We start from the raw sequence: 57157 nt of genomic DNA on the forward strand, positions 1-57157 counted from the left end.
AGGAAAAAACTTGGCTTTCGCACTCCGATGGAAGCATTCTTCGAGGGAAAATTTGCACTTAATACTTGAACCTAGGTGGGATGAGTAATTTGCCGTTTTTTCCTCCGGAGCAGCAGTGATTATTTATTCTCGATCTGTCCGTCCGTGGAGGCCTTCCGCGCGGGGCATCCTTGCCCCTTGGGCTTCCTATTTGTGTGGGAATTTGTTTTTTTTTGATAAAAATGAAAATAGAAACAACGGTTTAATTCGGCTTGGCTGGACGCCAAGACGATAACGCTCTCATGGATGGATGAATTATCGCAAACTCTTCACTCGAGGTGCTGGAATGAGCCTGGGCAAACAGTTAACTTCCATGGAGGCTGCCCGTAAATAAGGAGGATCAGTTATTTTATTTTTTGAGAGGAGATCAGCTCGACTTCGGCTTTGCAGTCTGAGGTGGGATTTCCTCTAAACTTCAGTTGGATTTCTTCTTTACCGTTTCGGAGAGTCACATCGTATTCGTTCATTGTGCTTCCGATGCGCTCGATTTTGTACTTGGACCACTCTTTATTCTTGTTCACTTCTGCGGCAATGGCATCGCGGTACGCGCGATCGGTGACCATCGCGCCAGAACGGCAGGCCCAAGCTGGGGTTGTGGTTATTAGTGAAATAGCTATGAGAAATGTTTTCATCTTTTTCCTTTTCTTAGAGTTCGCTCCAACGAACGGTGGAGCCATCGGTACGGATGAGATTTCCGTGGCTATCGATCGAAGTGTATTTTTCGTTGGGATGGAGGTTGAGGGCTTCTAGAATTTGTTTTTTTTCAACTTCGAGTAAATTTTCTCGGCTGGGATCTTTGCCAATTTCGAGAAAGCTGTTGTGAAGAAGGTGACACAAGCGATTCCAATACTCGCGAGACACCATCGTGCTCTCCGAAAGATTCGCGGTGGTTATGCCCAGGCCCGTGGGCTTTGCAAAAACATTAAGACCGATTCCGATAAAATAGTTGGTCATCTGACCTGAGCTTTCGATTTCGATCAGCATCCCAAGCAGTTTGCCGGATCCCAGCCAAATGTCGTTCGGGGCTTTCAGGCTGAGGGAAAGATTTGGAAACACAGTTTGTAAGCTCTGATAAATTTTAAGTCCGATGCGTGAGGAGAGGATGGGTTGTGGTCCGGCGGAAGATGTAAAGCACCAGGTGCTCAGCAGCGTGGACCCGGGTTCGGAATTGAACCATTTTCGGTCATAGCGGCCGCGGCCCTGAGTTTGACTGTCAGTGAGAAAGATAGCAAAACGATCGCTCGCCGCAAAACTCTTTTTAGCCCAGGTGTTGGTGCTGTCGGTTTCGTCGAGGAAATAGCTCGGAATTTCATTTTTCTGAGCCCACTCGTGAGTCCATTGATTGCACGAAGAAAATTTTGACGCCATTTTTAGCTCCACAAAAAGAGAAGGCTCACGTCCGCGACCGGAGCGGAATGCGTTAGCGCTCCTACGCTGACAAAATCTAGGCCCTCTATTTGAGAGAGGGTGCGAACACGCTCGATGGTCATGTTTCCGCTGGCCTCAGTTTCTATAGATTCGGGGATCAGCTCTAGGCTCTGTCGGAGTAAGTCATCGTTCATATTGTCCAAAAGTAGACGCTGTGGATTCATCTCTACGGCTTGGCGAACTTCATCGAGAGTTGTCACTTCGATGGTGAGGTGAGCTTGGGTTCCTTTTCGCACTTGTTCTACAGCGGCTCTAATGCTGCCGGCCACGCGAATATGATTTTCTTTAATCATGGCGCTATCACTCAAATTCATTCGATGATTGACTCCGCCCCCGTCCAGAACGGCTTTTTTCTCCCACTCTCGATATAAAGGAAGAGTTTTTCGCGTGTCGAGAATTTTAAGTGGCGAGTTTCCACAAGCGCTGACGTAACGATAGGTGAGCGTTGCGACTCCGCTCAAATGGCCTAAAAAATTGAGAGCCACGCGCTCGGCTTTCAGGATCTCTAATAGATTTCCATGGATGGAAGCTATTTTTTGTTGATTGAGTACGGTATCGCCGTCTTTAAAGAACCAACGAATCTGACTTTGCGGAGACAGATGATGAATCGACTTCTCGAAAAATAGGGAGCCGGAGAGTTTAAGATCCGACTTGGCCACCAAAAAGGCGTAGCCTTTGATGTTTTTGGTTTCGAGGTGATCTGTCGTTAAATCAAGACCAGGAAGATCTTCTTTAAAAGCCTCCGCAATTAGGGCTTCGGGTGTCACCGGTCTAATTCCTTATTGAGGCGCACTTCCTCTTCGAGAAGTTTATTGAGTTCTTCTCGAATCACTCGCTCGATAATGTTGGAGAGAGCCGGCTTTATATGAGTTTTTAAAAACTCTTCGGTGTGTGCACGAACAATGGCTTCCACTTCGGACGTCGATACGGCGGGAGTCGGTTCGGCCGTGGTTCGCTCTGCGCGACGGAGACTTTCATCACGGCGGGATTCGTCGCGGTTTGATCCGTCACGACGAATTTCCTCGCGACGCTCCTCACGGGTGATCGCTGGTGGTGGTAAAGTGATCGATGATCCGCGAGGGGCTGCACTTTTTGCTGGAATCGAAGTGTATACTGTCGGAATTTCGTCGTCCTCGAGACTTGGAAGATCTGAGGGCGTTGTGCTCATATCAGCGACGGCAGTTTTGTCCTCCACCGGAGGGGCAGTGCGCTTTTTGGAAGCACTGAGATTGAGCGCTTCAAATTTTTCTAAGTTATCGGCTTCGCCGTCTTTATTGATTTTGAATTTAGAGAGATCTTTCGACTGCCAGCTTTCATCGGGCGCCGAAGGGGCAGGTGCGGCTGTCTTTTTGCGAGGATTATTCATTTCTGAGGCGCCAAAATTCAGATTGCTCAAGAGATTCTGCTGAGTGTTTTCACCCATCTCTTTGAGAGCCGAATGTTGTTCCAGCGGAGGTTCGGAGCGATTAAATGCTGAATTTTCCTCGTGCACGGGAGCTTCTTGAAGTTTCTTTTTGGCTTTCGGATATTGCAGGAAGGACGAGATGGGGTTTTTCTCTCTCGCCTGTGGAGCGAATTGCTTAATGAGATCCTTGAGGTAATCGCCATCAAAAGGTTTTTCGAGCTGCTCGTTGGCCCCTGATTTTTTAAACTGACCATGATCAAGCTCCATAAATGAGCTCCACATCAAAATCACGGGGATGTTCTTAAGTTCAGGATGTTGTTTAAGTTCCGTGCAAACATCGTAGCCATTCTTCTTTTGCAAAAGAACATCGGCGAAGATGATATCCGGCTTAAACGAAATACACACATCCACCACGTCGAGACCACTCTGAACGCTTTTGATTTCTGGCTTATATTCCTGCAGTGACAATTGAAAAACTTTTTTAATTGTGTCACTTTCATCAGCAAGTAAGACGCGCAATGACATATACCTTAAGTTAAGCGTTGTTTTTCAGGAGAGTCAAGACAAGCTTTATTTATACACTCGGGAAGAGTAGGATGTGAATGTGTTTGGAATCATCGATCGCTATATAGGCAAAACATTTCTCTACTACTTCTTGGTCACGCTCTTGGTATTTGTGACTCTCTTTCTTGTGGTCGATTTTATGGTGACCACCTCCAAGTATGGAGTGGGCCTGACGACCTATCTAAAATACTACACTTACTTTGGTTTCGAAATTACTTACCAGCTCTTTCCTGTGGCCTGTTTGATGAGCACCGTCTTCACTTTGGCCGGTTTAAATAAAAATAGCGAGCTGGTCGCGCTCTTTAGCTTAGGGTGGAGTTTGTTTCGAGTGTCGGCTCCGATTCTCTTTTTAGTAATCCTGATTTCCGGCGCCGGTTTTTTCGCTTCGAATCAGTTTATGACCAAAATTACCGATCGCAAGAACTACACGTATTACGTGGAAATGAGAGACAAGCCCTGGCTTTATACGACGTCCAAGCAAGAGCGCATTTGGTATCGCTCTGGACCTAACATCTTTTACATTAATCTTTTAAACGCCAAAGAGGCGAAAGCCTTTGATGTTACGGTTTACACGTTTTCTCCCGACTGGAGGCTTCAGCAGATTTTAACGGCCACCGAAGCGACCATTCAAAATGGGCAGTGGCGGCTTAAGAATGGATCTATTACGGTGTTTTTGGAGGATCAATCGCCTCCGATTAAAGATCTTTTTGAAGAGCGAGTTTTGGTTCTCGGTGAGGACATGATTGATATTAAAACGACATCCAAAGCTTCGGCCACAATGGGTGTTGGCGAATTGCATCGCTATATTCAAAGGAACAAAGAGGCCGGGTTAAATACGGTGCCTTTCGAAGTGGATTATTATGCGAAGTTTGGCTTCGCGTTCACAGCCCTTGTGATGGTGCTCTTGGGGATACCCTTTTCCGTGTCCAGCAACCGGGGCGGGGGAATGCTCGCCAACCTGCAAATATGTATTCTTTTAACGATGATTTATTGGGGTTTTTATAGCTCCGGTTTGACCATCGGTCGGCATGGGGCGCTTCCTCCAGTGATTGCGGCCTGGGGCCCCAATTTAATTATGGCTGTTTTTGGCGGCATTTTAATTCGTCGGCTTAAGAAATAGCGGGCGACGTCTATTGGCTTAGGGATCGTCCTCTGGTATAGTGTTCCCCTATGGCAAAGCTCGAAATTCTTAAATATCCAGATCCACGGTTGCGCCACAAAGCTAAACCTGTGGGTGAAGTCACTCCCGAACTCCGCCAGTTGGCCGAGGATATGTTGGAGACCATGTACGCCGAAAAAGGCATTGGTTTAGCGGCGATCCAGGTGGGAGTTGAAGTTCAACTTTTAGTGATTGATACGCGCCGATTGGAAGAAGACGGCCGCTATGATGTTTCGGACATGACCGAAGCGGAGCAGAAGATCGAGCAGCCCATCGTGATTTTTAATCCTCAGATTACAAAAAAAGACGGAAAGACCACTTTCGATGAAGGTTGTCTGAGTGTTCCGGGATATTACGAAACTGTTCAGCGTGCGAACACAATTCAAGTGGAAGGTTTGGACCGTCATGGTCAAAAAATGGTTCTCGAACTCGACGGGCTATTAGCCATCTGCATGCAGCACGAAATGGATCACCTCGACGGCAAGGTTTTTATCGACCGACTCAGTCCCATCAAGGCCATGCGATTGAAGTCTAAAATTAAAAAATTTGGTTACGACAAAGGCAAGTCCTCAGGCAAGATGGATGAACTCCTCGAAGAGAGCGAAGCCCTCAAAGATGAAGTTTAAAATCCTTTTTTGTGGAACTCCTGAATTTGCCATTCCTAGTCTGCAAGCCTTAGCTCAAGATCCCGATTTTGAAGTCGCTCACGTGATTTCTCAACCCGATCGGCCCGCGGGGCGGGGTTATAAACTTCAAGCCAGTCCCGTGAAAGCCGAAGCTTTAAAGCTCAACATTCCTGTGAGTACGCCTGAAAATATCAACGCGCCGGAAGTGGTGGCGGAGTTGGCCCAGATGAAGTTCGACGCCATCGTTGTGGTGGCCTATGGTCAAATTCTTAAAAAAGCATTTTTAGAACTGTGTCCCGATCGTTGCGTGAATCTCCATGGGAGTTTGCTTCCGCGCTGGAGGGGGGCCGCGCCGATACAACGTTCGTTAATGGCGGGTGATAAAGTCTCGGGAGTGAGTTTGCAGGTGATCGTGCGAAAGCTCGATGCTGGCCCGGTCATTGGTGAGCGCTCCTTAGCGTTGCCCTCGAGTATTAATGCCTTTGATCTCCATCATCAGTTGTCTAAAGACGGAGCTCTTTTATTTGTTCACGATTTTAAAGAGTTTCTCCATGGAAAAGTTTCGCCGAAGCCTCAAGATGAGTCCAAAGTGACTTATGCCGAGAAGATTTCTAAAGAGGAAACTCAAATCCATTGGTCCAAATCGGCCGAAGAGATTCATAATCATGTGCGTGGGCTAGCCATGGGGCCCCAGGCCTGGTCGACGTGTGCCGGGACTTCGTACAAAATTCATCGCAGTCGCGTTCAAGAGGGTCGAGGCGAATCAGGAGTGCTTCTCGACGTGAGTAAGACTCGATTGCTTGTCGCTTGTGGAGAACAGGCTTTGGAAATTTTAGAAATTCAGCCGGAATCTAAAAAGCGTTTACCCATCGAAGAGTTTTTAAAAGGCACTAGCCTCAAACCAGGAGATCGTTTTGTCTAAAATTGTTTCCCCGAGTATTTTATCCGCCGACTTTGGCAATCTCGAAAGCGAAATCAAAGCGGTGATGGCGGCCGGGGCGCAGTGGACTCACGTTGACGTGATGGATGGACACTTTGTTCCCAATTTGACGATCGGTGCGCCTGTGGTGGCGTCTCTCAAAAAGATTCCGAATATCTTTCTCGATTGTCATTTGATGATCGAAGAGCCCGAAAAGTACGTCGATGATTTCATCAAAGCTGGAGCGAATTTGATCACGCTCCATATCGAGTCCCAGGGGGATATTCCCCAGCTTCTTCGAAAGATTCAAAGCCAGGGCGTCAAGGCGGGAATTACGCTTCGGCCTCGCACCTCCCTTGATGAAATTCGGGATTTTATCCCTTGGGTTGATTTAATTTTGGTCATGACGGTGGAGCCGGGCTTTAGCGGTCAGTCTTTTATGCAGGAGCAGGTGGCCAAGATCACGGAACTGCGCCAAGTCATAGACACTAATAGCTATAAAGCTTTGATTCAGGTGGACGGCGGAGTTAATAAGGACAGCATAAAATATCTGCGTGAGGCGGACGTGTATGTTGCCGGCAACTTTATCTTTAAGGGCAATTACAAGGAAGCCATCGCGCTGCTCAAAGGGAGCTGATCCCAAGTTCAGCCCCTGAGACATTTGCAGGGGTGGTCATGGCTACAGGTTTCGTCATTGATGGTAACTCGGTTACTGTGGAATTTCTAAAAAAAGCAGCAAGCACGTCGGAAAAAATCTCGATGGCCCCCGCGGCCCGCGAGCTGATGCTCGCCTCACGAAAATACATCATGGATCGCGTGGATAAGGGCGAGATCATTTACGGGGTGAATACGGGCTTCGGTGCCTTTAGTAGTGTTTCGATCTCTCGAGAGCAAATTGTCGAACTTCAAAAAAATCTCATCCGTTCTCATTCCATGGGAGTGGGGCAGCCGTTCACCAAGGAAGAGTCGCGCGCCATTATGATTTTGCGGGCGAACGCTCTGGTGCGAGGCCATAGTGGAATTCGCCCCGAGGTGGTCGATAAAATTTTAGAATTTTTAAACAATGATGTGATCCCCGTGATCCCTCAGCAGGGAAGCGTCGGGGCCAGCGGAGATCTTGCGCCTCTCTCCCATCTCGCGCTAGCGATCATCGGCGAAGGTGAAGTGTGGGGTGACGATGGAAAACCCACCGACGTCGGGCCCGTTCTAAAAAAGAAAAACATCCAACCCTTGGAGCTGCAGGCGAAAGAGGGCCTTTCCATGATCAACGGTTGCCAAGTCATGACCGCCGCAGGTCTCCTCAGTCTGCATCGGGCTCGCAACCTGAGTGCTCTGGCCGATCTCGCAGGGGCGATGACTTTGGAGGCCATGCAGGGGAGTCGCAAAGCCTTCGATCCTTTAATTGCGGCCACTCGTCCACATCCGGGGGAGGCCAAAACCGCTCGCAATATTTTAAAACTCATGGGGAGCACTTCCGAAATCGCGGAGGCTCATGCCAACTGCACGCGAGTGCAAGATGCCTATTCGCTTCGATGTATTCCTGCGGTTCACGGAGCTGTAAAGGATGCTCTAAGAAATTGTCTCGCCACTTTAGAGATCGAAGCCAACTCGAGCACCGACAATCCGCTAGTGTTCTCCAACGAGGGAAAAATTCTTTCCTGCGGAAATTTTCACGGGGAGCCGGTGGCGTTTGCCATGGATTTTGCGGCTATCGCTTTTAGTGCGATGGGAAGTATCTCGGAGTGCCGTATTGAAAAGCTCATCAATCCTGCCATGAGCGGATTGCCTGCATTTTTAGCTCCAGAGGGTGGGCTCAATAGTGGTCATATGATTGTGCAAGTGGCCGCGGCGTCCTTGGTGAGCGAAAACAAAATTCTCGCGCACCCCGCATCGGTGGACAGTATTCCGACCTCTGCAGATAAAGAAGATCACGTCAGTATGGGAACCATTGCGGCTCGTAAATTTGGTCAAGTGGTCGACAACGTGGAAAACATTATTGCCATGGAATTTTTGTCGGCGTGCCAGGCTCTCGATTTGTTAAAGCCCCTTAAGCCGTCGTCGGCGGTCGCCGCGGTTTATGATTTGATTCGAAAAAAAGTGCCTTTTGCGAAAACCGATCGCGTTTTTGCAAAGGATGTTCAAATGATTCGCGAAATGATTCGCAAAGATGAAATTTTAAATTGTGTCCATTCCACTGTAGGAGAACTTCAATGGTAACATCAAAGACTCAAGGAGCCCGAACCGTCCGCGCCCCTCAAGGAAATAAATTGGTCTGCAAAGGCTGGCTGCAAGAGGCCGCGTACCGCATGATTCAAAATAACCTCGATCCCATCGTCGCAGAGAAACCTGACGAACTGATTGTTTATGGTGGCATCGGTAAAGCCGCACGCAATTGGGAGTGCTTCGATAAAATTTTAGAATCGTTAAAAACTCTCGAAGATGACGAAACGCTTTTGGTGCAGTCCGGGAAACCTGTAGGAATTGTTCGCACCACCAAAGATGCGCCTCGTGTTTTGATTGCGAATTCCAATCTGGTCCCTAAGTGGGCGACTTGGGATCACTTCAACGAGCTCGATAAAAAGGGCTTGATGATGTTCGGTCAAATGACGGCCGGGTCGTGGATCTACATTGGCACTCAAGGAATTATCCAGGGCACTTACGAAACATTTGTAGAAGTCGGTCGTCAAAATTTCGGTGGAAGTCTCAAAGGCAAAGTCATCGTGACCGGAGGCTTGGGTGGAATGGGCGGAGCTCAGCCCCTGGCCGGCGTGTTTGCTGGAGCTTGTGTGCTGGCTGTCGAAGTCGACCCCGAGCGCGTGCAAAAAAGATTAGATACAAAATATGTCGACGAAGTGTCTTACTCTCTGGATGAGGCCTGGAAAAAAATAAAAGATTACGCCGCCGCTGGAGAGGCAAAGTCCATTGCTCTGGTGGGTAACATGGCCAGTGTCATTCACGAAATGTTGAAGAAGGGCTACCTCCCCGAAATCCTTACCGATCAAACATCAGCCCACGATCCATTGGTCGGTTACGTTCCCGATGATATCTCACTCGAAGAAGCCAATGCGCTGAGAACCTCTGACCCTAAACTCTACGTCGAGAAATCGATGAAGAGTATGCGCAAACATGTCGAGGGCATGGTGGCAATGATGGATAAGGGTGTCATCACTTTCGATTACGGGAATAACATTCGCGCGCGGGCCGAAGAAGTCGGTTTCAAACGTGCGTTTGATTTCCCTGGATTTGTACCGGCGTACATTCGCCCCCTCTTCTGCAAAGGCAGTGGACCTTTCCGATTTGTGGCTCTCTCCGGAGATCCTCAGGATATCGACGTGGCGGACAATGCATTACGAGAATTATTTCCGGATAAACCCCATCTTCATCGCTGGCTAAAAATGGCGAAAGAGAGAATCTCTTATCAAGGTCTCCCGGCACGAATCTGTTGGTTGGAGTATGGCGAGCGGGCAAAGGCCGGCGTCCGATTTAACGAACTCGTCGCTCAAGGAAAAATTAAAGCTCCTCTCGTGATTGGTCGCGATCATTTAGATTGCGGATCTGTAGCCTCTCCGAATCGCGAGACCGAAGCGATGAAGGATGGATCTGATGCGGTGTCGGATTGGCCGTTACTGAACGCTCTAGTGAACACCGCCTGCGGTGCCACTTGGGTGAGTCTACATCACGGCGGTGGAGTGGGAATGGGCTACAGTCAACATGCCGGTCAAGTGGTTGTGGCCGATGGAACTCCCGAAGCCGCGAAACGTTTAGAGCGCGTCCTCACAGCAGATCCAGCCATGGGCGTCTTCCGCCACGTCGATGCCGGCTACGACGACGCCAAAGAGATCGCCCGCGAACGCGGAGTCAAAATCCCTTAATTAGTAAGGCGATGCTTTTCAACGATTATTGGAGTCGTTGAAAAGCATAGGCGTACCTTTTCTAGAAAGGTTTATAGGTGACGACGGTGATGGCGGTGGCGATCGTTGCCACTAGGAAAACGAGGCTCGCCCACGGTGGAAGAACTCTCTTATAGACAAGAGTTGGGAATATGCCGAGGACGATCCAGCACGCGATCTTGATATACAACCACGGCGCGTTCGAAAACGAGTAGCCCGATTTTCCCATCAGCGCAAAACCGGAAATGAAAGCGATGAGTACGGCGATGCCGTGAAGAGCGGCAATGCCTTTGCGGGCTTTAAAGTTTTCTTTGCTTCCGCCTTGAAGCAGGTGAGAAATCACGGCGCCGAGAGTGATCAATGCGGTCATTAGACTCACTACGTGAAGGACTGTATAAAACGGAATACTCATAGGGTTCTCCTCAATTTATTCTTTGGGTTTAAGAAGGCTTCTCACCTGTTGGCGAATTTCATGAAGCTTTGCGATGGCCGCTTTGGTTTTTAAATACTCTTGTAAAGGCTGGAGCGGGAAGCCCGCGTAGGCGCCCGGTTGTTCGATATCTTTCGTCACACCCGACATTCCGCCCACTTGAACATTGTCGGTGATCTCGATGTGACCTGTGACCGAAGTTTTTCCACCGGTGATAAAATTGTTTCCAATTTTGGAAGAGCCGGCCATTCCAAACTGGGCAGTGATCAAACCATTTCGTCCAATCACGGAGTTATGGGCGAGGTGGCACTGGTTATCGATTTTAGTTCCTTGACCGATGACAGAATCTTCCAGTGAACCGCGATCGATGGCGCTGTTCGCGCCGACGTGCACGTCATCTTGGAGAATCACCCGACCGGTGTGAGGGATTCGATAATGATTTCCCTTATGATCGTGGGCATATCCGTAACCTTCAGAGCCAATCGTCGCTTGTGGCATCACTTCGCACCGATTTCCGATGATGCAGGAGTGGCCGATATAAGCGAGAGGATGAATGGTTGTGTTCTCACCAATTTCCACATCGGCTTCAATGATCGCATTGGCGCCGATGAACGAGTTTTCACCAATCTTACAGCGAGGACCGACGAACGCATGGGGGCCGACCGTGCAGGATTTGGCCACCGTGGCCGAAGGATCAATGATCGCCGTCAAATGGATTCCCGCAAGGGCCGCACGGTAGGGAGTGGCCTGAACAAACCGAGATTTAACCATCGCCATTAGAAGTTCGGGATTAGGGCTCAGAATCCAAGTCTGTTGAGAATTCTCTGTGATCAGTGCCTTGAATTTCGCAGGAGCTAAAACAATTTTTGCCGGTGATTTTAAAACTTTTTCAACAAATTTGTCTTGTAGCACATACACCAAGGAGTCGGCTTGAATGTTTTCTACAGCGGAAAAGCGTAAAAAGCCGTTCTCTTTGGATCCGACAGTCTCGCTACATAGTTCTGGAAATGTGGTTAAAATTTGTTCACAACGAGTCAGGGGGAGTGCTTTCATGGGGACCAGTTTAAGCATAGATTCTCTCTCAAGCCTACAGGGGTTATTGCTGCATTGCTTAATCGCTTCTTGATGAAACTCGACTTAAAACGTGTAATTGTTGTTCGCTCGTAAAATCGCATGAGGTTGTAATGCAGAAAACGTTAGAAGCTTTTTTAAAAGATGTCCTTCCCGCAGTCTCCTGGAAATCGGCGAAAGCGGTTCTCGAACTCACCGAGGAAGGGGGAACCGTCCCATTTATCGCGCGTTATCGCAAAGAAAAGACGGGAAACCTGGACGAGGTGGAAATTCGCGCCGTCATCGATTTTAACAATGAGTATAAAGAAATCATGGCTCGCAAAGAGTTCGTGCTCAAAGAGATCGAAGAGCAAAAAAACCTCACCGACGAACTCAAAGCCCGCATTCAAAATTCATGGACGCTCGCGGAAATCGAAGAGCTCTATCGTCCTTACAAAAAGAAAAAGAAAACCAAAGCCACCCTGGCTCGCGAAGCGGGGATCGAGCCTTTGGCCGATTGGATCTGGGACCTGGGGCATGGCGCCGACAACTGCGGGGTCACTCTCGAGGTGAAAGCCAAAGATTACATCAATGTCGCCGCCACATTTGCGACCTACGAGGAAGTTCTTCGTGGGGCGATGAACATCATCGTCGAGAGAATCTCTAACAATCCAGACTTACGAATTATGGTGCGCGATGAGTTTCATAACAACGGGAAAATCATCTCCAAGCCCGGTAAAAAAATTAAAGCTCATTCTAAATTCGAAATGTATTTCGACTACAATGAGCCGGTGAAATCCATTCGCCAAAAGAAAAATTCCCACCGCTATTTGGCTCTCCGCCGCGGTTGGAATGAGGAAGAGTTGGCAATCACTCTGGTGGCTGATGAGGACATGCTCCTTAAAAAGTTCCAGGACTTTGCGCTCTCCAATAAAACTTCGATCGCCAAAAACTTTTTAGAGATGTCGGCGAAAACGGCATTATCGGTTCATGTGGTTCCTTCCATCACCAATGAGCTTCATCGCGAGCTCAAAGACGAAGCCGATATTCATGCCATTGAAGTCTTCGCCAATAATGTGAAGAAGGTCCTTTTGGGAAGCCCCTATGGGTCCCGATGCGTCCTCGGCGTGGATCCGGGTGTAAGAACCGGTTGCAAGTTGGCTTTAGTGGATAAAAAAGGAAACTTTATCTCCAATACCGTTCTCCACATTCAAGGTGATGCGGCGATCGACAAGGCCAAAAAGCTTTTTGAAGAAGTCCTTAAGCAAATTCAAATTGAAGCTATCGCCGTCGGTAACGGAACGGGCGGGCGCGAGGCCGAAGTCTTTTTAAGAAAAGTGTTAAAAGAGCTCGGTAAAGAAATTCCTGTGATCCTTTTAAGCGAAGCCGGTGCGAGCGTTTACTCGGCCTCCGATGTGGCCCGAGAAGAATTCCCGGAGCTCGACATCACTGTTCGTGGAGCGATCTCTATCGCGCGACGTTTACAAGATCCTTTGGCGGAGCTCGTAAAGATCGAGCCGAAAAGTATCGGCGTTGGTCAATACCAACACGATGTGAGTCAAAACACGCTCAAGAAAAAACTCGACGATGTGGTTGAAAGTTGCGTGAACAACGTTGGTGTAGACGTGAACACGGCCTCCGAAAAATTACTTCAGTACGTGGCTGGAATCGGTCCAGCGGTGGCGAAAAACATTATCGCCTTCCGTCGCGACAAAGGCTTATTTAAACGCCGCGAGGATCTGACAAAAGTTCCGCACTTTTCGACGAAAATGTTTGAGCAAGCGGCCGGTTTCTTGCGAATTCGCGGCGGAGAAGTGGCTCTCGATTCCACGGGCGTTCACCCCGAGAGATATTCTGCGGTGAAAGATATGGCCGCAGAGCTTAAAGTGTCTTTGAGCGAAATCATGGGATCCGGAGCGGACAAGATTCTTTCGGTCAAAGAAAAATGGACGAAGCTCCTCGGTGAGTACACGTTCAATGATATTTATAACGAACTTAAAAAACCAGGACGCGATCCTCGGGCCGAATTCCAAGTCTTTCAATTTCGCGATGACATTTTTGAACTGAGCGACGTGAAAGAGGGCATGCTTTGTAACGGAATCGTCACCAACGTGACGAATTTTGGGGCCTTCGTCGATATCGGAGTTCACCAAGATGGTCTCGTGCATATTTCGGAACTATCTGAAACCTTCGTCGACGATCCTCAAAAAGTAGTGAGCCCCGGCGATCAAGTGAAGGTCAAAGTAAAGAGTGTGGATGCAGACAAGAAGCAAATCGCTCTCACGATGAAGTTGAGTGAGGCGCCTACGGCCAAATCTCCACGAGATCACGCGTCTCAGCAGCCTCGCAAAGACTCCGACCATCGTCCTCGCCAAGGCGGAGGAAACGATAAGCGCGCGTCTGGCGGTAAAGGTGGCGGTCGCGACAACAGAGACCATCGTGACAATCGTCCTCAGGGCGGTCGTGGTGGAGGAGATCACCGTCCTCAGCGAAAACCCGCGGAGCCGTTTAACAATCCATTTGCCGCTTTGATGGGAATTAAGAAGTAGCGAATTTAAATCTTTTTCGAAAGAATATGTGTGGCGAGTTGGACAAATCCCTCGCCACTTTCTTTTTCGCAAACATATTGTGGCGGTGTTTTTAAATCTTTCAGGAAATTCTTAATATTCGCCACGCCCACGGAGTTTTTAAAAAAGCCGAACATGGGTTCGTCGTTAGGGGAGTCCCCCACAAAGGCCAAGGTGTCCTGATCGCGATCAATGTCGATATTGAGTTCGTTTTTACAGTAAGTGCGACACATGGAAAGCTTATCGTGATCTCCAAACCACCCATTCACATGAATGGAACTCACTTTGGCCTGCGCTCCATGCTTTTTAAAAACGTCGACAATCTTTTGAATGTTTTGGGCGGAGAGAGGCGCCACGTCTTCGCAAAAGTCGATGGCAAGATCAAACAGGCGGGAAAACTGATCGGCCGAAACGGCAGCACCAGGAACGGACGCTAAAACTTCATCTCGTATCATTCCAAGCTTTTGCTGAAATCCTAAACGTTTCGGTTCATCGTAAGCCCAAACACGCTTCATTTTTTTATTCTGATACGTAAAGTAGAACGCGCCATTCTCGCCAATCACTCCCGCCACCGGCCAAAATCGCGCAATCATGTCACACCAACCCGCCGGGCGCCCGGTGATCGGCACCACCCAAACCCCCGCATTCGAAAGCTCCCAAATCTTGCCATAAGATTCCGCAGGCAACTTCCCCTCAGTGGTCAAAGTATCATCAATATCACAAAACAAAACCCGCACACTCTTCGAATCCATCTCAAATACACTCTTCATCCCCCAACCATACTCCACAACCGCCCCGAACAAAAATAAAAAACAAAAACAGGCCACCTCCTCAACGTCCTCATCGCCAAAGCGCGATTGTAAATTTTTTTAGTCCGAATTCATGTTGTCGATCTTTCGACCATCCCGTGCGAGCAGGGCGTATCCGGGTTGCGGCCACGGCGAGTAATCTCGACGTGACGCAATCCGAAGACGACCTGCACCCGTCGAGGGCAGGGAGAAAGATCGACAACATGAATTCGGACTAAAAAAATTTCCCAAGTCCAGCTATTGCCGCCATGTGCCTGATTAAGTGATTGCCACCTTCAACTTTCGGTCGCATTGTTTTATCAATGCCAGTCGCAAAAAAATTAGTCATAGTAGAGTCTCCCACCAAAGCCAAAACCATCAGAAAATTTTTAGGGAACGATTACATCGTCGAATCCTGCATGGGTCATGTTCGTGATCTGCCGCAGTCTTCAAAAGACATTCCCGAAAAATTTAAGAAGCAACCGTGGGCCCATCTCGGCGTCAACGTCGATAAAAACTTCGAACCGATCTACTGTATTCCTAAAGATAAAAATAAGATCGTTAAGAATCTTAAAGATAAACTTCAAGAAGTGGACGAAGTCATTCTCGCCACCGATGAAGATCGCGAAGGGGAGAGCATTAGCTGGCACTTGTTAGAGCTTTTACGCCCCCAAGTTCCCGTGAAGCGCATGGTTTTCCATGAGATCACCAAAAAGGCGATCCAAGAGGCGTTAACGCATTTCCGTGATATTGACGACAACCTCGTTCGCGCTCAAGAGGCTCGTCGCATTCTTGACCGTTTGGTGGGCTACACGATTTCTCCGTTGTTGTGGAAAAAAGTCGCTTACGGTTTGTCGGCCGGTCGAGTTCAGTCCGTGGCGATGCGAATGATTGTCGAGCGCGAACAAGCGCGGATGAAATTCAAAAAAGCTAATTATTACGGGGTTTACGCTCAGAATGCTAAAGCGGGAGTAGCTTTTGAAAGTCGATTGACAACTCACAAAAACAAACGGGTTGTCACGGGTAAAGATTTCGATCCCAATACGGGACAATTGCTTAAAGATAAGTCATCAGATTTAATCCATGTCGACGAAAAATTAGCTCTCAAAATCGTGGATGAGGCTCGCGAGGCCAAGTGGGTCGTGAGCTCGGTTGAGGAAAAGCCGGTGATTCGTCGTCCAGCTCCTCCCTTTATTACATCGACGCTCCAGCAGGAAGCCGGTCGCAAGCTAGGACTGGGCGCCCGCGAAGCCATGCGAGTGGCCCAAAAGCTCTACGAAGAAGGGTTCATCACTTACATGAGAACCGATTCCACCTTTCTTTCGGAACAAGCGCTTCAAGCCAGTCGCGATGCGATCGAAGCTCAGTACGGGAAAAATTATCTTCCACCTCAAGGTCGCAAGTACGAAGGCAAAAAAGTGAAAGGCGCTCAAGAGGCCCACGAAGCCATTCGACCTGCGGGGACCGAGATGGTCGCACCCAATGATACAAAATTAAAAGGCGCCCAGAAGGATCTTTACGAATTGATCTGGAAGCGCACGATCGCTAGCCAAATGAAGGATGCCGAACTTTTACAAGTGAGCATTAAGTTTGATGTGGGCGATAATGTGTTCTCCGCCTCGGGCCAAACCGTTCAGTTCCCAGGATTTTTAAAAGTTTATAGCGAAGAGCCCACAGAAGAAGAAGTTTCGGCGAAAGAAGACAACAAGGACGACGCAAAACTTCCCGCCATGAAAAAGGGCGATACGGTCGACCTTAAAAAGATCGACCCCAAAGAGCACGAAACAAAACCACCGGCACGATTTACGGAAGCGTCCTTGGTGCAAACCATGGAAAAAGAAGGAATCGGTCGTCCTTCCACCTATGCGGCGGTCATTAGTACGATTCAAGATCGCGGGTACGTGAACAAGCAGGGCGGAGCCTTAGTTCCCACGTTTACGGCGATGGTCGTCTCCCATCTTCTCGCGACTCATCTTCCTAAATACGTCGATGTGGGTTTCACTTCGGAAATGGAAAAATCTCTCGATGATATCGCTGTTGGCGAATTAGATTCAGAGTCTTACCTCAAATCGATTTATTTTGGAAAAACAGGTCTCCTCGAACAAGTGAAGGCCGAAGAAAAAAATATCGATCCCGAAACCTCTCGCGAAATTCAATTAGAGAATCTTGTGGGACTGCGTTTTCGCGTCGGGAAATACGGCGCGTATGTTTGCCGGATGAAAGAAGGCGTCGAGCAGTGCGCATCGATCATTGATTCTTTGGCTCCGGCTGACATCACTGCCGACGATGCGAACAAACTGATTGATCAAAAAATCAGTGGAGCTGATGCTCTCGGAAAACATCCTGACACAGGTCTGCCGATCTACGTCTTAAATGGTCGTTATGGGCCTTACGTTCAAATGGGGGATGATGAGCCGAAGCGAACTTCGATTCCCGCTGGAATGACGATTGATGATATCGACATGCCCAAAGCGATATTTTTGTTATCTCTTCCCAAAGATCTCGGAAATCATCCTGAAACCGGTAAACCCGTAAAAATGGGCATAGGCCGATTTGGTCCTTACGTGGTTCACGACGGTGATTTCCGTTCGATTCCCAAAGGTCAGCCTCTTTTTGATGTGGATTTTAAATTTGCTATGGAGTTGATGTCCCAGCCGAAAAAAGGCCGTGGAGCGGCTTCGGCCCTTAAAGAGTTAGGGGCGCACCCCGAAACCACTGATAAAATTCAGGTGTTCAACGGTAAATACGGTCCTTACATCAAGTGCGGAAAATACAACGTATCTATTCCAGAGGATATCGGAGTTGAGAAGATCACTCTTGATAAAGCGATCGAGCTGCTCTCTTCAAAAATCAAAGCTAAGCCCGCGGGAAAAGCAAAAAAGGCTCCCGCGAAAGCTAAAACAGTAGCCGCAAAAGCACCAGCGGCTCCTGCAGCAAAGACTGCGGCAGTTAAAAAGGTCAAACGAAGAACGGCGAGTCCGGAAGATCGCGCGTGATGGATTGATATTCGGACTGGGTTAACGAAATCTAGGTCCATGGAGTAGAATTGAGGTTCGCCCGGCGTCGGGCGAACTCTCAGAGAAAGTCAAAATAGCGCTGAGATTAGCGTTCGCAGGTCAACTCAACGTCATTCGCTTTAAACAAGCCCGAATCTGTACTCACCGTGAGTACAACCGTAAATTTCCCATCATTCTCTGGATTTTGCTCTGGAATACGTACAGTGGCCGTGGACTCTTCGTCACTGGCGACCCATGCATTGTTGATGAAGGGTTCATTTTCTGTTCCTACGTTAATCATAGTCTCTTCGACTGCGGTCGAGGTGAAAACAACGGAACCGTTTTCGCTCACTTCGAGCAAGGAGGGAACTGTTTGTCCGGTGACATCATACCCTAAAAGTAACTCGATCGTTTTTCCGTTCTGCATTCCCTTGCAGGCTGTATCTCCCGGCGTTGCGAAAGCAGCAGTGCTTGTTAAGAAAAGCCCCAATCCGATAGCTAAAACATTTTGATTCATAGTGATCTCCTCTTGTGGCCCCAGGACTATCCGGAATGACTCAAATTTTCTTCTAGGAATTCGTGGGGCTACATTTATTTGTAAATTTTTAATGCAAAAGGCGGGTCGACTTTGCACCCTCGGGTGAAAATTTCCGAGAGTTTCGAAAAAAAATCTCGAGATTTTGAGGAATACGCCTGGCATTCTTACAATTTCTAACTCCTTTCCCAAAAAGTTTCGTTAAGACTGGCGATTATGGTAGCTCAGCATCAGGATTTTAAACCAGGGGAGAATAGTATGTCTAAAGCTCTGTTTGTGGCTCTTTTACTAACACTGTCGAACACCGTTTTTGCGATGGAATGCACCGATTCCAGCGGTGAGGATATTTTAAACCAACCCGAAGTCTTTCAAGAGTTGATTTCGAACGCGGGCTCTTGCTACGAGGCGGCCGGAATGGCTCGTGCTTGCGCTTGGGGGTCCTCGCTGGATGTATCAACGGCAGGACTGGCCGCGGACGTTTGTAGAAACGAACTCGCAACCTTAAGTCCCGAAAAGCAAACGACGGCTCTATTGGAGTCGATGACCGAAGCTTGTTTCGACAAATACGCTGAGGCCCAAGGCACTTTGGCAAAGTCGATGAGCGCCTTTTGTCGACTAGATGCTCTATCTTGGATTGTGGATCTAGCAACGCCTTACTAGGATTGAACTGAGGGGCCGGGGACACATCTCAATTCTTGGGAAAATCCTCGGGCCCACTTGAAGCCCTGCGTAAAATAGCTTATAAATACCCGATGTCTCAGCAGCAAAGACTACCACTTCCGCAAAACGTTCACCCCGATCGCAATGCCGATAAGGGCGGGAAGAGTTTTTATTTTTTCGATCTCGACGAAAATATTTTTCACGTCAATTCGGCTCACTACGTTTTCCATAAAGAATCGAAGGTGATGCTTGAGGTGCCAGGGCGGATCTTTTGGCAAGATTTCGATAACATCGGCAAATCTGGATTTTTGAAGGACTACGAAGTGATTGCGGATGATGAGAATGGAAGTTTTCAACGCTTTAGGGATAACCCTTTCAGTGACACTTCCAGCCAGCCCTTTCTCGAAGACGTGTTGAAAGCTCTAGAGATCGGGGATTGGGCGGGTCCCTCGTGGGATTATTTCTACCATGCGGTTCTCAACCAAAGACCGATCTCTGTGATCACGGCCCGTGGGCACCATCCCGAAACCATTCGGGCAGGGCTAAAGCTATTTGTGGATCGTGGCCATTTACCCCACGAGCCCAACTACCTTTCGATTTTGCCGGTATCTCATCCCGAAACGCAGAAGAATCTCGCGGGTGGGTCCATTCCAGAGCTTAAAAGGAAGGCCATACGCCATGCCGTCGAGCTCGCCTTTAAGACTTACGGCGAAAACCCTTACCATCGCTTTGGAATGTCGGATGACGATCCTAAAAACGTCCAGAAGATCATCGAGGAATTTACCTATTTAAAACGGGACTACCCGGACAATGCCTTTTTTATCATCGAAACGACCCAAGGCCAGGTCAATAAGTGGGAAGTTTTTAGTCATCACGCCGAAAAAACATCTGTTCCGAACTATGAACAGCTCAGTCTGTTATAGGGCGCCATCCATCCCGAAAAGTGATTCACGTCCTGCCATTTAGTGGTACTATGATTTAGGGCGAAGAATCCGCAGATACACCAACTGATATGTGCGCTCTTTCGAACGGTACTTGCGTCTGGTTTTAACACTTTCTGCAAGTCTTGATCGAAATCCAGACACAATACGGTCGCAAAACCGAAAGTCTTTTGGGTCTCCTGCCGATGAGTTGTAAAACCCCGTGAAAAGGACGTATTCATGAATTTCATCAAACAAGTATCCCTACTGATTGTGCTTCCATTGATAGTGGGCACGGCTCATGCGCAAAATTTTGCGTTGGGCGGTCCAATGCAATCAATGAAGCTCACGTGTAACAACGTGAAGGACATTCAGCGTGGATTTCTTTTGGCTCACGTTATTTACAACGAATTGACCCCCACATTGGAGGCTCATACCGTTGATCGTTATATCGATTATTTGGACGGGTCGAAGATCATTTTCACAAAAGGGGATGTTGAAACGATTCAAAAAGAAATGAAGGGGATTTTTACGGATCTCGAAAAGCGAGATTGCAAAAAGCTTCAAGCGGTTCAGAAGTTGTACTCGAAGCGTTTAGAAGACCGTGCCGCTTTCGCGAAGGCGACCTTAAATAAAGATTTTAAATTCGACAAAAAAACTCGTCTGGTGATCGATGCTAAAAAACGCAGCTATTCCGCCAACGACAAAGAGTTGAAGGAGCTTCAAAAGAAGTACTTAAACTTCCAAGTTTCAAACTATTTGTTATCGGATGAAAAGCTTCCCGATGCGGTTGAAAAGGTCAAGCGAAGCTATGACCGAATCGCGAAAAAGTTAAAAGACATTAAAGAAGAAGACATGTTGACCAACTATTTGAATGCTTTTGGTCGCGGTCTTGATGCGCACACGTCTTATTTTTCTGCAGATATGCTCGAGGACTTCGAAATCTCTATGCGTTTATCTCTCCAAGGGATCGGCGCGACTCTCACGCAAGAGGATGGCTTTACAACAGTAGAGGCCCTCGTTAAGGGTGGAGCTGCAGATCGTTCTGGTCTTGTTCTCGAAAAAGATAAAATTATCGGTGTTTCTCAAGTGGACGAAAACGGTAAAGTGAGCCCTATGGACGAAGTGATCGAATGGGATCTTCGTGATGTTGTGGCTAAAATTCGCGGAAATAAAGGAACTAAAGTTCGTTTAAAAATCATGCGTAAAAAAGACGGGAAGCCTGAGACGCTTTTCGTAACGCTCACTCGTGACGAAGTGAAGCTCGAGGACGAAGCCGCTCAGATCTCTTATCTTGAGAAGAATGTGAACGGTGTCAATCGTAAGGTGGGTGTGATTAATCTTCCGTCGTTCTACGCCGACTCCCGTCGTGGTGGTCGCTCTTGCGCTGAAGACGTTGCCAAGTTGATCGAAGAAGCTAAAAAGCAAAAAGTCGACTCTATGGTTTTAGACCTTTCGCAAAACGGGGGCGGTAGCCTCAGTGATGCTGTGGATCTCGCCGGTCTCTTTTTTGGAACTGGAAACGTCGTGATGCAATCATCGCGCTCTCCAGAAGTAAAACCCCTTCCTTTAAAAGACGTGGAGCCTAAAGTGAATTGGTCAGGTCCTCTCGTGATCCTGACGAGCCGTTTTAGTGCCAGTGCCTCAGAGATCGTCGCCGGTGCGCTGAAAGATTACGGCCGCGCGGTGGTGGTCGGTTCTGATCACACCTTTGGTAAAGGGACCGTTCAACAGGTGATTCAATTGGCGACAGGTCTTGGTGCTTTAAAAGTGACCATAGGTATGTTCTTTACGCCGAGCGGTTTTTCCACCCAGCATAGAGGGGTGGCTTCTCACATTGTTTTCCCGAGCGAATTCGACGGGGATGATGATGAAATCGGAGAGAAGACTCTGGAGTACTCTCTTCCTCCAAAACAGATCGACTCCTTCCTTTCTCCTCAAGCGTACGTGACCACGGGCGAAGGAAAATGGGATAAAGTGGACGATAAAGTTGTATCGACTTTAAAGAAGCGCTCGGAAGAGCGAGTGGCCTCAAGCCCAGAGTTCGCCGAAATTAAGAAAAAAGTAGAGAAGCGTAAGAAAGATACAAAAGAGATCGTACTTGAGGACTCTTTCAATGACCTTAAAGAGAAAAAAGACGAGAGCGATAAAAAGAAGAAGTTTTCGGAAGCTGAAAAAAAGGCCGAATACTTTAAGCGCGCTGATGTCAGCGAAGCGGTCAATATCGCCGTCGACTTTGTTGATATTAAGAGCAAAGTTCCACTGAAAGTTATTGCTCAAAGCAGCAATACGGCCTCAGATAATCGTGGAATTCAGTCGGAGAAAAAACCAGTCCAACACGAGAACTAAGCCTCGTTGACAATTATCCTCGGCTCACCTAGTTTCCTAATTTATGGGTGAGCCTAGATCTTCTAAATCGCAAAAGTCCTCTGTCCGCGCAAAAACCGCTAAAACTAAGCGAGTGATTATGGCCGCAAAATCTTCTAAAAAATCCGCAAAAACAGCGTCTTCAAAATCCTCTTTAAGTCTCCCTAAAGATCTTATGCTTCGCATTTACGACTTAATGGTGCGTTCACGCATTCTCGAAGAACGCATGATTCAAGTGTATCGTCGTGGCGACGCTTTCTTTTGGATTGGTGCTCCCGGGGAAGAAGCCTTTGGGGTGGCCCTCGGCCTTCTGGCCAACAAAGGTCAAGGTCCCGAGTATGATTATATGCATCTTCACTATCGTTGCACTCCTACGTTGTTAGCCATGGGAATGAGCGAAGAGGACGCGCTCCGTTTGATCATGAATCGAGCGACCGATGTCAGCACCGGTGGGCGAAATTTCTCCAATCACTACTGCTATCCGCAGTGGAATGTTCTCCCGGTGTCTTCTCCTATTGAAATTCAATACTCGATTGCGATTGGAACAGCCATCTCGCAAAAACGTCACGGTAAGGGTGTTAGCATCATCACTGGTGGCGATGCCGGAACGGCCGAGGGGGATTTCGCCAGCGCTTTGATTTGGTCGAGCCGCCCAGCCTCTCCGCTTCCGATGTACATGACCGTGCAAAACAACCGCTGGGGAATCTCTACCGATTTCGCCAGTCAGCACGGTGAAAAGTATGTGGCGGATCGTGGGAAAGCATTTGGAATTCGCACCGGCGTTTACAATGGAAACGACCCCGTTGAGGCGTACCTCGCGATTAAAAATGATCTCGATTACATTCGCAAGACAGGGAAGCCCGTGCTTTCCGAATTTATGGTGTCTCGTCTTTACGGACACTCCTCAGCTTCGGGAGCGAACCGCTCAGCCAATGAACCTTGCTGTATCGAGCTTTTCGAAAAGAAATTGATCGATGCGAAGGTGATCACCGCGGCGGAATGTAAAAAAAATCGTGAAGAGCACTTTGAGCGAATTCGGGAAATTACCGATCGTGTGCGCGAAGAGCCGCAACCGACCGCAGAGACCCTTTGGGAACACACTTATAAAAATAGTGAAAACGCCGATTGGAGGAAGTTCTAATGGCTAATATGGCTCAAGCCATTCGCATGGCCCTCCATTTTGCAGAAACCCACCTCGAATTAAAAGACGTGTTCGGCCAAGATGTGGGAGAACCTTTAGGCGGTGTTTTTACCGCCACCCAAGGCGTGGAGTGTGCGTGGAATACTCCTTTGGATGAGCGTGGAATTATCGGTGCCGCTATGGGAATCGCCTTCGCTGGCGAACGTTGCGTGGCCGAGATCCAATTTTGTGACTATATTTTTAATACGATCGATCTTTTAAAATTCGCCGGCAACACCTCTTGGTGCACTAACGGCAATTACAATCTACCAATGACGGTGATGACTCCAGTGGGCGCGGGAATCCGCGGCTCGGTTTATCACAGTCATAGTTTTGATGCGTGGGCCACGCGCCTTCCGGGATGGAAGGTAGTTATGCCTTCGAATCCGAAAGACGCTTACGGGTTACTTCTCGCCGCGATTAAAGATCCCAATCCAGTTCTGTTCTTAAAGCCGAAAGCTTTGATGCGCGTTCGGGGCGCGGATTTGATTCCGGGAGAGCCTGAGGACGAGAAGCAATTAAAATCGATGATCGACGCTCCACTCGGTGATCGCTCGCGCTGGAAAGCCAAGTGGCCACCAGTGGAAGATTTTACCGTTGAGATCGGCAAAGGGAAAATCGTTCAAGAGGGAAGTGATGTGACCATCGTCACTTACGGTCGCCATGTCCTCATGGCCGAAGATGCGGTGAAAAAGGTGAGCGATCGCTATTCCGTAGAAATCATCGACCTGCGTTCGCTTTATCCTTATGACTGGTCGATGATTAAAGATTCTGTTTTAAAAACTCGCCGTGTGATTTTCCTCAATGAAGATACGGAAGTAACCAACTTTGGAGAGCATTTGGCCTATAGAGCCACACAAGAGCTGTTCTATCACCTTTATGCGGCTCCTGTAGTTCTCGCGGGCAAAAACCTGCCGGGCATTGGTCTTCATCCGGTCTTCGAAGAAAACTCCGTTCCTCAAGAGCACGATATCGTCGCGGCGATTGAAGAGTTGATGGCCACGGAGCCTTAGACATCGCCTTAGATCTAAAATTAATCCACTTACGATAGGTTAAAATGAGTCGTCCGCAAAAATTCCCCGCTACTTTTGATAAATACGATTACTACAGCCGTGCTGTTCAATCTCCTAAGAACGATGTGCAGTTCTTTAAAAAGGTTTTTCGAGATTTAAAAAAGAAAAAGCCAAAAACTATGCGTGAAGACTTTTGTGGAACTTTTGAGCTGAGCCGTGCATGGGTGCGAAGTGGTCCAGAAATGGAAGCGGTCGGGGTGGATCTGGATCTCGAGCCGATCAGTTATGGCCTTAAAGGTTTTAAAGAAATGACGGTGGACCAACAGCGTCGGTTAGATATTTTAAACAAAAATGTTCTCGATAAAAATCTGCCGACTGCGGATCTTGTCGCAGCGATGAATTTTTCACATTATATCTTCAAAGATCGTAAAGTGATGCTCGAGTATTTTAAAAACTGTTACCGCGGAGTGAATAAAGGTGGTTTATTTATTCTCGATTGTTTTGGCGGTAGTGAGAGCTACGAGCCCAACGAAGAGCGCACTCAGCACGAAGGATTTGTTTACTATTGGGATCAGGACTCTTTTGATCCTGTCACCAACGAAGGCCAATTCTACATTCACTTTAAAGTGAAAGGTTATAAAAAGAAATTTAAGAAAGTCTTTTCCTATGACTGGCGCTTATGGTCCATTCCTGAGCTTCGCGACATTCTCGACGAGGCCGGTTTTAAAAAGACCCATATTTATTGGGAAGGTACTACCAAAACCGGTGAAGGTGATGGCAACTTTAATCGCGTGACCGAGGGCGAGTACTGCGAGTCGTGGATTGCTTACATTGCTTGCGAAAAATAAGCGGGCTTTTGGTCGAGTCCGAAGAATCTATTAAGCTAGAAAAATAAAAACAAAGTCGCTTATACTAATTCCATGAGATTCTTTCTATTTCTTGCGGTGAGTATGGGTGCAGCTTCGGCCTTCGCGAAAGCATGCATCGAAGATGAACACTACAATCACGTCATCCTTGAGCGAATGGATCGAGCTCGCGCCGATAAACAGAAAGATCGATTGTGTTCCGATGTGCCGACCAAGCCGAGCGAGCGCCAAGCTGCCATTAAGGCGATGAACGAAGCGGCCGGAGAAGAAGAAGCGGCCACAGCCATTCAAAAGATCCGAAAGTTTATGGCGTGTGGAGTGATGACTCATCAAGAAGAGGGTTACGAAGAGTTGTCTCTGATGAGTTACGTGAAGGTGGCGGCGAACAATCACCGTGGACCTTGTGTTAACTTTTGGGCCCATCAGGCGTCTTGCGTGGCCCACAAGCGAGATGTGAATATTCCTTGGGAGCCCACGGCCTACTATCCCGCAGGTTCGCGCACATGCCCTGAACTTAAGCAGACTTTTATGAGCTATGGAATTTATGAACCCGCAGTGACTCCACCGGAAGCCTCGGCTCCTGCAGAGCCACGCAAGCCCACCGCTATTGCAGTGCCCGATATCACTTCGCCAGAGGCCACCAAGCCCGTCGTCGATGCGCCCAAGGTGAGCGATAAGCCTGGTGCCCAAGAGTAACCCCAAGGTCATCCTGAACGCAGTGACGCTGATCTGACAAATTGTAGATCTGTCAGGGCTGTAAAATTTTTTCTTCGCAAAATCTACAATCTTGCTCCGAGGGGTCTTTAAGATATTCAGTTCGGTGAGGATGTTTTATCTCTGACCTTCAACCAATTGGAGGGATCATGTTCAATAAATTCGTAATCGTTCTTATGTCTTCTTTACTCGGTGCTAGCGCTATGGCTAATTCTTTTGAGGAAGAACTCGGTCGCAAAGTTTCTGCTCAAGAAGCACAGCAAATGGAACAAATGTTAACCGCTATTTCTGCCCAGTCCGAACAACCGAACTTCGTATTGGCTGCTGCCACTGATGACAACCGCACCATCGGTTACAACATGGCTTGTTTAACGGCAAAAGGTGGAGCTTTGACCGCATCCACTCAAAAGTTGGTTTGCTCTAACATCTACGGAGAGACTTTCACAATTTCTAGAAGTTCTGGAATTAATGAACAGACCGTTTTCTCTTTATCTGCAGCTGTTGGCGTTCTTTATGTCAGAATGCACGTGAACGAAAGCGTTTATAACCGTCTCCAAAGCCTTCAACTGATCGAAGAGCCTGTCGATGCGATTGGATTAGATCTTTCTAAAGGGATCGTTGGCGCACAAATTCTTTTCCTCTCTTCTCCTAACGTGAGTATCAAAATGGGCGGATGGTTGCCAGGTCTTGGCGCAGGTTTAACCTCTGAGCAGAATGGAAATGCGGATCGCGCCACTTTCCAAGGTTCAATGGTTACTGTGAAGAAATTCAACTGGTAGTCTAAAATAGAGTTCTTATCTTTGACGGAAACGTCGAGGTTAAAAGCAAGGTCTCGCAAAGTTTGCGGGACCTTTTTTTTGAGTAAGACGTCTCACGATGACGGTATTCGCTCGTGATCACGAACACGGACCCGAGTTTACTTTGGAGCTGGAGTTGATTTTTTCGTTTTCTTGGCTTGCTTTTCGGCCTGTTCGATCTGTTCACCGACGGCCTCTTTGATTTCCGCCATAGTGAGGACGGACTTCATCTTTAGACCGGCGTCCTTTAAGGCTTGAGTGTCGCCCTCGCTGCGATCAATAACACAAACAACACTAGTCACAATAGCGCCCGCATCGCGAAGCATTTTTGTTGTGGCCACAACTTGTCCACCGGTTGTGATGACATCTTCTATCAGACAGATTTTTTTACCTTTAACATCAGGGCCTTCTGCGAATTTACAAGTCCCATAACTTTTTGCACTTTTCCTTAAAAAAACGACGGGAATCCGTGCGCGGAGAGAGACCACTGTGGCGAGAGGAATTCCCCCCATTTCGAGAGCGCCTAACAGTTCTGTTCCCTTCGGAACTAGGGGAGTCATAAAGTCGACGATATCGGTTAATATTTCGGGACGAGATTCAAACTGGTATTTATCAAAGTATTCTTTCGAAACTTTTCCAGAGCGAAGTTTGAATTCACCGGTAAGATGAGACACCTTGTAAATACTTTGAGCCAGTTCCGTTTTAGTCATGGGTTTGTGTATATATCCATTCGAGGAAGTTGTCAGTGCCTTCTTCAATTGGCCAAAACACCAAGCACGGTGTCGTGTAGCTATGATTTTGGACAACAAAATCTTCCACTGATTTCAGGCGATCTTTTGTGGTTTTGAGGGTGGCCGAGACCTCAGTGTCAGTGTGCAATGAATTTTCCCAGTTATAAATCGCAGTATGAGGCGCATGGATGTTAGCGCAGGCGATGAGGCGCTTTTCGACCATGGATCGACAAAGAGTTTGGGCTTCGTTTTGGTCCTTAAAAGTAATGTATCCCATGTATGCAGACATCCCGCGAAACTCGAGCATTTTAGGGTTGATGTCAATTGGCTGCGTTGCAGCAAGATTCGAACATTCCGATGTGGGAATTCCCTACATATCTTTTGGGAATTGAGTCGAGTTGGTTTTTCAATTTGACGTCGGTGGAGGATTAAAAAGGACATCGGCGGGGACTTCGTCTAAGTACGGGGTCGGTCTTAAAAAAGGAGATTTCGATGTTATTTTTAGTTTTATTCGTCAGCTTATTCGGTCATTCTCAAGAGGACTCCCTGCCTCAGTCTTGTGTTCAAAAAGCCAAGGCATTAGCCACCGTCCTTGATCTCGACTACACCCAACCTGCAGAATTAAGATCCTTCCAAAAGACGGGAGAAGGCTTTTACGTCGGAGAAGAAAATTTTAGCGGCATCATTGATTTCCGATGCCAGGCGAGATTTATCGTCAGCCTCAGCTATAAAAAAGCATCGGACGTGTGTGACGTGATCGAGTTGACGAAGATGCAAGGCTTTCACTGCGATCCGCTCTAATCGTTAAAAATCATTTGATTTAAGTCGGTGGGAGTTTGTGCGATGTAATGGGACACAAGCTCTGCCATTCGTAGCGCTTGAAGAGCATACTCTTTACTTACAGGCGCCATGGCTTCAAGCAGTCGCGACGAGAGGCCCTCGTGTTCCCCGTGAGCGTTGATGTTCTTATGGGCTTCGAGGATCTGCGACGCTTTATCGGCGTTGATTCTTGTCAGAGCTTTTGCCAGTGAATCGGTTTCTTTAAATTCTGGCTTTTCGAAAAAGTCGAGACTCAGGCAAAAACCCAAGAAGTGAATCCGCGCCGATTGTTCAAAAACATGCATGAGCATTTTGATCGAGGGCGTGACGGGAACTTGTTCGGACTTTAAGCCCAGGGCTTCGAGACCGGCGGCAAGAATCTTATCCTGACTTTTTCCTTCCGCCATAAATTTTTGAATTTTGGCGGCCTGAGACTGAGCCGTCATCAGTGCGGTTTCCAGTGCCTGATGACACTTTTCGGCGACATAGTGATTTTGTCGGACAACAATCGCAAGCGCGGCTTTGCGATCTTTCGGATCCTCTAAATTTTCGATTTTACGGTAGAGAATATCCATCTTGTTCTCGACCGTATCAATATAGTGAAACCGTCGGGCGATACTCAGCAGGCAGAGAGGGTCATACTTTTCCTCACTCGCGCGGCCGCAGGCAGCAAACGTCAGAGCCGCCTCGTGATCCCAAAGCCAGTCTTTTGGAACATCCCCGGGATTCACAATTCCCATCGAGCGTCCGAGCTCGGAAGGGTTATCGTGATAGGTGCGGGAATGCGCTTGATGAATATCTTGGCCAAAGTTTTCGTCTCGGCGGGGGAGTTGATAGGCAATGGGGTACTTGGAAAGTTCCGCCAAAATTTTAGAAACTAAAAGCATATCTTGCACTTCGATGTTCTCGCGGTTTTGAACCATTTGCAGAAGGGCATTATATTCGGGAGAGGCGGCGGCAACTTGGATGCGAGTGATGAGCCACGGTGTTTCGATGCGAAAGGCTCCCGTTGCGGTGTCTTCTAGAAAAAATTGGGTCTCATCGTAGGGCCAGTATTTATACATTCAAATAGACTCTTTCGCGTTTACGCTTTTTCCATTGTTCTAAAGCATATTGGCGAAGATCTACAACAGTATCAAATTCGTCAACGATTTCCACTCCCAAAAGAGTTTCGATGGCGTCTTCCAAAGTGACGAGGCCCACTGTGGATCCATAATCGTTCACAACCACAAAAATATGCTCATTGCGATGAATGAGTTGATCTAAGACTGCCGAAACCGTGATGGTCTCAGGTACAGAGTGGATCGGTAAAATTAAGTCTTTGATGGGGACATTATCTTTATCGCGAGAAACAGCCTCGAGGATTTTATAGCGGTGAATAAACCCCTCGATCGTATCGAGATCTTTACTGTAAACCGGTATGCGTGAATAGCGAAGAGTGGGGTTTTCGCGATAAGCATCGCTGATCAGTTTGTCCCACTGTAAAGTCATCATGACGGATCGAGGAGTCATGATGTCATGGGCAAACATATTATCGAGCATCAACAGATTTTTGATAATTGCGGATTCTTTTTTCTTAATCGTGCCGTGCGAGGCGCCGATCTCCGCCGAGACAATCATTTTTTCGCGAGTGAATTTATGTTTTTGTCCCACTCCAACGATGAGGGAGATAATCTCGGAGAATTTAACGATGGGATAGGCGACAATCGCGAGGAAGGGGATGATGTAACCTGCAAAAGGGGCCAGTCCTCGCCAATGAGTGGCTCCGATGGTCTTCGGAAAAATTTCGCAAAAGATAAGAATGACCATTGCGAGCGCAACCGAGATAATTCCGACGTAAATATCCCCCCAAAGATTCATCGCTAAAATCCCGATGGCAAAAGATCCCAAGGTATTTGTGATTGTGTTCATGGTGAGGATCGCCGCCAGCGGGCGGTCAATATCCTTGATCAAGGCCTGAAGCTTCCGCGCGTAAGGCTTTCCGTTTTGGGCTTCCACTTCGATAAAAGTGGGACTCACACTGAGAATCACAGCTTCAAGGATCGAGAATAAAAAAGAGCCGAACACAGTGCCAAACACAGTGATGATAAATAAAATCATGGTCTTTTTTCCTGGGATAATGGAAGGATCGATAAAATGGCGGTCGTCCTGAAGGAATCACTCATAAATCAGAAAATAGGATAGCGCGGAACCCTCGGGGTTACAAACGAACCGTAGCGCATTAAGTTACTGAAACTATTAGATTTCTAAAAGGTATGCCGATCCTTTTAGAAGCATTTGCCTTTGTAGTACTGCACCAGCTGGATGACTTCGGAGTAGCCGTTACATTCACCACGAACTTGGTACCAAACGTATTTCACGGGGTTGTACCAGCGGTTATCGATTTTTTGCACTTCAACATTTTTAACATCGGCCACGCAGCCCCAGGCTTCAGCTTGAGCAGCTACTTTTTGCCGGCCCACTTCGAGGCACCTTTGAACTAGAGTTTCGTCAGAGATCGCATAGGCCTGAGAAGCAAAGCTCATTAGAAATAAAACGGCGAAAATTTTCATGGAAACTCCTTGATGAAGAGAGTTTAGGAAGTTCATCCTTGGGAGTAAACATTAAGCTGGGAGGGTGAAAATTATGGGAAAGACCACCCTATAAAAAAAGCCATTGAGACTCTCAATGGCTTTTTTGGTCTGCGCAGATCCTTCGCTTTCGCTCAGGATCACGATCGGTCAGATGGCCGAAATTATCTATTTTTAAGATCTGCAGCTCTTTGCTCTTGGTACTTTTTAGCGAGTTCATCTTGGATTGCGCGAGGTACTGGAGCGTACTTTGCGAATTCCATAGTGAATTCCCCTTTACCTTGAGTGGCCGAGCGAAGATCGGTCGAATATCCGAACATCTCAGAGAGCGGCACTTCAGCGGTGATAACCACAAATGCGTCTTGAGTGCTTGTCCCTTGAATCATACCACGGCGTTGGTTCACTTGACCCATCACGCTTCCTTGGAACTCTTCCGGAGCAGAAACTTCCACCTTCATGATCGGCTCAAGAGCTGTTGGAGCTGCTTTTTCGTAAGCTTGTCTCATAGCGGCCATGGCGCAAATACGGAAGGCCATCTCTGATGAATCCACATCATGGTAAGCTCCGTCATCCAAATCCACTTCCACGTTAACGATAGGGAAACCGATCAATGGACCTTTTGCCAATTGCTCGGAGAACCCTTTATCACAGGCAGGAATAAATTCTTTAGGAATACGTCCCCCAACAACGTTGTTGTTGAAGCGATACGTTTCGTCGCCTTCCGGAGTGAATGGACGAATTTTTCCGACCACTTTCGCGAATTGTCCCGAGCCCCCAGTTTGCTTCTTGTGAGTGTAATCATAAGCCGCTTCGCGACCGATCGTCTCACGATACGCCACCTGTGGTTTACCAGTCACAACTTCACATTGAAATTCCCGCTTCATACGCTCCACGTAAACTTCCAAGTGAAGTTCGCCCATTCCGGAAATGATAGTTTCGCCAGACTCTTCGTCTCGGTGAACGCGGAATGTAGGATCTTCCTTACGGAATTTTTGTAAAGCTTTAGAGAAGTTGTTCGCGCCGGCTTTATCTTTTGGAGAAATCGCCAAAGAAATCACCGCGTTTGGAACGTGCATTGAAGTCATCGCGTAGTTCACGCTACCATCAGTAAATGTGTCGCCCGTGGCGCAATCCACACCAAAGAGAGCTACGATATCGCCACCGTAAGCCTGTTCAATATCTTCCATCTCGTTAGAGTGCATTTTAACGATGCGCGGAACTTTCACTTTCTTTTGGTCTGTGGTGTTGACGATGAATTCACCTTTTCTCATCGTTCCCTGGTAAATACGCATGTAAGTGAGCTGACCATATCGGCCATCATCCAGTTTAAAGGCATAAGCGACCAATGGCTTCGAAGGATCAGAAACCACATCCACAGGAGCTTCGTCTTTATCGAGGTCTAGACCTGTGTTTTTGACTTCTGTCGGATTTGGTAAATAGTCCTCAACTCCATCAAGAAGTTTTTGAACGCCACGGTTTTTGTAAGCGGAGCCGCAGAAAACGGGAGTCATTTGCATCGTCAAGCAACCTTTACGGATCGCTCGCTTAAGCATGGCCTCTGGAATTTCCGCACCTTCCAGGTATTTTTCGGCCAATTCGTCGTCAAACATCGTTGCGGCGTCGACCAGCTTTTCGCGATACTCGTTCGCCTGATCTTGCATGTCCGCAGGAATGTCGGCCTCGCGAATGTCTTCACCGTTATCACCGTGGAAAGTGTAGGCTTTCATTTTGACGAGATCGACAACGCCTTCAAGAGTGTCTTCGATGCCGATGGGGATTTGCACCATTACGGAGTTGTGACCGAGTTTTTCGCGCAATTGTTGAGTCACGCGGAACGGGTTAGCTCCAGAGCGATCCAGTTTGTTGACGAAGGCCACACGAGGAACGTTGTAACGACGCATTTGGCGATCCACAGTGATGGATTGAGATTGAACTCCAGCCACGCCGCAAAGAACGAGAATCGCACCGTCGAGAACGCGAAGAGAGCGCTCCACTTCGATCGTGAAATCCACGTGCCCGGGAGTATCGATGATGTTGATCTGAGTGTTATGCCAGAAGACGTTGGTCGCTGCAGATTGAATGGTAATTCCGCGCTCTCTTTCGAGCTCCATGGAATCCATCTTTGCGCCGACGCCGTCTTTACCGCGAACATCATGGATGGCGTGAATCTTTCCTGTGTAGAAGAGAATACGCTCTGTGAGAGTGGTTTTACCGGAATCGATGTGAGCCGAAATCCCAATGTTACGAACAGCTTCTAAGTTCCATTTTTTACTAGCCATCTGGTCCTCGTCGTCTAAGTCAAATATCGCTTTTGCCAGGTATTTTCTAACCTTTTAACAGGGCGAAAAAGCGACCATTTTTAGGTTTTAACAAATTGAATTAAAGGTAGTAGCATGCGAATCTTAGAAGTGCAATAACACCAAAAAAATTTTAAACCCTAAGTCTATGAATATTAAAGCAATTCTAAATTCCCAGTTTGGCTATGATGAGTTTCGCGGGAGCCAAGCCCAAGTGATCGAATCTGTGCTTAAAAACCAGTCGGTTTTGGCGGTTATGCCCACGGGGCAGGGGAAGAGTTTGTGCTTTCAATTGCCCTCCGTGATTTTGCCGGGGCTGACCTTGGTGATTTCACCACTCATTGCGTTAATGAAGGATCAGGTCGATCAGGCGCGAGATCATGGCTTAAAGGCGGCCTTTATCAATTCCTCCCAAAAAGGGGATGAGCGCGATCGGGTCCTTCAGAAAGTGGCCTCGGGGGACATCACACTCCTTTATGTGACGCCGGAGCGTTTTCGAAAAAAAGATTTTCTGGACGTCTTGGCCGGTCTTAAAGTTTCCTTATTTGTGGTCGACGAAGCCCATTGTATTTCGGAGTGGGGGCATGATTTTAGACCCGATTTTACACGGTTGGGGGACTACCGCGAGCAGCTGGGAAATCCCGTGACTCTCGCCGTAACGGCCACGGCCACTCAAAGTGTGCAGAAAGATATTTTACAGCAGTTGCGCCTTCCGGCGGAGACGGTGGTGGTGAATGACGATATCGATCGTCCGAACTTATCGATCTCTTGTTTGGATCTGCACGGGATCGAATCCAAGATTCGCGCCTTTATCGGTCTCCATCATCAATATCCCGGGTCCAAAATCGTTTATTTTTCCTTAATCACCAGTCTCGAAAATTTTTCACGGGAGCTGCGAAAGCTTAACATTCCTCACCGGGTTTATCATGGGCAGTTGCCGCCCCCTGTGCGAAAGCGGCACCAGCAGGAATTTCTCTCCGACGCACAGGGGATTATGCTGGCGACCCCAGCGTTTGGTTTAGGAATTAATAAGCCGGATGTGCGCGCGGTGATCCACGGAGAAATCCCCGGGTCCATCGAAGCATTTTATCAAGAGGTGGGGCGAGCGGGACGCGATGGGCAACCCGCCCAGGGAATTTTGTTGTACGACGAGGATGACGTGACCATCCAAATGGATTTTTTAAAGTGGGCCAATCCCGAGCCCGAATTTGTTCGAAGCGTTTATCATTTGCTGGCGAACAATCCCGAACGCGTCAAAGCTGAGGGCTTAGATTTTATGCGCCAGCAGCTGCATTTTTATCATTCGCGCGATTACCGTCTAGAAACCGCACTGAATCTCCTGGAGAGAAATGGAAATATTCTGGGGGGTCGCCCCAACGATGGGGCTATGGAAGATTGGACAGTGATCGAGCCTCCGCAGGGAGAATGGATGGACGTGGAGTATCATGACAAACGCCTTAAGGGCCAACAGAGAAAGCTATTACAGATGGTTCAATTGACCCGCGCCGAGGATATGAAGTCCGACATATTAAAATACTTCGCTAAGGATGATTTGCTTTCGCCACCAGGGGCGGGATTGCTATGATTCAATTTCCTAATCCATTGCATTCTGACGAAAACGGTATCGTCTTTATTGGGGGCGATCCCACTCCCGAAAATTTGGTGAACGCTTACAGCAATGGAATTTTTCCTTGGCCCCACAAGGAGTATCCGCTGTTGTGGTTTTCGCCGCTGGAGCGCGGAATTCTCACCTTTAAAAATTTTAGAATACCAAAATCGACGGTGAAGGCTCTTAAGAAAATGAATTTTCAAATGACGGTGGATCACTGCTTTAACGATGTGATCGACGGGTGCATGGCGAAAAGACGCAGTGACGACGGCGGCACTTGGATCACTCCCGCCATGGTTCAAGGGTACAAAGCACTCCATCAGCAAGGACATGCGCATAGCATAGAGTGCTGGCAAGACGGAAAGCTCGTCGGCGGCCTCTATGGAGTTTATGTCAACGGGGCATTTAGTGGAGAGAGCATGTTTTATCATGTGAGCGGAGCCTCGAAGGCGTGTCTCATTTATACCGTCGAAGTTTTAAAACGAATGGGCCATGAGTGGTTTGATATTCAGATGGTGACGGAAGTGCTCGAGCAATTCGGCGGAGGTTATATTCCGCGCAAAGAGTATTTAAAACTTTTACGAGAAACCCAAAAGAAAAAAATCGCATGGTCCGTTGAAGTTATGGTAGGTTTAAGGAAATGAAGATCGCAAAAGACACTGTTGTCAAATTAGCTTACACGCTCTCCGTGGTCGATCCTGATCAGGGCGAGGTTGTTCTCGATGAAAAGCCCGAAGAGAATCCCATTGAGTTTATTTTTGGTTACAATGCTTTGTTGCCGGCGGTGGAGTCCCATCTTCTTGGGGGATCTGCTCCTCTAGAAATGACTTTGAAGCTCCCTCCATCGGAAGCCTTCGGGGACTACAAGCCGGAGCTCGAGCTGTGGTACGAGCGCAGTAAACTTCCCAAAGACATTGCGGTGGGGATGAAGTTCCAGACTCAAGGGGCCGACGGAAAAGTCACCGCGGTGGTGGTGAAAGAGATCGATGGAGATAAAGTTTTAATTGATGGCAATCATCCTCTGGCGGGATTTACCGTTTCTTTTGATCTTAAAGTTTTAGGTGTTCGTAAAGCGTCCGCGGAAGAACTGGCCTCAGGACAAATTCTTCCGTCGCGACTGCATTAAATAAAGTTAAAACCGTTCCGAATTAAATACGTTGTGACTTCACAGGTTGATGTCTGGGGGCAGAACGCTTTGTTCAGGATAAAAAGTTTCGTAGTATCGCCGCCGAAGGGTTTCAGTGTCCATCACTAAACATTTTCCATCCGCGGAAAGGAAAGGAACCACGATGCTCGCGTTTTCTTCAAGATCATCGACAAGTTCAACTCTTCCGTTTCGAACTCCTACAAAAGCAAGGCCTTCATTGGATTCCGGGGCTTTAGCAGCAACGAAGAGATGAACTTTTACCCAGTAGCTCCCTCTCTTGATGTCTGTTTTAACGTAGCCGACCTTGGAGATTTCTGAGATTTGTTTTTGGAGACAAGCTCTCTCTGCTGAAGTCGCATTCATGTCTCCTGATATTTCGGTACTCGTTGAGTGGTCGTCTTGACCAGAGGCAGTTAAGCCGAGTCGGATGATTCGATGGCTCAGGTTTTCGACGGGGCGAACAACGCCTGAGGCGGCGTGAGCAGAGGAACCTAAGATAAGTAAAGACAGCATTAAAGTTTTCATATGTTTTTCCTTTGGAATCGAAACAAGCATTATCCATGCCTGGCTCAACCTGGCTAGATTAGCGATGGCGTCGCACCCAAGGAATTTTTTTCAGGAGTGTCTAAGACATGGTGCTCTGGTTTCGATGAAAATCCTTTATCTCGGCAGTCACACCCGCTATCGTTATAGACATCGGAGACACTATGAAATTCATTTTAGCTTTTATTTTCTTAGGGCTTGCTGCATGTTCGACACCGGGGCAGAAAATGCCAGAGTATCCTCAGCGATGGATCGATCGGCCTTACACTCTTCCTGCAAATCTGATGAAGTTTTCGGCTCAGGTGGGATTCCAGCGACAGGCGGTGTCCTCCAAAGAGTACTCCATCACCGGTAAAGCCGAGGCCGTGAACTATACGATTCCCATTTTGGACTACGAAGCGGGGATCAATGATGATGTGACCTATTCGGCTCTTCTCGGGTTAAAGTGGCGCATCTACAATGACGAAAAACACTCGGTGGGGATCAATGCGTGGACACTCCTTTTGTGGAGTACTCTGAGTGTTGACTATTGGTATCGCGTCAGTGAAAGCGTCTCTCTTCGCCCGTACTACCGGGCTTCGCATCTCAACCTTTTTGTCATTGAGACCACGACCAGTATTCCCGGCTTAGAGGTTTTGTTTCAAGTGACCGACAACTGGGGTTTATCCATCTACTATCAGCGCGGCCGATATAAAACTCGCTCGGAGTTTGTCGAACTCATAGTGAATGGGATCACGAAGTCGAACGATTTTAATACTGAGCTCACTGGAACGGTTTCGGAGTTTGGTTTAGCTACGGTGTACTCTTTAAATCCTCACTGGGATCTCCGCGGGCAGACCGGATACGCTCGATATGATTTAGATCCGGTGCGGTTACACTCTTTTAGCATCGCCGGCGGCTTTAACTACTTCTTCTAGGAAGGAAGTTCATCGATTTCGCAGAGTTACATACTTTGTAATAATTAGTATTGCATCATATGTATGAGTATGTATAATTATGCCTGCGAGGTTATATGGAACGAGAACTCAAAAGAATCAGTCTGATGATCGGTGAAGATCAGTACGAGCAGATCACCAAGCGGGGCCTTAACCTCAGTTGGCTCGTGCGCGACCTCATAGACACTTACCTTAACGATAACAAAATCACATTTACCGTGGGCGATGAGACACGCAAACTCTACGAAAAGATTGTCGGCAGTAACGTGCAGGAGGATGAGGACTTCGAACCACTCCTCCGCGAGGCCCTTAAAGCTTTACTCAAAATAAAAATACAAAAGATGCAAGAGCTCGAGTCGGCTTTTGCGAACACGAAGAAAAAGTGAGGAGTGTATGAGTTTACCTATTTTATGGGTGGTCATTGGAACAGTTTTACTCGTTGCGGAAATGATGACGGGGACGGTGGTCTTAGTCTTCTTTGCACTGGGCGCTTTTTGCGCGAGCCTATCGACGCTGTTACTCCCAGAGTCTGCGAATCTTTCGTATCTCGTTTGTGCCGTGGTGTCCGTCCTTGGTTTTTGGCTTTTAAGAGATCCCATTAAGACAAGGTTGCTTAAGAGCACTAAACTCAGTGTGGATGTGGGCAAAGAGATCTTAATTGATCAGAATATCCCTCCTTATCAGCAAGCACGCATTAATTACCAAGGGACTACGTGGCAGGCGAATAACATCGGTATGGATGAGATTTGCCAGGGAGATCGCATCACTATCGTGGGTATTGATGGGAATATATTATTAATTCGAAAAGTGAACTAAGTTACGTTTTTTAACTCAGAAATTTATAAAGGAAGGAAAAAATGGAAATCGTTTCGATTGCAATTTTAATTATCGTGGTGGTGTTTTTATCAATGTTGGTAAAAATTGTACCTCAGCAGAGCGCGTTTATTGTGGAGCGCTTTGGAAAATATGATCGCTCGTTGGAGGCCGGATTAAGTATCATCATCCCGGTGTTTGATCGTATCGCTTACAAACATTCTTTAAAGGAGATGGTCTTAGATATTCCTCCGCAAATCTGTATCACCCGCGATAACGTGCAGGTGAGTATTGATGGTGTGATTTTCTATCGTGTGATGGATGCGAAAAGTGCATCTTATGGTGTCAATAACTACGAGCTTGCCATCATCCAGTTGGCGCAAACCACCTTGCGATCGGAGATCGGGAAGTTGGATTTGGATAAAACTTTCGAAGAGCGTGAAAAGATCAATAACGCCGTCATTACGGCTCTGGATCACGCCACTCAGTCTTGGGGAGTGAAGGTTCTTCGCTACGAAATTAAAGCGATCATTCCTCCACGAGATATTTTAGATGCCATGGAAAAACAAATGCGCGCCGAGCGAGAAAAACGCGCCAGTGTTTTAACGTCGGAAGGATCGCGGGATTCAAAGATCAATACCGCCGAGGGTGTGAAGCAAGAAACCATTAAGCACTCTGAAGCGGAAAAGCAAAAGAAGATCAACGAAGCCGAAGGTCAAGCTCACGCCATCATCTCGGTCGCTAAGGCCACGGCGGAAGGTATTCGTGTGGTCGCCGAAGCTTTGGCGAGCAAGGGCGGCACCGAGGCCGCTTCACTAAAAGTGGCGGAAGAGTATGTCAAACAATTGGGAAATATGGCGACCAATTCGAATATGATGATTGTTCCGGCCAATGTGTCTGAGCCTTCGTCCATGATCGCGTCGGCGTTTAGTGTTTTCGAAAATATGAAGAACAGACAGCCGTAAGCTTCATTTTTTGTCTTGCGGGGAGGTCCTCCCCGCAGACATAATACTTTTTACTCTGCTCCTCCTTAATAAATCTAGATAATCTTCAAAAACTTCAATCCGACAGAATTCGAGTTCAACAGAATGGAGTTCCCCAGTTATAAATTCCCCTGTTGATTAGCATTCAGCTAGAAACAACAAGGGGAGAATAATATGAAAGCTATATTAGGCTTAGTTTTGCTATTTTCGTTTTCGGCTCAGGCCGACATCATTAAATGTACATTCACCGAGCCGTTTGTCAGTTTCGACTACAGCATGACTCAAAGTTCGATGACCATTACCGATAGCAGTGCTTATCCTACTCCAACGGTCACGACGGTCAAGAATGTGTCTTTCCAGATTCTCGCCCCCGGGAGCTTCCAGCTCCGTGATAAGAAAAATAACGTTCTCGTGGAGCTCACTTTAGATTTTAAAGGTTCTGACGGAATGAGCGACAACCAATATCCGTACACGGCGTACTGGAAATCATTGAGCCTTTGGGGTGGTTGCTCTTCGAACTTCTTGGCGACGAAACCTATTTTATACTAATTTTTAGAAGACCAGCGGCTCGATGCGAGCCGCAGAGGGGTCTGCCAGGTTTATCGTTGAATAGTTACTAAAATTGTGGCAGTATTTAAAATCATGTACATCCGAGTCGTTTGCAGTCTTTTATTGGTTGTTTTTTCGTTCTTCTTTCTGGAGGACGTCTTAAGCCCGCATTTCGTTGCGGACAATGGCCATTTTGAAGAAACTCTCTGCTTTGATTCGACGCCGGACCATCCCTGTCCCTTTGCGGACCACAATACGTCTTCGGGGGCGCATCACAAGGAAGCTCATTTTGGACATATCCAGTTTGTTCTCTCGAGAGTGAACATCCTCCTTACCGCTTCAGCGCATATTTTTTTAAAGAATTCGATTTACGAGTTTCATCTTAAAACCAGTCGACCTCCTGTTTTAACTCAGCCTCCAATCCTAGCTTAATTTTAACATTGAGTATTTCCCGTTAAAATTTAAGCGAAAGGACGAAGATGAAGTCTTTATTTTTATTTATCTATTTTATAGGTGCATTTGCGTCTGCGGAGACGGATGTCCCTCTCCAGCAGTTACTTAAAACTTCCGTCGAGCAGAGTTTGTCGGTCCAATCTCAAGGCTTGGACGCCCAATCCAAAGGGAGCTTGGTGCAATCCAGCGATGCCTGGATGAACCCGCAAATTCTGTTGGAAACACAGAGAGGCGATGACAATACGGCGTCACCGATCAATAATTTTAAAGCGACATTGCTCCAACCGATTTCTACTCCTTGGTCTTTGCGGATCAAGAAGAACTTGGCGCAGTCGACTTTAGCTATTAGTGAACATCATTACGAGGACGAAGCCTTCTTGACTCAAGTGAATATGATGAAGTCGATCTTTGAGTATACAGCCCGCAGGGAGATCCTTCGCTCGATGGAAGAGCGTGAAAAGCGATTTCAACTCCTGCAAAAGTACATATCCACCCGTAAGCATCTGTCGCCGCAAAAAGCGGCGGAGTCGCTGATTGTTTCTAACAAAATCTCTGTCATTCAAAAGGAGATTGCGGTGGCTCATGCTCACTTGCAGCACATCTGGAATAAAATGAATCTTCTGTTGCGGTGGGAAAAACGCGAGACGTTTCCTCGCTATGAAGTGAAGGCTCCTTTAGTATTAAATCGTGAAGAGTTGTTAAGTAAACTCGAAGCGCAAAACCACGACATTGAATTGGCCGGACTCGAGCTCACTCATGCCCAACAGGTTCGACAAATGGAGAGTTGGCAACGCTGGCCCGACATTGCACTGGCGGCGACAAAGGTCAAAGGCCGCGACGGGAATCCTGAGGATAACTACTCCTTGGGCGTAAATATCAGTCTTCCGTTATTCAACTTAAATCGGCACAAGACCAAATCTGCTGATTTTCAAGTTCAAGCCTCTGAAAAAAAATCTCAGCTCGTCCGACAAGAAGTGCGACTTTCATTAGACGAGGCTTTTGATAATTATAAAGTTCTCAAGGAGTTTTTAGATAAATATCCCACGGCGCAACTGACTCGTTTGCAAAGGGATATAGAGACGGTGGTGACGGGATTTAAGCGGGGACAAGTGGACCTCCTCACTTTCTTCGAGGCCGATACGAGCACATTCGAAAGGGTTCAGCAAGTTTGGATTTTGCAGAGCGAGTTCGTCAATGCGGTCGCAGACATTTCGTTTCTCACCGGAGAAATTTTAAGCGTTGAAGGTAAAAAATGAAGACTTTTTTTGAAACTCTACTCCGCCGTCGTTTACAGGTGTTTTTCTTTTTTGGTCTACTCGTTGCTTTGGGAATTTATCTTTTACGGCACCTTCCGGTGGACGCCGTCCCCGATATCACTAACGTTCAGGTGATGATCAATTCCAAAACCGGATCGCTCGATCCCGAGCAGATCGAAAAAACGGTGACTTTGGCCATCGAAATCGAGATGGCAGGTTTACCGGGACTTCAAGAGATTCGTTCGATTTCCAAGTATGGGCTGTCTCAAGTGAATTTAATTTTTGAAGACGGGACGGATCTCCATCAGGCGCGGGTTTTAACCTCCCAACGCATGCAAAAATTAAGTAGCGTACTTCCCCGAGGAGTGACTTCCGAAATGGCACCTCCGACCACGGGTTTAGGTGAAGTTTATATGTACGTTCTTAAGTCCAAGCCCAATTCTCCAAAATCCTTTAATGAACGGTTAATTGCTCTCAAGATGTTTCAGGACAAAGTGGTCCGACCAGAATTAAAAAAGATCCCCGGTGTGGGAGATATCGATACCAACGGTGGGTATGATCGGGAGGTGCATCTTAAGCTCGATCCTCAAAAAATGCAGAATTATGGCATCCGCATCGATCAAATCGCCGAAAGAATTAATACGCTCGGTGAAAATTTTGGTGGAAGCTACATCGAAAGAAACAAAACCCAGATCATTGTAAAGACCTCCTCTCCGGTGGATTCCTTAGAGGCGTTAAAAAGAATTCCCCTTAGAATCGGCTTCGCGGGAAAGGATATTTTGCTCTCAGATGTGGCCGAAGTTTCCTTCGGTAAACCCCTGCGCGTCGGTGCCGCCACGGCGTTTGGCGACGAAGTCGTTCTGGGAACCGTACTGATGAATGTGGGTGCGAACTCTAAAGCGGTCGCAGAAGGCGTCGATGAAAAGATAAAAACAATAGCTTTGCCCGAGGATATTGAGTTGCACACCGTTTACAGCCGAAGCTATTTGGTGAATCAAACGATTAAGACGGTGTTTAAGAATCTTTCCGAAGGCGCTGTGCTCGTGATCTTAGTTCTTCTCATCTTTCTAGGAAGGATACCCGTCGCCCTATTGGTGGCCATGGCAATACCCCTATCGATGGTTTTTGCGGCAATCAGTATGCGCGAATTCGGAGTGACGGCCAATTTGATGAGCTTAGGCGCTTTAGATTTTGGTTTATTGGTCGACGGCTCCGTGGTTTTTGTCGAAAATATTCTTCGCCGGATTCAGGGAAGTAAGGACAATCTTAAAGAAAAAGTGATCGCTGCCAGTGTCGAGGTGTCTCGCCCGGTCTTTCTTGGACTGGTTATTATTGTCCTTGTCTACGTACCTATTTTTGCCTTGGAAGGAACTGAGGGCAAACTTTTCTATCCCATGGCACTAACGGTGATCTCCGCTTTAATTGGGAGTCTGGTGGTGGCATTCATTTTGATGCCTGTGCTCGGTTACTCACTAGTCCAAAGATTTTCTTTTAAAGAAAGTAAGGAGACGCGGATATTTGCTTGGGCCTCATCTTTTTACAAAAAGACTCTCGGTGAAATTCTGAAGAAGCCCGCTCTGTTGCCCGCAATTGCTGTTTTTATTTTTGGTATTGCTGTGATCGGTTTTTTTAAAACGGGGTCAGAGTTTGTTCCTCAGCTTTCTGAGGGCGATTTGGTGTTGGGTATTGCTCGCGATTCCAAAATCTCTCTCACTCAGGCCATTGAGGAACAAAAAGAAGTGGAAAACGTGATCGCGCAGTTTCCCGAGGTCGAACACGTATTCTCTCGCATCGGAACTCCAGAGTCGGCGACCGATCCCATGGGTGTCCACTTGGCCGATACTTTTATAATTCTCAAAAAAGGGTTTAGCGGTCGTCAACCCGATGAGCTCATTTCAGATCTTGAAAAATCAATTCACGAAAGATTTCCGTCCTCGGAGATCAGCCCCACTCAACCTATCGAAATGCGTTTTAATGAGATGCTTGAGGGGAGTCGGGCCGATATTTCCCTTCGCTTTTACGGACCTGATCTTAAACAGCTTTTGCAATACGTCGAGAAGTCCGTTGAGATTTTTTCTCAAATGCCAGAAATCCGAGAGGTCCACTTGGATGCATTGACGGCGTTGAAAGAAAGCCCGGCCATGGATGTAAAGCTGGATTTTAAAAAGATGTCCGATGCGAATGTTTCCTTGGAAAGTGCCAACGTAAATCTCCGCTCGTTTATGGCGGGTGAACCCCTGGGCTTCTTCACGGATGGGATTTGGCGCTATCCGATTCTATTACGGCTTGCAGACGATTATCGCGAGGATCCTCAGGCGATCGAGAAATTACCAATTTCAACGATGGATGGAGGCACGATTCCACTCAAGTCGATTGCGCAGATTCAGATTGAAGATCGAGTGACGACCATCGCCAGGAGTTTTGGTCAGCGCTATGGCGCCGTCTCTATATTCCTAAAGGGGACGGATATCAGTGGAGTCGTGGCTAAAGCTAAAGATCAGTTGAACGAAAAGCTAAAGGTTACGTCTGAGTATCGCATGGAGTGGGGTGGGCAATTTAAAAATTTAGAACGCGCCCGCCAGAGACTGATGATTATTATTCCTTTTACCCTACTGATTATTTTCCTTTTAATTTGGAACAATTTTCGAAGCCTTCCGGTCACGTTTATTATCTTGTCGGCGGTCCCTTTTGCAGTCAGTGGCGGATGGATTGCTCTCTGGATTGCGCAGATCGATTTTAGTGTTTCGGCCGCGGTGGGGTTTATTGCACTGATGGGAATTGCAGTGCTCAACTCGATGGTGCTTATTGAGTTTATTTTACATTTGGCAGAATCGAAACCCATGGATGAGGCTGTCAGCGAGGGAGCCTTTGCGCGACTGCGTCCGGTGCTGATGACCGCGCTTGTTGCGGCTTTTGGATTTTTACCGATGGTGTTTGGGCATGGTATCGGCTCCGAAGTGCAAAAACCTCTCGCGACCGTTGTTGTTGGAGGAATATTTACGGCAACGCTGTCGACTCTTTTTGTGGTTCCCTACCTTGTCAAAAGATGGGGTTTGTCGATTCAAAGGGATATTTTATCTCGAGAGTTAGAATAACCAGTAGGCCAAGCCCGCAGCGCTTGCGATCGCCACAACGGCGGTGGTGAGAAGGCGGGCTTTTTTATGCATCCATGTCCAACGCAGTTTCGTGGCCAGTTGTTTGCGATAAAATTTTCCTTGAAGCTTTTTAAATTCTCGAGCCAGGCCCACGCGGATAATTTCGGCCTGCTTATCATGAAGTTTAATAAATTTAACACCGATCAATTTACAGTTTTTTTCAAAAAAATCAGATTCGATGATGGTATAATTTTGCACGCGCAAAACTTTCCCGTAACAGGCAACGGCAGTTCCGTTCGGAGGAGTGAATTCCACCATAATCACTTCGTTGACATTTGGCGTATCGAGATAAGGCACCGTGAATGCCATGCCGGTTTCTGAGATATTAATAATTTCTGTAAAGAAAGATCGATGTCCTTTGGGATGCGAGGCATAGCGAAGGACTTTTCGGTCTTTCATTTGGAGAACATATCTTGGAGATCGGGGATATAAGATTTGCGAACTTTCACTACTCATCATTCTTATGATGACAAATAATTTAGCCTTTGTTCAAGGTAAAAGGATCCCAGCCTCTTACAATTAGCTCTTCGATCTGCTTTTCGATCTGTACAAAAATTTTCGGCTTGGAATGCGCCATGGTGGCGTATCCTACAGCATGCAGACCATGGTCGAGGAGAAATTTTCGAGGCGTTTTGGGATGAACAGTTGCGAGGAGGTGGTAATCTTCGCCCCCGTGGAAAATGAATTCGTCCATCGAAAGTTTTTTGTCTCGGCAGAATTTTTTTAGGGCCGGCGAGTATGGAAGTTTTTGTTTTTCTATAATCAGATTGCATTTTGAATGCTTAGCTAATTCTCCTAAGCTAAAACTTAAGCTATCGCTGATGTCGGTGGCCGATGTGAGATAGTTTTTTTGAGCCAAAATTTTTGCGATCTGGATTTGAGCGGTCGGTTTCTTAAATTTTCGAATGAGGGACGGAGAGTTCCAATGCTTCTGAATGCAGAGGTAGCCTGCCGCCGCTAAGCCGGTCGGTCCAGTCATAACAATTAAATCTCCCGGTTGAACGCCTGACTTTAAAGCAGGTTGCGAACTGGCACCAATCACACAAAAATCAAAATAAGTGGAGGGGGAGCGACTGATATCTCCGCCCACTAAGGGGACTTGATATTCCCGACATGCTTTTTCGATTCCTTTGAGTGCGCCTTTGATCTTTTGATCCTGCGATCGGGGCCAAGCCGCCGATGCCATAAGAGAAATTGGTGTGGCCGCCATCGCAGCGATGTCGCTTAAAGCTTGAACCACCGCTTTACATCCAATCTCTGCCGATGACATTTGGTCCCAAGTAAAATGAGTGCCTTCGATGAACTGATCCGTCGTCATCACTAAGTTTTTAATGGGGGGAGTTGGCACTATGGCGGCATCATCGCCGATAAGCCGATAGCCTGTTTTGCGGCTGATTTTTTGAATAAGCTTTAGGAATTCGGCCTCGGTCGTCATGGGAGGTATTGTGACAAAGGACAGCAAAGATGTCACGGATCTCGTTTTATGTTAAACACATCGGTCTACACGGAAGAAAGAGGCAGCTTATGAGTCGATTCCATACATCTATCTTATTTTTTACTTTAATGACTTTTGCGTCCTTAGTCGGCTGTAGTTCTTCGTCAAAGTCTGTACAGGTTCCTCAGAAGTTGAGGCCCTTCGAAAAGTTCTCCAACGAGTTTTTTAACGAGCTCCAGAGCCTCAACCCTAGTTTTGCGGTGGGGATAGGTCTCCATCAGTATGACGACCAGTTGACGATTCCCGATGATCAGTATCGCCAACGTATGCTCGATTTCTATGCTCAAAGCAAAACCAAACTCAAAGGCTTCGATCATTCTCAGCTCAACTCTTCCGAACTTATGGATTATCACTTGATGTTGAATTACCTGGAACGTGCGGAGTGGAGTTCAAATACTTTTAAAAGCTGGCAGTGGGATCCTTCCAATTACAATCTCGGAGAAGACATCGCTCTTGTTTTAGAAAGCCCACAGAAAAGCGAAAAAGAAAAAGCCTTAGCCGTTTCTAAAAAGATGGCATTATTCCCCAAATACTACGAAGCGGCGCTCAAGAATATTTCTAAGCCCACGCGCGAGCATTTAGCTCTCGCCATCAAGCAAAACAAAGGGACGGTGGAGTATCTTAAGAGCACCGTACAGTCCAAGAGTCGCTCGCTTCGCGGTGACCCAGAGAAAGAATTCCAAACTCACTTGAAAACAGCCGTTGAGGCCACCGAGAATTTTGTGCGAGATCTGGAAAAGCTCAATGAGTCCGCTTCTAAATCTAAATTTCGAAGCGCCTACCGTGACTTCCGCCTCGGTCAAAAGCTCTATAGCGAAAAATTTAGTTTCGATTTGCAGTCGAGCTTCACCAGTGAGGAGATCTACAAGCGCGCTCTCAAAATGCGGCAGGAAACTCATTCCTCGATGGCTAAAATTGCCGACGACCTGTGGCCGAAGTATTTCCCAGGTCAAAAGCCTCCTAAAGATTCCATGAAAAAAATGAGGGAAGTGATCGCTAAAGTCTCTCAGAATCACGTCAAAGCTTCGGAGTTTGTTCCGACGATTCAAAAGCAAGTCCCTGAACTCTGGGATTTTGTCGTCGCCACAGATTTGATGACTCTGGATCCGAAGAAAAAGCTACAGGTTCGTGAAACTCCGACCTATCAACGCGGCTTTGCCGGAGCGAGTGTTGATTCTCCCGGTCCCTATGACGGTGATCGAGAAACCTACTATAACGTCACTCCGCTGGAGGGAATGACTCCCGAGCAGGAAGAGAGTTATCTGCGGGAGTACAACAATTATACTTTGCAGATTCTTAATATCCATGAAGCCATCCCTGGTCATTACGTCCAACTGGTCTACGCCTCTAAAAATCCAAGCTTGGCCAAAAAGATCTTCGGCAACGGAACGATGGTCGAAGGCTGGGCCGTCTACTCGGAACTCGCGATGATGGAGGCGGGCTACGGGAATCGCGAGCCGGAACTGTGGCTGATGTATTACAAATGGCGACTCAGAGTGATCACGAATACGATTCTTGACTACGGTCTTCATAACTTGAATCTCTCCAGAGACAAAGCGATTCAGATGATGGTGCGCGATGCTTTCCAGGAGCAAGAAGAGGCCGAGAAGAAGTGGATTCGTGCGGGAGTTTCTCAGGTTCAGTTGGTCAGTTATTTTGCTGGCTTTGTCGAAATTCTTGATTTTCGTGAGGAATTAAAAAAGAAAATGGGTGATAAATTTAATTTAAAACAATTTCATGAGAAATTTTTAAGTTACGGAAGCGCCCCTATTAAATATATTAAAGAACAAATGCGAAAAGAGATGTTATGAGCTTAGGTGCAGACCCCTATTTAATATTTAAAGAATGGATGGAGACGGCGGAGAAGGCTGGTGTCATCGAGCCGAATGCAATGGTGATATCGACCATCGATGAGCAGGGCCAGCCGGATTCGCGGGTGGTTTTATTAAAACGGACGATCGATGGAGTGTTCTATTTTTTTACCAATTATAACAGTCCCAAATCACGGCAGCTCCTGAAGAACCCAGTCGCCGCTTTAAACTTTCACTGGAGATTTCCGGTCAGTCGCCAGGTGCGCATCAAAGGGACGGTGATGAAGGCCAGCGCGGAAATTTCGGATGAGTACTACTCAACACGATCTCGCGGCAGTCGCATTGGCGCTTGGTCCTCTCCGCAAAGTCAGCCCATCGAGAACCGCAAGGTGCTCGAAGATCTGGTAAAATCCTTCGAAGAAAAATTTGCGGACCGCGAGATCCCTCGGCCTGAATTTTGGGGAGGATTTGGAATTCGCCCGACGTCCATTGAGTTTTGGGAAGACGGTCAATATCGACTTCATACTCGATGGAAGTACGTCAAAGACGGGGATACGTGGAAAGCCTCCATGTATGCTCCCTAATCTAGTGCGGATCGTAACTCCTCTGCGATCTCTTCGCTGAGGGGTGTACGGTCGAGGCGATGGAGTAATCGTCGATAGTTTTGACGATTGCTTTCGTCGACGAAGGGTTTAAGACTTTTTGCGATTTCGACCGCAGCATTCACGCTGCCCTCGACAAGCACCGACGCGAACACCTCATCCATACGGTCTCTTTGCGAGGGCTGATCGATACGGTGAAGCTCTTGCATGGCGAGAGAAATACTTTCCGGATGATAAAATAAAATCACATGATTCAATATGGGCTCCACGAGAGTTGGATCGGCGGTCTGGGTGGATAATATTCGCAGAGCCTCCATTTTAACTCCTGCGGATTCGAAGGGAAGAAATTCTTTAAGGAACGGAGCTATTCGATCATCTTTATAGTTGTGTCTTAAAACCCAGCTTCGTAAGGTGCGGAGAGTTTTGGTGATGTCCTCATACACGGCGATTTCGTAGGACTGCGGGTCAGATTGAGGATATTTGCAGTTTCTTACTTTAAGGCAGTTTCTCAATGTTTCTAATTTTTGTTGGAAAAACGCATAAGGTTCGGCAAAAGCTCTCTGCATCTGGAGCTGTAGAGGTTGAGTCACCCTTGCAGAGGGAACGGCCACTTGAGCCGATCTTTGAGAGTTTGTTGCGGTCCCAGGATCTTTCGACAGTTGTGCGGACCTAAACTGAGCTTGAGGAACAGATGGAAGTGGGGTGTGTCGGCTTTGAGGAGCTGGTGAATTCCATTGGATCAGAAGGAGCGAGCCCGCGGAAATCATCCCCAGCGGGAGTAGGTAGTGTTTCATACCACATCTCCTTTCAAAGAATCTCTGTGAATGGAATAATCGTCGATCACGGGACGTCGATTTTGAGTGGGTCTCGGACGGGGCAATGGAGCTCGTTGGGGTGGCGTCGATGGATAGGATTCCATGCGAGGAGCGGCGAGCGAACTGGTCTCGGCCCGCGTTTCAACAGTGGAAGAGATGAAGCGCGACCAATCCTTTTGTTGATGCTTCACCCAAAACTGTTGATCGTTTCGCGCCCAGCGATGTCCTGGGTTGGTCCATCGACATCGCGATGCGGGTCCGCCGTTGTAGGCACTATAAGCGGAGCGATTGACAGTTTCGATATTGACTGGATTTGAAGAGCAGGGGGAGCGAATACTTTTTTGTCGGCCATCGTAAAGAATGTCCATGGCGTAAACCATATGCCGTTGAAGATCGTAAACTTTGCCAGAATTAATAAAGACTCCGTGAGATCTGTTATCAATTTGCATCATGCCATGGCCATGATCGTGATCGCCTTTAAAGAATCGAAAGAGTTGATCCCGTCCTAATCGGTAATGAGAAAAATAGCTCTCTTGATGAGCGGTAGCGAGCACCAGCTGGATCCAACCCTCAACGTCGACTGCGGACGCTTGCGGCTCTCTTCGTTGCAAGTAGGCGGTTGCGGTCTCGTTGATGTATTTGTGCATTTCGCGCATGTAGCGAACGCGTTCTGCGTCCTTGGACGCGTTATCATCAAACGTCACTTCGTTGTAACGGTCGCGAAGGGGAGCTGCATGTTCTTGTGGGAATCCGCAACTGAAGGGAGCGGCGCCAAACTGCCAAGTTCCGCTGAGTCGTTGAGGACAGTTGCGATTGTTTTGCGCGCGTCGACGATTGCGTTTGGCCTCTGACGAACCACACGCCATGGTTATACTTGCGATGATGATCAATGAGATCCAATATTTCTGTGACACCCAAACCTCCTATGCTCTTTCTGAGCAAAGGAGGGACCGCTTTTAAAACCATGGAAAGGGACTCTCGCCAGAGTCCCAAAGAGAAAATTACAAAGCCGCTAACAAATTTCGGCCCCAACAAAAACCCCGGCTTATAGCACCCATAAAAGGTACGCCGATCCTTTTAGTAGGACTCGGAGTGGAAGGGGCGGTCGGGAGTGGTGGTGGGTGACTTTTGGACGGTGAGGTAAATGCGGCCCAACTCGCGGCCGTCGGACGTGGTCACACGCACTTGCATTTCTCCGTCGGTAAAGTTTTGTTTTGTGGTGTATCCGCGAAATCCCAAGTCTCGCCCACCCATGACTTGCATAGGAACGGTGTCGGTTTTGCTCCAGCCCTTGGCTGTTTTAAACCACCACTCCATGTTGATGCTTTCTTTAAAGAATGAAGGAGCGAATACACTGGTGAAGCAATAAATCTTATCATTGGGCTCGGCGATAAAGGTTTGCGCCCCACGCTCCCAAATTTTGTACCATGGGCGATCGTACGACAAAACAAAGTTCCCGTTTTCTTTTTGAATGCGGTGATAGATTCCCATTTTTTCCACGGAGAGAGGCACTGGGGGTAAAAATGCGGTGAGATACAGAACTAAAAACAAAACGTGAACAAATGCACCGGGGAGAAAGATATCGCGCACCAACTCTTTTTGGGTGATATTTTCAAATTTCGAGATCAGATAGATAAAACTCAAATAGAAAATTCCTGAGATGACCAGCGAAAACAAAAATGTAAAGAATCCGATGTGCTGCCACATCACCGGGATCAGATAAACAAAATAGGAGCAACTGCACAGAGCAAACAGTCCAAAGCGAATAATATCGCCGATATCTTTAACCATTTGAAATTCATTGAGCACTAAAAGAAGGGCAAAGCCCCCGATAAAAATAAATGAGCTCCAGAGCGAAGCGCTCTTAAAGTAAAAAATCATGTAAACACTAAGTAGGGCTCCTAAAAAAAAGTGAATCACCTCATGACGATAGGGCCAGAGTTTGCTGAGAAAGCGATGTTGGAACAGATGAGAAACGCGAACCGACTTGTCGGCGATGAGAAATCCCCCGATCACCGCCAAATAGACAAACTGTTGTAACAGTTGAAACGAATCATCAATGCGCGAAACGGTGAGCAGATCGAAGGCAAAGCCTCCCAAAAAGAAACTTGCTGGAAAATAAGGCTTATAGGTTGCGATGAGTTGTTTCATGTTTTCGTTGCCTTCTAAAATCAATGCTAAATACAATTAAAGGCTATGACAATATTTAAAAAAATCATCGACAAAGAAATTCCAGCCACCACCGTTTACGAAGACGACAAGTGCATGGCTTTTCGCGATGTCCAGCCCCAAGCGCCCACCCATATCCTTATTATTCCTAAGAAGGAAATCGTCTCCATGGCGAATTTAACCTCGGAAGATAAGGAACTGATGGGGCATATGTTAGTCACGGCCAGTCAGATTGCTAAAAAAGAGGGGATTGCGGAGAACGGCTACCGTCTCGTGATCAACACGAACCGCGACGGTGGCCAGTCTGTCTATCATTTGCATATGCATATTTTGGGCGGCCGACAGCTCAGTTGGCCCCCGGGATAGATCTACGTGTAGTCCGGCGGGTTATTGGGATCCATCGGAAGATCTAAAAGACTGATATCAAAGAATAAAATTTTTCCTTTGTGACGGTAAGCAAAGCATCCATTTTTGCTGGAACTGATGTTGTAGCCCGCACTCCAAGAGTGGTGTCCGTGGAGTTCTCCGACGGAGTTTGCAACGTGGTGAGGGTCCGTGTAGATCGCCATCACGTCGGGGATCGTGTTGTCGCCCACCGGGTTGCGGTGCCAGAAGCGAAACTCACTATGTTCGTCATAGAATTTGCCGGTGTGTTTATCCTTCATCGCGAGCTGCTCGGCCGTATGATAAAGCGCACGCATCTTTGGGTCGTTCAGCATCTCTTCGTAGTGAAGGTAAAATTCAGGAGTTTCGGGAATCACCGGATACGCGGCCTGCCAGTGGGTTTCCTCAAAGTAAAGGTGGCTGTGTCCCATGTCGGGGAAAAAGATGAATTCGGCATATTTATTTTGCAGAGAAACTTCAATGTGGCGAGTGACTGATTTTATAAAGAGTTCGTTGATCTTAACTCGGTTCACCGTATTGAAGCCGCGATGAGTGAGGTAAAACTGATCATCCTCTTTACTATAGAAAGCGCGGGCATCCAGTCGTTTGCCGCTGTTGTAGATCTCATCAAAGCGCTGAGCCATCTCTGGGAGCGTGTAGTTCCAGCGAAAATCGGAGTTATAAACAATCGGCTCATCGGCCGCAGGAGCAGCACAACGGGTTTTCGAAAGTTCGAGATCAAAGCCAGATGGCTCTGCAAAGGCTGAAAAAGACATCAAGCCGATGATGACGAAAATTAGTGATTTCATTGTTCCCCCCGAATTCACCCCTGAATTTCTACTAAAAGCCCCATACTCTTAATAGAAGCCCGAACGTAATGGACGAGACATCAAAAGAAAATCAATTTCGAAATCGATAATAGGATCTACAGGGCGGGCCCGTTGACACCCGGTAAAAAATTTAAGAGCTCTTCTTAAAAATTAAGAAACGCGAGCAGCACGAACTCGGTCTGATCACCGCGGAACTGACCGAGATCGGATGTTTTGCCGGTGTCTTCGGAGCGATAACCGCGAAGGTTCACTTTATTCGAGACATTCAAGATAAAGTTAAAGTTTCGATTGAGGGTAAAACGGAGTGCGGGACCGGCTTTGATCAAATGTTCATGCAAACGGTTGTTTCGTTGGCGGGACGTATCGTTCACACTCGAAGCATTGTACCAGTTGTCTTCTGCACCGAAGAACAATCCCAAACCAAAGCCAGGGGCCATCTTATACCAAAGCGTCGCCCAATGATCTAAATCGTAACGTTTGGTGTTGCTCATGATGAGATTGTCAGGAGTGCTGTTCTCGTTTTCGTAGGCGGCCTGCGTTTGAATATGCCATGTGAACTTGGGCCAGTACTCGAGATCAAAGTGTCGGTTGATCGTTTTAGAGATAATAAACTCGTTGCGGATCGCTCCGATCTTTCTTTGCGCTTGGCTTCCCTTGCTCGTGGGAAAGTAGGAGCGAATTTCCCAAAAGACTTCGATATCTCCGGGGAGAAGCGCCAGATTATATTGAGTGTATCCGACAATAAAATCTCCGAGGAGCATTTCTTGCTCTTTAAGAGTCGTTTGATTTCCAAAATCATCGTAGGAGGCGGAGTTGTAAATAAAAGGCGCGCGCAAACTGATTTTGCTCGAACTATTGATACGATAGTTGGCGGACACAAAATTATACATGTTGTAGCCGGTGCCACCACTCTGGAGTCCTTCGCCCTTAAGGCCCGTGAGACTAAACGCGCTCATGCCCCAATTCGAATCTCCGGAAGAGAGTGTCTCGAGAACCGAAAGAGAAGCGGATGCCTCGAAAGCCAACGATGTAATAAGGATAGCGACGAGCGCCCAATGTGCTGAAAATTTTCTCATACTTCCCCCAGAAGCTGGCGCATGGTTCCAAATTCCGCGGCTAATTTCAAGCGTTTTATGAACCTTAACCGAAAATTAAAAATGCCCGTGTTGATCTTTTGATGACGTTGTGTAACGTTGCCGGTGTCCCATGGGGGGTCTGTGTCACAAAATTTTGTCGGTCTTCTTAAGTCTACCTTAGTCTGTTCGGTATTGGTTTATCTCAGTGTGAGCTGCACAGGCCCACGCAAGCCCGTTTTTACTCCCGGCTACGAAGCTCCTCAAAACTCCATCACCGTAATGACCTATAACGTGGAGAATCTCTTCGATACTCAGCATGACGAAGGTAAAAACGACGAAACCTATTTGCCCCTGGTTGTGAAAGGCGAGAAGGTCAAAGCTCGATGTCGTTTAAGTAACAACGCCGAGTTTCGCGCCACCGAGTGTATGACCAAAGATTGGAACGACAAAGTCGTCGCAAAAAAAATGCGTCGTCTTTCCGATGTTCTTAGGCAAGTTAAAGGTGGAAAAGGTCCTGATATTTTACTTGTGCAAGAAGTGGAAAATCGCCGCGTCCTCGAACAGTTTCGGACCGAGCACTTGTCAGATCTGGGCTATCAACCGGCAATCCTTGTCGAAGGACCCGATGAGCGGGGAATTGATGTGGGCCTCTTAACTAAACTCCCAGTGGTCGATCCGGTGAATTATCATGATTTAAAATTTACTCCGACGGCGGAGCTCCCCGCGGAAAAAATCAGTGCCACGCGCGGGATTTTAGAAGTGACTGTGAGACTTCCAGATGAAACGTTAATGACTGTTTTAGTTGTGCATTTGCCGTCCCAGGGCTCTCCAACGGAGTCCCGTCGTCAGTCGCTGGCTAAGATTAATAAAATTAAAGAAAGTTTACCAAAAGATCGTCTCGTTGTGGTTGGTGGCGATTTTAATATTTCGTCCAGCGAGGAAAACTCGCAGAAGTTATTAACTACACAGATGATGGATAAGTGGGGAGTGTCTCATTTTATCGGCTGCAACAATTGCCCGGGAACTTATTTTTATCCTCGGGAGCAGCAATGGTCATTTTTTGATGTCTTTTTACTTTCACCCAACTTGCTCGAAGAGGGCGCGGGTCCGTGGAAAGTGATCACTCAGAGTATTCGTATCGAGAACAATAGTGTGTACCAAAGCAATAAATTTGGTTCACCGGCGCGATTTGATGAGCGCAAGAAAGATGGCGTGTCAGATCACTGGCCCATCGCATTTGAGATTATAAAACGTTAATCCGGGGGGAATAACATGAAGGGGATTTTACTATTTATAGCGCTCGCTACGATGGCGACGGCGTGTGGGCCACGCGATGTGCCGGTTCGAAGAGATGGAAGTAATGGCACCGTCGGCGCGCAAAGCCTTGTTGTTCTCGAGGACGATGGTGAACGTCCTTCCACCTGCCCCGCGAAGTTCACAGACTCCGTGGATCTTGCAAGCCCCGAGGAGCATGATGAGGGCGTACTGAACGGTTCGATCTATGCCGCACTTTCTGCTGGCGATAGAAACTGTTTCCGTATTGGTAGCATTGTGAATATTCGAAATAAATCCAAAGAAAATCCAGATGCGCCCGTTCGCGCTCGGGTGAAAGTGACTAAAGTTGAAATCGTACCTGTCGATAAATTAACAAAGTCGCACGCGAAAGCTTTGGGTATGACTTTAGGAGAAATCAAAGATTACGCCGAAACTCAAAACGAAGCGGCGAAAAAAACATTTAATCCCAAGGGAATGGTGAATATTACGTTTTTCGATTTTGTGGGCAATGACTCCACTCCGGTAGAACCCCCGGCAAAATTTGTCGCCTCGGTTTACGAAAAAGAAGGGGATCGTCCGCAAACCTGCCCCAAAACATTTCAAGATCAAATGAGCATCTCCGCTCCAGAGGATCAAGACGAATACATTAAAGTCGGGCTCATCACGGCGACATTTTTGGCTGGGGATCGCAACTGTTTCCGCGTTGGAACTATCGTCAATCTCCAGAATAAGACGAAAGAATCTCCGGAGGCTCCGATTCGCGCTCGATTGCGCGTTGTACGCATCGAAGTTCTCCCGATCGAGATGATTGGTAAAGAGCAGGCTTCGGCCTTTTCGACTTCGGTCGATAGTCTCATGGCCACGGTGAATCTGGAGATGGAGAAAGCCAAGGCGGTTTTTAATCCCAAAGGTATGGGAAGCTTTACGTATTTTGAGTACGTAGGTGATTAACAAAAAATTCAGAGGACTTTATGATTCGATTTTCAGTTGTTTGTTCTTTAATGGTTTGGTGTGGAGTTTCCTACGGCACCTCATTTAATTGCGGAGATGAGGGTGCTCTGTTTGTTGAGGTTGTGGATCAATCGGTTTCATCAGCGATTCTAGGAACTGGAGAGACGATGAGCTCTCCACTGCCGTTAGAAGAGACATTGAAGGGCGCTGTATATGAGTTTCTCGTAGATACCTCTTATGATAGCAAAGTGTGGTACGTCATTACCGTGAAAGACTCTCACATTGTTGATGGTGAGATCTGGATGGGCGGAAATGACAGTGATGATTATTTCGGAAAGAAGATCAATACTCCGCTTCCTTGTGAAAAACTTTAGAATCAATGGATCGCGGCGATATTAACGAGAGATTGTAGTGCCCGAAGACGAGTGCAACTGCTGCACGGGAACATTCGGGCAGCGCGGTTGCGCTAATCGTCCCGGCATATAGTTATCCTCGATCCGCGCCGTCCATCCGCCACGGCTCCCGTCGGCGCGTTGAATGAGACTGAGTCCTTCCTGCTGACAAGCGGATCCATTCTCTCCACGATGAGCCGCTAATCGATGTAGTGCAAATTTCGAAGCCAAAGTGAATTGAACATTGGCGCAACGTCCATCGTGGAACTCCGAGTGATTTCGCTGGCAAAACGTGTGGGCCGGAGTTTGATTTCGCATATTTTCTAAAACGGTTTTTAGCCCCCAGGCGTGATTACCGATCGCCGTCACTTCCCCCGGATTAATGCCTTCGCCTTTAAAATTGATGTAATCAATCAAAGAGAAAATTCCCTCTTCCGTAGTGATGAGTCGCTGCAATTGGGTGTAGATGTGTTGAGTTTGATGGCTGCTCTCTGCCGCGGCGAGAATATTATAGACCGAGCGCTGCATGCGATAAGCCGCGTATCGGGCCTGGAGCGCCAGGACGGAAGGGTGTCTGAGGAAAT

The 57157-nt window shown here is 47.5% G+C and carries 57 protein-coding genes (1 of these 57 cut by a window edge); 34 read left to right on the forward strand and 23 right to left on the reverse strand.

Translation table 11 applies throughout. From position 1 onward, the window contains the following. Positions 1 to 383: 383 nt before the first annotated feature. From K2Q26_08580 to K2Q26_08595, 4 genes are read right to left on the reverse strand one after another with little or no spacing between them, the layout of a single operon-like run. Positions 384 to 671 carry a hypothetical protein gene (locus tag K2Q26_08580; protein ID MBY0315560.1) on the reverse strand — a complete coding sequence of 96 codons (288 nt, stop codon included), beginning with the start codon at positions 669 to 671 and terminating at the stop codon, positions 384 to 386. 13 nt (positions 672 to 684) lie between these two features. Beyond that, positions 685 to 1407: a hypothetical protein gene (locus K2Q26_08585; GenBank protein ID MBY0315561.1), complete on the reverse strand. Its 723-nt coding sequence runs from the start codon at positions 1405 to 1407 to the stop codon at positions 685 to 687. 2 nt (positions 1408 to 1409) lie between these two features. Continuing rightward, positions 1410 to 2234 (reverse strand): carboxylating nicotinate-nucleotide diphosphorylase, encoded by an 825-nt coding sequence (gene nadC / locus K2Q26_08590; GenBank protein ID MBY0315562.1) that lies wholly within the window; start codon positions 2232 to 2234, stop codon positions 1410 to 1412. Beyond that, the gene (locus K2Q26_08595) at positions 2231 to 3397 is read right to left on the reverse strand and encodes a response regulator (GenBank protein MBY0315563.1); all 1167 of its coding nucleotides are present in this window, start codon (positions 3395 to 3397) and stop codon (positions 2231 to 2233) included. Before K2Q26_08595 ends, nadC begins: the two co-directional genes overlap by 4 nt. A gap of 73 nt (positions 3398 to 3470) precedes the next feature. Here K2Q26_08595 and lptG point away from each other — a divergent pair, with 73 nt between their 5' ends. The 6 genes from lptG to hutU are packed head-to-tail and all read left to right on the forward strand — an operon-like array spanning position 3471 to position 10012. Further along, entirely contained in the window at positions 3471 to 4556 is a 1086-nt protein-coding gene (gene lptG / locus K2Q26_08600; protein MBY0315564.1) for an LPS export ABC transporter permease LptG, read from the forward strand. Between the two features lie 50 nt (positions 4557 to 4606). Beyond that, positions 4607 to 5221, forward strand: a complete 615-nt coding sequence (gene def, locus K2Q26_08605; protein ID MBY0315565.1) for a peptide deformylase — start codon at positions 4607 to 4609, stop codon at positions 5219 to 5221. Next, the gene (gene fmt / locus K2Q26_08610; GenBank protein MBY0315566.1) at positions 5211 to 6143 is read left to right on the forward strand and encodes a methionyl-tRNA formyltransferase; all 933 of its coding nucleotides are present in this window, start codon (positions 5211 to 5213) and stop codon (positions 6141 to 6143) included. The genes def and fmt overlap by 11 nt, the downstream gene beginning before the upstream one ends. Position 6144: 1 nt before the next feature. Then, entirely contained in the window at positions 6145 to 6777 is a 633-nt protein-coding gene (gene rpe / locus K2Q26_08615; GenBank protein MBY0315567.1) for a ribulose-phosphate 3-epimerase, read from the forward strand. Between the two features lie 38 nt (positions 6778 to 6815). Continuing rightward, positions 6816 to 8357 carry a histidine ammonia-lyase gene (hutH, locus tag K2Q26_08620; GenBank protein MBY0315568.1) on the forward strand — a complete coding sequence of 514 codons (1542 nt, stop codon included), beginning with the start codon at positions 6816 to 6818 and terminating at the stop codon, positions 8355 to 8357. Then, positions 8351 to 10012, forward strand: coding sequence for a urocanate hydratase (gene hutU, locus K2Q26_08625; protein ID MBY0315569.1), 1662 nt, complete (start codon positions 8351 to 8353; stop codon positions 10010 to 10012). Before hutH ends, hutU begins: the two co-directional genes overlap by 7 nt. Positions 10013 to 10073: 61 nt before the next feature. Here the strand turns inward: hutU and K2Q26_08630 are convergent, their stop codons facing one another. Together K2Q26_08630 and lpxD are read right to left on the reverse strand one after the other, a co-directional pair. Beyond that, positions 10074 to 10442 (reverse strand): hypothetical protein, encoded by a 369-nt coding sequence (locus tag K2Q26_08630; protein MBY0315570.1) that lies wholly within the window; start codon positions 10440 to 10442, stop codon positions 10074 to 10076. Positions 10443 to 10457: 15 nt separating this feature from the next. Continuing rightward, entirely contained in the window at positions 10458 to 11531 is a 1074-nt protein-coding gene (gene lpxD / locus K2Q26_08635; GenBank protein MBY0315571.1) for a UDP-3-O-(3-hydroxymyristoyl)glucosamine N-acyltransferase, read from the reverse strand. A 113-nt stretch (positions 11532 to 11644) separates the two neighbouring features. Between lpxD and K2Q26_08640 the strand changes: the two genes are divergently transcribed. Continuing rightward, positions 11645 to 14059 carry a helix-hairpin-helix domain-containing protein gene (locus K2Q26_08640; GenBank protein ID MBY0315572.1) on the forward strand — a complete coding sequence of 805 codons (2415 nt, stop codon included), beginning with the start codon at positions 11645 to 11647 and terminating at the stop codon, positions 14057 to 14059. Positions 14060 to 14064: 5 nt separating this feature from the next. Here the strand turns inward: K2Q26_08640 and K2Q26_08645 are convergent, their stop codons facing one another. After that, the gene (locus K2Q26_08645) at positions 14065 to 14847 is read right to left on the reverse strand and encodes an HAD-IIB family hydrolase (protein MBY0315573.1); all 783 of its coding nucleotides are present in this window, start codon (positions 14845 to 14847) and stop codon (positions 14065 to 14067) included. A gap of 341 nt (positions 14848 to 15188) precedes the next feature. Between K2Q26_08645 and topA the strand changes: the two genes are divergently transcribed. Continuing rightward, positions 15189 to 17861: a type I DNA topoisomerase gene (gene topA / locus K2Q26_08650; protein ID MBY0315574.1), complete on the forward strand. Its 2673-nt coding sequence runs from the start codon at positions 15189 to 15191 to the stop codon at positions 17859 to 17861. 106 nt (positions 17862 to 17967) lie between these two features. Here the strand turns inward: topA and K2Q26_08655 are convergent, their stop codons facing one another. Continuing rightward, positions 17968 to 18378, reverse strand: a complete 411-nt coding sequence (locus K2Q26_08655; protein MBY0315575.1) for a hypothetical protein — start codon at positions 18376 to 18378, stop codon at positions 17968 to 17970. Positions 18379 to 18654: 276 nt separating this feature from the next. Here K2Q26_08655 and K2Q26_08660 point away from each other — a divergent pair, with 276 nt between their 5' ends. From K2Q26_08660 to K2Q26_08695, 8 genes are all read left to right on the forward strand, one after another. Then, positions 18655 to 19056: a hypothetical protein gene (locus K2Q26_08660; GenBank protein MBY0315576.1), complete on the forward strand. Its 402-nt coding sequence runs from the start codon at positions 18655 to 18657 to the stop codon at positions 19054 to 19056. A gap of 35 nt (positions 19057 to 19091) precedes the next feature. Continuing rightward, positions 19092 to 19979 carry a hypothetical protein gene (locus tag K2Q26_08665; GenBank protein MBY0315577.1) on the forward strand — a complete coding sequence of 296 codons (888 nt, stop codon included), beginning with the start codon at positions 19092 to 19094 and terminating at the stop codon, positions 19977 to 19979. Positions 19980 to 20216: 237 nt separating this feature from the next. Beyond that, positions 20217 to 22325 (forward strand): carboxy terminal-processing peptidase, encoded by a 2109-nt coding sequence (locus tag K2Q26_08670; GenBank protein MBY0315578.1) that lies wholly within the window; start codon positions 20217 to 20219, stop codon positions 22323 to 22325. A 118-nt stretch (positions 22326 to 22443) separates the two neighbouring features. Then, complete coding sequence (locus K2Q26_08675; protein MBY0315579.1) at positions 22444 to 23484, forward strand: thiamine pyrophosphate-dependent dehydrogenase E1 component subunit alpha; 1041 nt, start codon at positions 22444 to 22446, stop codon at positions 23482 to 23484. Beyond that, positions 23484 to 24536 (forward strand): alpha-ketoacid dehydrogenase subunit beta, encoded by a 1053-nt coding sequence (locus K2Q26_08680; protein ID MBY0315580.1) that lies wholly within the window; start codon positions 23484 to 23486, stop codon positions 24534 to 24536. The genes K2Q26_08675 and K2Q26_08680 overlap by 1 nt, the downstream gene beginning before the upstream one ends. Before the next feature lie 44 nt (positions 24537 to 24580). Further along, entirely contained in the window at positions 24581 to 25384 is an 804-nt protein-coding gene (locus K2Q26_08685) for a class I SAM-dependent methyltransferase (protein MBY0315581.1), read from the forward strand. A gap of 72 nt (positions 25385 to 25456) precedes the next feature. Beyond that, positions 25457 to 26098, forward strand: a complete 642-nt coding sequence (locus K2Q26_08690; GenBank protein ID MBY0315582.1) for a hypothetical protein — start codon at positions 25457 to 25459, stop codon at positions 26096 to 26098. Positions 26099 to 26265: 167 nt separating this feature from the next. Beyond that, positions 26266 to 26895, forward strand: coding sequence for a hypothetical protein (locus K2Q26_08695; GenBank protein ID MBY0315583.1), 630 nt, complete (start codon positions 26266 to 26268; stop codon positions 26893 to 26895). A 137-nt stretch (positions 26896 to 27032) separates the two neighbouring features. On the opposite strand, the gene pyrE is transcribed toward K2Q26_08695, so the two are convergent. Together pyrE and K2Q26_08705 are read right to left on the reverse strand one after the other, a co-directional pair. Further along, positions 27033 to 27623: an orotate phosphoribosyltransferase gene (gene pyrE, locus K2Q26_08700; protein ID MBY0315584.1), complete on the reverse strand. Its 591-nt coding sequence runs from the start codon at positions 27621 to 27623 to the stop codon at positions 27033 to 27035. Beyond that, a complete protein-coding gene (locus K2Q26_08705) occupies positions 27616 to 27933 on the reverse strand; it encodes a divalent-cation tolerance protein CutA (GenBank protein ID MBY0315585.1) in 318 nt (105 codons plus the stop codon). The genes pyrE and K2Q26_08705 overlap by 8 nt, the downstream gene beginning before the upstream one ends. Positions 27934 to 28136: 203 nt before the next feature. Between K2Q26_08705 and K2Q26_08710 the strand changes: the two genes are divergently transcribed. Then, positions 28137 to 28445: a hypothetical protein gene (locus K2Q26_08710; GenBank protein MBY0315586.1), complete on the forward strand. Its 309-nt coding sequence runs from the start codon at positions 28137 to 28139 to the stop codon at positions 28443 to 28445. Here the strand turns inward: K2Q26_08710 and K2Q26_08715 are convergent. The 4 genes from K2Q26_08715 to fusA all read right to left on the reverse strand — a co-directional run bounded on the left by K2Q26_08715 (position 28442) and on the right by fusA (position 33312). Further along, positions 28442 to 29527, reverse strand: a complete 1086-nt coding sequence (locus K2Q26_08715) for a hypothetical protein (protein ID MBY0315587.1) — start codon at positions 29525 to 29527, stop codon at positions 28442 to 28444. The two genes, K2Q26_08710 and K2Q26_08715, sit on opposite strands and share 4 nt — an antisense overlap. Further along, positions 29520 to 30563 carry a CNNM domain-containing protein gene (locus K2Q26_08720; GenBank protein MBY0315588.1) on the reverse strand — a complete coding sequence of 348 codons (1044 nt, stop codon included), beginning with the start codon at positions 30561 to 30563 and terminating at the stop codon, positions 29520 to 29522. Before K2Q26_08720 ends, K2Q26_08715 begins: the two co-directional genes overlap by 8 nt. A gap of 167 nt (positions 30564 to 30730) precedes the next feature. Then, positions 30731 to 31015 (reverse strand): hypothetical protein, encoded by a 285-nt coding sequence (locus K2Q26_08725; protein ID MBY0315589.1) that lies wholly within the window; start codon positions 31013 to 31015, stop codon positions 30731 to 30733. Positions 31016 to 31197: 182 nt separating this feature from the next. Next, complete coding sequence (fusA, locus tag K2Q26_08730) at positions 31198 to 33312, reverse strand: elongation factor G (protein MBY0315590.1); 2115 nt, start codon at positions 33310 to 33312, stop codon at positions 31198 to 31200. Between the two features lie 166 nt (positions 33313 to 33478). On the opposite strand from fusA, the gene K2Q26_08735 reads away from it, so the two are divergent. The 3 genes from K2Q26_08735 to K2Q26_08745 are packed head-to-tail and all read left to right on the forward strand — an operon-like array spanning position 33479 to position 36065. Next, positions 33479 to 34915, forward strand: coding sequence for a RecQ family ATP-dependent DNA helicase (locus K2Q26_08735; protein MBY0315591.1), 1437 nt, complete (start codon positions 33479 to 33481; stop codon positions 34913 to 34915). After that, on the forward strand, positions 34912 to 35583 hold the full coding sequence (aat, locus tag K2Q26_08740) for a leucyl/phenylalanyl-tRNA--protein transferase (protein MBY0315592.1): 672 nt from the start codon (positions 34912 to 34914) through the stop codon (positions 35581 to 35583). Before K2Q26_08735 ends, aat begins: the two co-directional genes overlap by 4 nt. Continuing rightward, positions 35580 to 36065 carry a peptidylprolyl isomerase gene (locus K2Q26_08745; GenBank protein ID MBY0315593.1) on the forward strand — a complete coding sequence of 162 codons (486 nt, stop codon included), beginning with the start codon at positions 35580 to 35582 and terminating at the stop codon, positions 36063 to 36065. Before aat ends, K2Q26_08745 begins: the two co-directional genes overlap by 4 nt. Before the next feature lie 39 nt (positions 36066 to 36104). Here the strand turns inward: K2Q26_08745 and K2Q26_08750 are convergent, their stop codons facing one another. Further along, positions 36105 to 36611 carry a hypothetical protein gene (locus K2Q26_08750; GenBank protein MBY0315594.1) on the reverse strand — a complete coding sequence of 169 codons (507 nt, stop codon included), beginning with the start codon at positions 36609 to 36611 and terminating at the stop codon, positions 36105 to 36107. Between the two features lie 182 nt (positions 36612 to 36793). Here K2Q26_08750 and K2Q26_08755 point away from each other — a divergent pair, with 182 nt between their 5' ends. The 8 genes from K2Q26_08755 to K2Q26_08790 all read left to right on the forward strand — a co-directional run bounded on the left by K2Q26_08755 (position 36794) and on the right by K2Q26_08790 (position 44713). Further along, positions 36794 to 37546 (forward strand): hypothetical protein, encoded by a 753-nt coding sequence (locus tag K2Q26_08755; protein MBY0315595.1) that lies wholly within the window; start codon positions 36794 to 36796, stop codon positions 37544 to 37546. Positions 37547 to 37641: 95 nt separating this feature from the next. Further along, positions 37642 to 37950: a hypothetical protein gene (locus K2Q26_08760; protein MBY0315596.1), complete on the forward strand. Its 309-nt coding sequence runs from the start codon at positions 37642 to 37644 to the stop codon at positions 37948 to 37950. A 7-nt stretch (positions 37951 to 37957) separates the two neighbouring features. Next, complete coding sequence (locus K2Q26_08765; GenBank protein MBY0315597.1) at positions 37958 to 38380, forward strand: NfeD family protein; 423 nt, start codon at positions 37958 to 37960, stop codon at positions 38378 to 38380. 41 nt (positions 38381 to 38421) lie between these two features. Continuing rightward, positions 38422 to 39342, forward strand: a complete 921-nt coding sequence (locus K2Q26_08770) for a paraslipin (GenBank protein MBY0315598.1) — start codon at positions 38422 to 38424, stop codon at positions 39340 to 39342. A 192-nt stretch (positions 39343 to 39534) separates the two neighbouring features. After that, positions 39535 to 39909 (forward strand): hypothetical protein, encoded by a 375-nt coding sequence (locus K2Q26_08775; protein ID MBY0315599.1) that lies wholly within the window; start codon positions 39535 to 39537, stop codon positions 39907 to 39909. Positions 39910 to 39984: 75 nt separating this feature from the next. After that, positions 39985 to 40341 (forward strand): hypothetical protein, encoded by a 357-nt coding sequence (locus tag K2Q26_08780; protein ID MBY0315600.1) that lies wholly within the window; start codon positions 39985 to 39987, stop codon positions 40339 to 40341. Positions 40342 to 40388: 47 nt separating this feature from the next. Continuing rightward, positions 40389 to 41618 (forward strand): TolC family protein, encoded by a 1230-nt coding sequence (locus K2Q26_08785; protein ID MBY0315601.1) that lies wholly within the window; start codon positions 40389 to 40391, stop codon positions 41616 to 41618. Then, a complete protein-coding gene (locus tag K2Q26_08790; GenBank protein ID MBY0315602.1) occupies positions 41615 to 44713 on the forward strand; it encodes a CusA/CzcA family heavy metal efflux RND transporter in 3099 nt (1032 codons plus the stop codon). The genes K2Q26_08785 and K2Q26_08790 overlap by 4 nt, the downstream gene beginning before the upstream one ends. On the opposite strand, the gene K2Q26_08795 is transcribed toward K2Q26_08790, so the two are convergent. Further along, complete coding sequence (locus tag K2Q26_08795) at positions 44705 to 45172, reverse strand: PilZ domain-containing protein (protein ID MBY0315603.1); 468 nt, start codon at positions 45170 to 45172, stop codon at positions 44705 to 44707. The genes K2Q26_08790 and K2Q26_08795 overlap by 9 nt on opposite strands. Before the next feature lie 79 nt (positions 45173 to 45251). Beyond that, positions 45252 to 46244: a thiamine-phosphate kinase gene (gene thiL / locus K2Q26_08800; GenBank protein ID MBY0315604.1), complete on the reverse strand. Its 993-nt coding sequence runs from the start codon at positions 46242 to 46244 to the stop codon at positions 45252 to 45254. A 53-nt stretch (positions 46245 to 46297) separates the two neighbouring features. Here thiL and K2Q26_08805 point away from each other — a divergent pair, with 53 nt between their 5' ends. Both K2Q26_08805 and pdxH read left to right on the forward strand, forming a co-directional pair. Further along, positions 46298 to 48079 (forward strand): DUF885 domain-containing protein, encoded by a 1782-nt coding sequence (locus K2Q26_08805; protein ID MBY0315605.1) that lies wholly within the window; start codon positions 46298 to 46300, stop codon positions 48077 to 48079. After that, positions 48076 to 48663 (forward strand): pyridoxamine 5'-phosphate oxidase, encoded by a 588-nt coding sequence (pdxH, locus tag K2Q26_08810; GenBank protein ID MBY0315606.1) that lies wholly within the window; start codon positions 48076 to 48078, stop codon positions 48661 to 48663. Before K2Q26_08805 ends, pdxH begins: the two co-directional genes overlap by 4 nt. Here the strand turns inward: pdxH and K2Q26_08815 are convergent. The 3 genes from K2Q26_08815 to K2Q26_08825 all read right to left on the reverse strand — a co-directional run bounded on the left by K2Q26_08815 (position 48660) and on the right by K2Q26_08825 (position 51647). Next, positions 48660 to 49475, reverse strand: a complete 816-nt coding sequence (locus K2Q26_08815) for a hypothetical protein (GenBank protein ID MBY0315607.1) — start codon at positions 49473 to 49475, stop codon at positions 48660 to 48662. The two genes, pdxH and K2Q26_08815, sit on opposite strands and share 4 nt — an antisense overlap. Next, complete coding sequence (locus tag K2Q26_08820) at positions 49472 to 50410, reverse strand: hypothetical protein (GenBank protein MBY0315608.1); 939 nt, start codon at positions 50408 to 50410, stop codon at positions 49472 to 49474. The genes K2Q26_08815 and K2Q26_08820 overlap by 4 nt, the downstream gene beginning before the upstream one ends. A 163-nt stretch (positions 50411 to 50573) precedes the next feature. Then, positions 50574 to 51647 (reverse strand): DUF2914 domain-containing protein, encoded by a 1074-nt coding sequence (locus tag K2Q26_08825; protein MBY0315609.1) that lies wholly within the window; start codon positions 51645 to 51647, stop codon positions 50574 to 50576. Positions 51648 to 51692: 45 nt separating this feature from the next. On the opposite strand from K2Q26_08825, the gene K2Q26_08830 reads away from it, so the two are divergent. Beyond that, positions 51693 to 52031, forward strand: a complete 339-nt coding sequence (locus K2Q26_08830; protein ID MBY0315610.1) for a histidine triad nucleotide-binding protein — start codon at positions 51693 to 51695, stop codon at positions 52029 to 52031. A 2-nt stretch (positions 52032 to 52033) separates the two neighbouring features. On the opposite strand, the gene K2Q26_08835 is transcribed toward K2Q26_08830, so the two are convergent. Then, entirely contained in the window at positions 52034 to 52858 is an 825-nt protein-coding gene (locus tag K2Q26_08835; GenBank protein ID MBY0315611.1) for a hypothetical protein, read from the reverse strand. 164 nt (positions 52859 to 53022) lie between these two features. Continuing rightward, the gene (locus K2Q26_08840; GenBank protein ID MBY0315612.1) at positions 53023 to 53955 is read right to left on the reverse strand and encodes a hypothetical protein; all 933 of its coding nucleotides are present in this window, start codon (positions 53953 to 53955) and stop codon (positions 53023 to 53025) included. Positions 53956 to 54096: 141 nt separating this feature from the next. Between K2Q26_08840 and K2Q26_08845 the strand changes: the two genes are divergently transcribed. The 3 genes from K2Q26_08845 to K2Q26_08855 are packed head-to-tail and all read left to right on the forward strand — an operon-like array spanning position 54097 to position 56555. Then, entirely contained in the window at positions 54097 to 55212 is a 1116-nt protein-coding gene (locus K2Q26_08845) for an endonuclease/exonuclease/phosphatase family protein (GenBank protein ID MBY0315613.1), read from the forward strand. A 15-nt stretch (positions 55213 to 55227) separates the two neighbouring features. After that, positions 55228 to 56181, forward strand: coding sequence for a hypothetical protein (locus K2Q26_08850; protein ID MBY0315614.1), 954 nt, complete (start codon positions 55228 to 55230; stop codon positions 56179 to 56181). Positions 56182 to 56201: 20 nt separating this feature from the next. Beyond that, positions 56202 to 56555: a hypothetical protein gene (locus K2Q26_08855; GenBank protein ID MBY0315615.1), complete on the forward strand. Its 354-nt coding sequence runs from the start codon at positions 56202 to 56204 to the stop codon at positions 56553 to 56555. Between the two features lie 21 nt (positions 56556 to 56576). Here the strand turns inward: K2Q26_08855 and K2Q26_08860 are convergent, their stop codons facing one another. Next, positions 56577 to 57157 carry the 3' portion of a hypothetical protein gene (locus tag K2Q26_08860; protein ID MBY0315616.1) on the reverse strand. 616 nt of this gene lie beyond the right edge of the window, so the window shows 581 of its 1197 coding nt (coding positions 617-1197); its start codon lies off the right edge, out of view — the gene reads right to left on this strand; the stop codon is at positions 56577 to 56579.

The sequence above is a fragment of the Bdellovibrionales bacterium genome (assembly GCA_019750295.1).
Lineage (GTDB): Bacteria > Bdellovibrionota > Bdellovibrionia > Bdellovibrionales > JAGQZY01 > JAIEOS01.

Coding starts and splice junctions, on each gene's coding strand:
- K2Q26_08580 (MBY0315560.1), bottom strand. CDS start 671: ATGAAAACATTTCTCATAGCTATTTCACTAATAACCACAACCCCAGCT.
- K2Q26_08585 (MBY0315561.1), bottom strand. CDS start 1,407: ATGGCGTCAAAATTTTCTTCGTGCAATCAATGGACTCACGAGTGGGCT.
- K2Q26_08595 (MBY0315563.1), bottom strand. CDS start 3,397: ATGTCATTGCGCGTCTTACTTGCTGATGAAAGTGACACAATTAAAAAA.
- def (MBY0315565.1), top strand. CDS start 4,607: ATGGCAAAGCTCGAAATTCTTAAATATCCAGATCCACGGTTGCGCCAC.
- fmt (MBY0315566.1), top strand. CDS start 5,211: ATGAAGTTTAAAATCCTTTTTTGTGGAACTCCTGAATTTGCCATTCCT.
- hutH (MBY0315568.1), top strand. CDS start 6,816: ATGGCTACAGGTTTCGTCATTGATGGTAACTCGGTTACTGTGGAATTT.
- hutU (MBY0315569.1), top strand. CDS start 8,351: ATGGTAACATCAAAGACTCAAGGAGCCCGAACCGTCCGCGCCCCTCAA.
- K2Q26_08630 (MBY0315570.1), bottom strand. CDS start 10,442: ATGAGTATTCCGTTTTATACAGTCCTTCACGTAGTGAGTCTAATGACC.
- lpxD (MBY0315571.1), bottom strand. CDS start 11,531: ATGCTTAAACTGGTCCCCATGAAAGCACTCCCCCTGACTCGTTGTGAA.
- K2Q26_08640 (MBY0315572.1), top strand. CDS start 11,645: ATGCAGAAAACGTTAGAAGCTTTTTTAAAAGATGTCCTTCCCGCAGTC.
- K2Q26_08645 (MBY0315573.1), bottom strand. CDS start 14,847: ATGAAGAGTGTATTTGAGATGGATTCGAAGAGTGTGCGGGTTTTGTTT.
- topA (MBY0315574.1), top strand. CDS start 15,189: ATGCCAGTCGCAAAAAAATTAGTCATAGTAGAGTCTCCCACCAAAGCC.
- K2Q26_08655 (MBY0315575.1), bottom strand. CDS start 18,378: ATGAATCAAAATGTTTTAGCTATCGGATTGGGGCTTTTCTTAACAAGC.
- K2Q26_08660 (MBY0315576.1), top strand. CDS start 18,655: ATGTCTAAAGCTCTGTTTGTGGCTCTTTTACTAACACTGTCGAACACC.
- K2Q26_08670 (MBY0315578.1), top strand. CDS start 20,217: ATGAATTTCATCAAACAAGTATCCCTACTGATTGTGCTTCCATTGATA.
- K2Q26_08675 (MBY0315579.1), top strand. CDS start 22,444: ATGGCCGCAAAATCTTCTAAAAAATCCGCAAAAACAGCGTCTTCAAAA.
- K2Q26_08680 (MBY0315580.1), top strand. CDS start 23,484: ATGGCTAATATGGCTCAAGCCATTCGCATGGCCCTCCATTTTGCAGAA.
- K2Q26_08685 (MBY0315581.1), top strand. CDS start 24,581: ATGAGTCGTCCGCAAAAATTCCCCGCTACTTTTGATAAATACGATTAC.
- K2Q26_08690 (MBY0315582.1), top strand. CDS start 25,457: ATGAGATTCTTTCTATTTCTTGCGGTGAGTATGGGTGCAGCTTCGGCC.
- K2Q26_08695 (MBY0315583.1), top strand. CDS start 26,266: ATGTTCAATAAATTCGTAATCGTTCTTATGTCTTCTTTACTCGGTGCT.
- pyrE (MBY0315584.1), bottom strand. CDS start 27,623: ATGACTAAAACGGAACTGGCTCAAAGTATTTACAAGGTGTCTCATCTT.
- K2Q26_08705 (MBY0315585.1), bottom strand. CDS start 27,933: ATGTCTGCATACATGGGATACATTACTTTTAAGGACCAAAACGAAGCC.
- K2Q26_08710 (MBY0315586.1), top strand. CDS start 28,137: ATGTTATTTTTAGTTTTATTCGTCAGCTTATTCGGTCATTCTCAAGAG.
- K2Q26_08715 (MBY0315587.1), bottom strand. CDS start 29,527: ATGTATAAATACTGGCCCTACGATGAGACCCAATTTTTTCTAGAAGAC.
- K2Q26_08720 (MBY0315588.1), bottom strand. CDS start 30,563: ATGATTTTATTTATCATCACTGTGTTTGGCACTGTGTTCGGCTCTTTT.
- K2Q26_08725 (MBY0315589.1), bottom strand. CDS start 31,015: ATGAAAATTTTCGCCGTTTTATTTCTAATGAGCTTTGCTTCTCAGGCC.
- fusA (MBY0315590.1), bottom strand. CDS start 33,312: ATGGCTAGTAAAAAATGGAACTTAGAAGCTGTTCGTAACATTGGGATT.
- K2Q26_08735 (MBY0315591.1), top strand. CDS start 33,479: ATGAATATTAAAGCAATTCTAAATTCCCAGTTTGGCTATGATGAGTTT.
- aat (MBY0315592.1), top strand. CDS start 34,912: ATGATTCAATTTCCTAATCCATTGCATTCTGACGAAAACGGTATCGTC.
- K2Q26_08745 (MBY0315593.1), top strand. CDS start 35,580: ATGAAGATCGCAAAAGACACTGTTGTCAAATTAGCTTACACGCTCTCC.
- K2Q26_08750 (MBY0315594.1), bottom strand. CDS start 36,611: ATGAAAACTTTAATGCTGTCTTTACTTATCTTAGGTTCCTCTGCTCAC.
- K2Q26_08755 (MBY0315595.1), top strand. CDS start 36,794: ATGAAATTCATTTTAGCTTTTATTTTCTTAGGGCTTGCTGCATGTTCG.
- K2Q26_08760 (MBY0315596.1), top strand. CDS start 37,642: ATGGAACGAGAACTCAAAAGAATCAGTCTGATGATCGGTGAAGATCAG.
- K2Q26_08765 (MBY0315597.1), top strand. CDS start 37,958: ATGAGTTTACCTATTTTATGGGTGGTCATTGGAACAGTTTTACTCGTT.
- K2Q26_08770 (MBY0315598.1), top strand. CDS start 38,422: ATGGAAATCGTTTCGATTGCAATTTTAATTATCGTGGTGGTGTTTTTA.
- K2Q26_08775 (MBY0315599.1), top strand. CDS start 39,535: ATGAAAGCTATATTAGGCTTAGTTTTGCTATTTTCGTTTTCGGCTCAG.
- K2Q26_08785 (MBY0315601.1), top strand. CDS start 40,389: ATGAAGTCTTTATTTTTATTTATCTATTTTATAGGTGCATTTGCGTCT.
- K2Q26_08790 (MBY0315602.1), top strand. CDS start 41,615: ATGAAGACTTTTTTTGAAACTCTACTCCGCCGTCGTTTACAGGTGTTT.
- K2Q26_08795 (MBY0315603.1), bottom strand. CDS start 45,172: ATGAAAGACCGAAAAGTCCTTCGCTATGCCTCGCATCCCAAAGGACAT.
- K2Q26_08805 (MBY0315605.1), top strand. CDS start 46,298: ATGAGTCGATTCCATACATCTATCTTATTTTTTACTTTAATGACTTTT.
- pdxH (MBY0315606.1), top strand. CDS start 48,076: ATGAGCTTAGGTGCAGACCCCTATTTAATATTTAAAGAATGGATGGAG.
- K2Q26_08815 (MBY0315607.1), bottom strand. CDS start 49,475: ATGAAACACTACCTACTCCCGCTGGGGATGATTTCCGCGGGCTCGCTC.
- K2Q26_08825 (MBY0315609.1), bottom strand. CDS start 51,647: ATGAAACAACTCATCGCAACCTATAAGCCTTATTTTCCAGCAAGTTTC.
- K2Q26_08830 (MBY0315610.1), top strand. CDS start 51,693: ATGACAATATTTAAAAAAATCATCGACAAAGAAATTCCAGCCACCACC.
- K2Q26_08835 (MBY0315611.1), bottom strand. CDS start 52,858: ATGAAATCACTAATTTTCGTCATCATCGGCTTGATGTCTTTTTCAGCC.
- K2Q26_08840 (MBY0315612.1), bottom strand. CDS start 53,955: ATGAGAAAATTTTCAGCACATTGGGCGCTCGTCGCTATCCTTATTACA.
- K2Q26_08850 (MBY0315614.1), top strand. CDS start 55,228: ATGAAGGGGATTTTACTATTTATAGCGCTCGCTACGATGGCGACGGCG.
- K2Q26_08855 (MBY0315615.1), top strand. CDS start 56,202: ATGATTCGATTTTCAGTTGTTTGTTCTTTAATGGTTTGGTGTGGAGTT.